Origin of the sequence: Paenibacillus sp. MAEPY2 (assembly GCF_000499205.1) — a bacterium.
Taxonomy (GTDB): domain Bacteria; phylum Bacillota; class Bacilli; order Paenibacillales; family Paenibacillaceae; genus Paenibacillus; species Paenibacillus vandeheii.
The window spans coordinates 173,015-230,685 of sequence record NZ_AWUK01000006.1; the positions used below are offsets into that span (position 1 = coordinate 173,015).

47 protein-coding genes, 2 pseudogenes and 1 riboswitch (2 of these 50 running past the window's edge) are annotated in these 57,671 nt (G+C 47.1%); of the genes and pseudogenes, 21 read left to right on the plus strand and 28 right to left on the minus strand.

The window, feature by feature from the left end; all coding sequences use genetic code 11:
* Positions 1–213, plus strand: the 3' portion of a protein-coding gene (locus P364_RS0104495) for a DUF1801 domain-containing protein (RefSeq protein ID WP_024628961.1). Its footprint begins 129 nt before the window's first position; only the last 213 of its 342 coding nucleotides appear in the window; the start codon falls outside the window, past its left edge; it ends in the stop codon at positions 211–213.
* Between the two features lie 207 nt (positions 214–420).
* Here P364_RS0104495 and P364_RS0104500 read toward each other — a convergent pair whose 3' ends face one another.
* From P364_RS0104500 to P364_RS0104510, 3 genes are all read right to left on the minus strand, one after another.
* Positions 421–1,725: a hypothetical protein gene (locus tag P364_RS0104500; RefSeq protein WP_024628962.1), complete on the minus strand. Its 1,305-nt coding sequence runs from the start codon at positions 1,723–1,725 to the stop codon at positions 421–423.
* Between the two features lie 80 nt (positions 1,726–1,805).
* A complete protein-coding gene (locus P364_RS0104505; RefSeq protein ID WP_024628963.1) occupies positions 1,806–2,984 on the minus strand; it encodes an alanyl-tRNA editing protein in 1,179 nt (392 codons plus the stop codon).
* A 264-nt stretch (positions 2,985–3,248) separates the two neighbouring features.
* Positions 3,249–4,157 (minus strand): ketopantoate reductase family protein, encoded by a 909-nt coding sequence (locus tag P364_RS0104510; protein WP_024628964.1) that lies wholly within the window; start codon positions 4,155–4,157, stop codon positions 3,249–3,251.
* Between the two features lie 149 nt (positions 4,158–4,306).
* On the opposite strand from P364_RS0104510, the gene P364_RS0104515 reads away from it, so the two are divergent.
* Positions 4,307–4,855 carry a TetR/AcrR family transcriptional regulator gene (locus tag P364_RS0104515; RefSeq protein ID WP_024628965.1) on the plus strand — a complete coding sequence of 183 codons (549 nt, stop codon included), beginning with the start codon at positions 4,307–4,309 and terminating at the stop codon, positions 4,853–4,855.
* Between the two features lie 147 nt (positions 4,856–5,002).
* On the opposite strand, the gene dhaK is transcribed toward P364_RS0104515, so the two are convergent.
* Positions 5,003–6,772 carry a dihydroxyacetone kinase subunit DhaK gene (dhaK, locus tag P364_RS36550; RefSeq protein WP_024628966.1) on the minus strand — a complete coding sequence of 590 codons (1,770 nt, stop codon included), beginning with the start codon at positions 6,770–6,772 and terminating at the stop codon, positions 5,003–5,005.
* Positions 6,773–7,912: a glycerol dehydrogenase gene (locus P364_RS0104525; RefSeq protein WP_024628967.1), complete on the minus strand. Its 1,140-nt coding sequence runs from the start codon at positions 7,910–7,912 to the stop codon at positions 6,773–6,775.
* 360 nt (positions 7,913–8,272) lie between these two features.
* On the opposite strand from P364_RS0104525, the gene P364_RS0104530 reads away from it, so the two are divergent.
* On the plus strand, positions 8,273–9,304 hold the full coding sequence (locus P364_RS0104530) for a PocR ligand-binding domain-containing protein (protein ID WP_024628968.1): 1,032 nt from the start codon (positions 8,273–8,275) through the stop codon (positions 9,302–9,304).
* Between the two features lie 155 nt (positions 9,305–9,459).
* Positions 9,460–10,449, plus strand: a complete 990-nt coding sequence (locus P364_RS0104535; RefSeq protein WP_024628969.1) for an aldo/keto reductase family protein — start codon at positions 9,460–9,462, stop codon at positions 10,447–10,449.
* Between the two features lie 31 nt (positions 10,450–10,480).
* Here P364_RS0104535 and P364_RS0104540 read toward each other — a convergent pair whose 3' ends face one another.
* Genes P364_RS0104540 through P364_RS0104555 form a run of 4 tightly spaced genes read right to left on the minus strand, consistent with a single transcriptional unit; the run spans position 10,481 to position 13,901 of the window.
* Positions 10,481–11,398: a LysR substrate-binding domain-containing protein gene (locus P364_RS0104540; protein WP_024628970.1), complete on the minus strand. Its 918-nt coding sequence runs from the start codon at positions 11,396–11,398 to the stop codon at positions 10,481–10,483.
* A 32-nt stretch (positions 11,399–11,430) separates the two neighbouring features.
* Positions 11,431–11,901 carry an SMI1/KNR4 family protein gene (locus tag P364_RS0104545; RefSeq protein WP_024628971.1) on the minus strand — a complete coding sequence of 157 codons (471 nt, stop codon included), beginning with the start codon at positions 11,899–11,901 and terminating at the stop codon, positions 11,431–11,433.
* 12 nt (positions 11,902–11,913) lie between these two features.
* Positions 11,914–13,017, minus strand: coding sequence for a threonine aldolase family protein (locus tag P364_RS0104550; protein ID WP_024628972.1), 1,104 nt, complete (start codon positions 13,015–13,017; stop codon positions 11,914–11,916).
* Positions 13,018–13,031: 14 nt separating this feature from the next.
* Positions 13,032–13,901, minus strand: coding sequence for a LysR family transcriptional regulator (locus tag P364_RS0104555; RefSeq protein WP_024628973.1), 870 nt, complete (start codon positions 13,899–13,901; stop codon positions 13,032–13,034).
* Between the two features lie 137 nt (positions 13,902–14,038).
* Between P364_RS0104555 and P364_RS0104560 the strand changes: the two genes are divergently transcribed.
* From P364_RS0104560 to P364_RS0104580, 3 genes are all read left to right on the plus strand, one after another.
* A complete protein-coding gene (locus P364_RS0104560; protein ID WP_024628974.1) occupies positions 14,039–15,028 on the plus strand; it encodes a quinone oxidoreductase family protein in 990 nt (329 codons plus the stop codon).
* Between the two features lie 392 nt (positions 15,029–15,420).
* Positions 15,421–15,639, plus strand: coding sequence for a bacteriocin immunity protein (locus tag P364_RS0104570; protein ID WP_024628976.1), 219 nt, complete (start codon positions 15,421–15,423; stop codon positions 15,637–15,639).
* 113 nt (positions 15,640–15,752) lie between these two features.
* Positions 15,753–16,181, plus strand: coding sequence for a hypothetical protein (locus P364_RS0104580; RefSeq protein WP_024628977.1), 429 nt, complete (start codon positions 15,753–15,755; stop codon positions 16,179–16,181).
* Positions 16,182–16,391: 210 nt separating this feature from the next.
* On the opposite strand, the gene P364_RS0104585 is transcribed toward P364_RS0104580, so the two are convergent.
* Positions 16,392–20,735, minus strand: a complete 4,344-nt coding sequence (locus P364_RS0104585) for an S-layer homology domain-containing protein (RefSeq protein ID WP_024628978.1) — start codon at positions 20,733–20,735, stop codon at positions 16,392–16,394.
* Between the two features lie 40 nt (positions 20,736–20,775).
* Positions 20,776–23,430 (minus strand): S-layer homology domain-containing protein, encoded by a 2,655-nt coding sequence (locus P364_RS0104590; protein WP_024628979.1) that lies wholly within the window; start codon positions 23,428–23,430, stop codon positions 20,776–20,778.
* 380 nt (positions 23,431–23,810) lie between these two features.
* Here P364_RS0104590 and P364_RS35090 point away from each other — a divergent pair.
* Positions 23,811–24,598, plus strand: a pseudogene (locus P364_RS35090) (formate/nitrite transporter family protein).
* A 204-nt stretch (positions 24,599–24,802) separates the two neighbouring features.
* Here P364_RS35090 and P364_RS38070 read toward each other — a convergent pair.
* The 6 genes and pseudogenes from P364_RS38070 to fabF form a co-directional block, all read right to left on the minus strand.
* A complete protein-coding gene (locus tag P364_RS38070) occupies positions 24,803–25,021 on the minus strand; it encodes a hypothetical protein (protein ID WP_029880722.1) in 219 nt (72 codons plus the stop codon).
* A gap of 165 nt (positions 25,022–25,186) precedes the next feature.
* On the minus strand, positions 25,187–25,366 hold the full coding sequence (locus P364_RS38075) for a WXG100 family type VII secretion target (RefSeq protein ID WP_024628982.1): 180 nt from the start codon (positions 25,364–25,366) through the stop codon (positions 25,187–25,189).
* Positions 25,367–25,417: 51 nt separating this feature from the next.
* Positions 25,418–25,693 (minus strand): annotated as a pseudogene (locus tag P364_RS0104615) (GNAT family N-acetyltransferase); the annotation flags it as partial.
* Positions 25,694–26,015: 322 nt separating this feature from the next.
* Positions 26,016–31,001, minus strand: coding sequence for a DUF4132 domain-containing protein (locus P364_RS0104620; protein ID WP_024628984.1), 4,986 nt, complete (start codon positions 30,999–31,001; stop codon positions 26,016–26,018).
* 23 nt (positions 31,002–31,024) lie between these two features.
* Positions 31,025–31,444 carry a hypothetical protein gene (locus P364_RS0104625; protein ID WP_024628985.1) on the minus strand — a complete coding sequence of 140 codons (420 nt, stop codon included), beginning with the start codon at positions 31,442–31,444 and terminating at the stop codon, positions 31,025–31,027.
* A 306-nt stretch (positions 31,445–31,750) separates the two neighbouring features.
* Complete coding sequence (fabF, locus tag P364_RS0104630) at positions 31,751–32,989, minus strand: beta-ketoacyl-ACP synthase II (RefSeq protein ID WP_024628986.1); 1,239 nt, start codon at positions 32,987–32,989, stop codon at positions 31,751–31,753.
* Positions 32,990–33,131: 142 nt separating this feature from the next.
* Between fabF and P364_RS0104635 the strand changes: the two genes are divergently transcribed.
* On the plus strand, positions 33,132–33,995 hold the full coding sequence (locus P364_RS0104635) for a helix-turn-helix transcriptional regulator (RefSeq protein WP_024628987.1): 864 nt from the start codon (positions 33,132–33,134) through the stop codon (positions 33,993–33,995).
* Between the two features lie 127 nt (positions 33,996–34,122).
* Here the strand turns inward: P364_RS0104635 and P364_RS0104640 are convergent, their stop codons facing one another.
* From P364_RS0104640 to P364_RS0104685, 10 genes are all read right to left on the minus strand, one after another.
* Positions 34,123–34,962 (minus strand): MetQ/NlpA family ABC transporter substrate-binding protein, encoded by an 840-nt coding sequence (locus P364_RS0104640; RefSeq protein WP_024628988.1) that lies wholly within the window; start codon positions 34,960–34,962, stop codon positions 34,123–34,125.
* Positions 34,963–35,040: 78 nt separating this feature from the next.
* A complete protein-coding gene (locus P364_RS0104645) occupies positions 35,041–35,709 on the minus strand; it encodes a methionine ABC transporter permease (protein ID WP_029880724.1) in 669 nt (222 codons plus the stop codon).
* The gene (locus P364_RS0104650) at positions 35,699–36,517 is read right to left on the minus strand and encodes a methionine ABC transporter ATP-binding protein (RefSeq protein WP_024628990.1); all 819 of its coding nucleotides are present in this window, start codon (positions 36,515–36,517) and stop codon (positions 35,699–35,701) included. Before P364_RS0104650 ends, P364_RS0104645 begins: the two co-directional genes overlap by 11 nt.
* Positions 36,518–36,648: 131 nt before the next feature.
* A complete protein-coding gene (locus P364_RS0104655) occupies positions 36,649–38,937 on the minus strand; it encodes an outer membrane protein assembly factor BamB family protein (protein WP_152532668.1) in 2,289 nt (762 codons plus the stop codon).
* Between the two features lie 109 nt (positions 38,938–39,046).
* On the minus strand, positions 39,047–39,841 hold the full coding sequence (locus P364_RS0104660; RefSeq protein ID WP_024628992.1) for an energy-coupling factor transporter transmembrane component T family protein: 795 nt from the start codon (positions 39,839–39,841) through the stop codon (positions 39,047–39,049).
* A complete protein-coding gene (locus tag P364_RS0104665) occupies positions 39,816–41,324 on the minus strand; it encodes an ABC transporter ATP-binding protein (RefSeq protein ID WP_024628993.1) in 1,509 nt (502 codons plus the stop codon). Before P364_RS0104665 ends, P364_RS0104660 begins: the two co-directional genes overlap by 26 nt.
* Positions 41,325–41,918: an ECF transporter S component gene (locus P364_RS0104670; RefSeq protein WP_024628994.1), complete on the minus strand. Its 594-nt coding sequence runs from the start codon at positions 41,916–41,918 to the stop codon at positions 41,325–41,327.
* Between the two features lie 629 nt (positions 41,919–42,547).
* Positions 42,548–43,216 (minus strand): pectate lyase, encoded by a 669-nt coding sequence (locus tag P364_RS0104675; protein ID WP_024628995.1) that lies wholly within the window; start codon positions 43,214–43,216, stop codon positions 42,548–42,550.
* A 365-nt stretch (positions 43,217–43,581) separates the two neighbouring features.
* On the minus strand, positions 43,582–44,457 hold the full coding sequence (locus P364_RS0104680) for a radical SAM/SPASM domain-containing protein (protein ID WP_024628996.1): 876 nt from the start codon (positions 44,455–44,457) through the stop codon (positions 43,582–43,584).
* Between the two features lie 137 nt (positions 44,458–44,594).
* A complete protein-coding gene (locus tag P364_RS0104685; RefSeq protein WP_024628997.1) occupies positions 44,595–45,287 on the minus strand; it encodes an aspartate/glutamate racemase family protein in 693 nt (230 codons plus the stop codon).
* 286 nt (positions 45,288–45,573) lie between these two features.
* Here P364_RS0104685 and P364_RS0104690 point away from each other — a divergent pair, with 286 nt between their 5' ends.
* The 12 genes from P364_RS0104690 (at position 45,574) to P364_RS0104745 (ending at position 57,246) form a co-directional block, all read left to right on the plus strand.
* On the plus strand, positions 45,574–46,734 hold the full coding sequence (locus P364_RS0104690; protein WP_024628998.1) for an iron-containing alcohol dehydrogenase family protein: 1,161 nt from the start codon (positions 45,574–45,576) through the stop codon (positions 46,732–46,734).
* Entirely contained in the window at positions 46,731–47,783 is a 1,053-nt protein-coding gene (locus tag P364_RS0104695; RefSeq protein WP_024628999.1) for an ABC transporter substrate-binding protein, read from the plus strand. The genes P364_RS0104690 and P364_RS0104695 overlap by 4 nt, the downstream gene beginning before the upstream one ends.
* Positions 47,784–47,799: 16 nt before the next feature.
* Positions 47,800–48,594 carry an ABC transporter permease subunit gene (locus P364_RS0104700; RefSeq protein ID WP_052016495.1) on the plus strand — a complete coding sequence of 265 codons (795 nt, stop codon included), beginning with the start codon at positions 47,800–47,802 and terminating at the stop codon, positions 48,592–48,594.
* A 24-nt stretch (positions 48,595–48,618) separates the two neighbouring features.
* The gene (locus tag P364_RS0104705) at positions 48,619–49,395 is read left to right on the plus strand and encodes an ATP-binding cassette domain-containing protein (protein WP_024629001.1); all 777 of its coding nucleotides are present in this window, start codon (positions 48,619–48,621) and stop codon (positions 49,393–49,395) included.
* Positions 49,396–49,419: 24 nt separating this feature from the next.
* Complete coding sequence (gene hisC, locus P364_RS0104710; RefSeq protein ID WP_024629002.1) at positions 49,420–50,532, plus strand: histidinol-phosphate transaminase; 1,113 nt, start codon at positions 49,420–49,422, stop codon at positions 50,530–50,532.
* A 114-nt stretch (positions 50,533–50,646) separates the two neighbouring features.
* Positions 50,647–50,749: riboswitch (TPP riboswitch) on the plus strand.
* Positions 50,750–50,918: 169 nt separating this feature from the next.
* On the plus strand, positions 50,919–51,686 hold the full coding sequence (locus tag P364_RS0104715) for an ABC transporter ATP-binding protein (protein WP_024629003.1): 768 nt from the start codon (positions 50,919–50,921) through the stop codon (positions 51,684–51,686).
* Positions 51,687–51,699: 13 nt separating this feature from the next.
* Entirely contained in the window at positions 51,700–52,476 is a 777-nt protein-coding gene (locus P364_RS0104720; protein ID WP_024629004.1) for an ABC transporter permease, read from the plus strand.
* Positions 52,477–52,507: 31 nt separating this feature from the next.
* Entirely contained in the window at positions 52,508–53,566 is a 1,059-nt protein-coding gene (locus P364_RS0104725) for an ABC transporter substrate-binding protein (RefSeq protein WP_052016507.1), read from the plus strand.
* Between the two features lie 312 nt (positions 53,567–53,878).
* Positions 53,879–54,691: a hydroxyethylthiazole kinase gene (gene thiM, locus P364_RS0104730; protein WP_024629006.1), complete on the plus strand. Its 813-nt coding sequence runs from the start codon at positions 53,879–53,881 to the stop codon at positions 54,689–54,691.
* Entirely contained in the window at positions 54,688–55,500 is an 813-nt protein-coding gene (thiD, locus tag P364_RS0104735) for a bifunctional hydroxymethylpyrimidine kinase/phosphomethylpyrimidine kinase (protein WP_024629007.1), read from the plus strand. Before thiM ends, thiD begins: the two co-directional genes overlap by 4 nt.
* Positions 55,500–56,165, plus strand: a complete 666-nt coding sequence (gene thiE, locus P364_RS0104740; protein WP_024629008.1) for a thiamine phosphate synthase — start codon at positions 55,500–55,502, stop codon at positions 56,163–56,165. Before thiD ends, thiE begins: the two co-directional genes overlap by 1 nt.
* A gap of 337 nt (positions 56,166–56,502) precedes the next feature.
* Complete coding sequence (locus P364_RS0104745; protein WP_024629009.1) at positions 56,503–57,246, plus strand: MerR family transcriptional regulator; 744 nt, start codon at positions 56,503–56,505, stop codon at positions 57,244–57,246.
* Between the two features lie 275 nt (positions 57,247–57,521).
* Here P364_RS0104745 and P364_RS0104750 read toward each other — a convergent pair whose 3' ends face one another.
* Positions 57,522–57,671, minus strand: partial view of a hypothetical protein gene (locus tag P364_RS0104750; RefSeq protein WP_024629010.1) — the 3' portion only. It continues 333 nt past the right edge of the window; the window shows 150 of its 483 coding nt (coding positions 334–483); the start codon falls outside the window, past its right edge; its stop codon occupies positions 57,522–57,524.

Genomic DNA, 57,671 nt, shown 5'->3' on the forward strand with positions numbered 1-57,671 from the left:
CCTCATTTTCTGAAAAACGGTAAATATGCGGCAGTCATCTCCCCGTCCAAACCGGCAGTATCCTTCACGATCTTCAATGCAACCGGACTTGATCTGCCAGATGGGATATTTGAAGGCCCAGCTGAACGCAAAACCATCAAGATCAAGGAAAAAGATACGCCTGACTATGAGTGGCTGGCTGGCCTTCTGACACAGGCATCGGCAGAACTCTAAGCTGGAATTGAGGATATAAGGTGTCTCAGTTTCTTTCAACCGGCTCTAGCAACTATTAAAAAGGCCAACCAGCATATCTGGTTGACCTAACCATACGAAGGGGCTTCGCATAATGTTAAATACATATGGGATAGCCCCTTTTGTGTATGCAGCTGTCAATACAACTAAATCGCATCTATGCAATAACAGATCATTAGAGTTCCTTCATCAGGACTGTTGATAAGATACTGCCGTCATCTGGCACGGCTCGCAAATGAACATGTAATACATGCCATCCCCATACTCCTCATCCTCGCTCCAGTCCAATTGACCAACGGCCCTCATCCTTGAAGAGCAGCATGGGCAATTCGGATACTCCGCGTCCTGAACCCATCCGGGATGGCCCCCAATCTGGGATAAAGAAGGCTCCATCGCCCACTCACTGGCATGGAACGCCTGACGTGGTGCAGTCGCAATCCGAAACTGTCGCCCTGCATCCGGTGCAAGCTGAGCATAGTCATTCGGGTCGAGATCATCCGCTCCCACGGGCATCACATTATGCGTACTCCAGCACGGTTCACCTGCTGAATTCATCTCCATATAAACGACACCATAACAGCTGCATATCACGCAAGTCTGCACTTGAAGCCGCTCACTATTCCAAGCAACGTCCTTCAGTGCTGGAAGCCGTACATCCAGATCAATTAAGGTCGTTAACGGACTGCCACACCACTCACAGTTATCGGCTCGGCTCAACAGCATGGAGATTGGAGCGCCAATTGACGTGTCGTCAGCCCTTTCATTCTCTTTTACTTTATAGAGTGAATAACTTGGGGTGATGAATAAATCCCTGCGCTGGCCTTCATTCGTCAACTCCCAACCAGCTTCGGTTGTATAGCGCTCTGGTGCGACATGCAGCTGATCTGCCCAGCGAGGCGGAGACTGCCTCCATTGCTTGAACTGATCTACGATAACTTCATCTCCAATATAGGCGAGCATGAGCAACAGATTATTCCGATTCTCATCATCAGCGTTCACCTGCTGTATGAGTTGATCGCGTACTTCGGCAGAGGCACTCTTATACAAAATGACAGGGTAGTAGATTTCGCGCTCCAGCAGCTCCGGAATCTGTGCAGACAACGAAATATCATGGTAACAAACCAGGTATACCAGAATATCTTTACCTGTATCATCATCCCCTGCACGAATCAGCTGCATCGCATAGTCGATCATGAGCGCTTGCTGCTTCGTAGACAAGGACAGATATACTTCTTCTTTGGAATGCTCGTATGCAACATAACGGATTAACGGATCATGAACCTGGCGGGTATGCATGATTTTTAGAATCTCCACAGGGTCCGTCATTCCCTCATACAAGTTCACGTCACGCCGATTGGCTTCAATGTATCTTTGATGTGCCTCGCGTTCCATCTCCTGCTTGCAAGGCATGCAGTACCCGCTTGTTCTGGCAGCCGTTGCTGGCAAAATCGTACTTGGGCACCCTTCTCGTATGCACGGAATGCGTTCTGTCATCTGTGGGCAGCTCCTCTGCTTTTGATTCCACCTTACGATCCACTGAAACTGATCCATATCGATTAGCGAAAAATCGTAGATTAGTGATGTCCCAGTTGGTCCTTCGTAAATTCATAAAATGCGATTGCATCTTCGCTGCTGGCAAAGCCCGCCTGAGCCATCTTGTCGCTGCCTCCGCCTTTGCCCTGGTAGGCTCCAAGATTGCCCTTGAAGAAAGGTCCACAAGCCCACTCCGGCGGCTGTCCGTTCTGTGCCAGAACAACTTTGGCCTCTGAGATGCTCACAAAGAGTACAAGTCCCTCATGTTCCGATGTCAGCTTGGTCGCCAGGCTCTGCATATCCTTGAGCGATTTGTCCTCAAAGATTTGAGCAATGACCAATCCTTCCCGTGCAGATAAAAGCTCTTGCGCATAATAAGCGTCATTGGAAGCTTTTACAGCGTTCAGCTCGGCTTGCAGCTGCTTTTGTTCTGCTTCCATTTTATCGATCCGATCCACCAGCTCGTCTCTACTGGTCTTCAATTTGGCCGAAATTCCGGTCAGCACGCTTTGCGCGGCGTTGAACTCGTTCAGTGCCCGGTATCCGCATTTAAAATAAATCCGGGTGCTGCCCTTCATTTTCTCGGTTTTCAACAGTTTAATGATCCCGATCTCACCTGTGGCTGACACATGTGTTCCTCCGCAAGCGTTATATTCCACACCCTCGATCTCTACGATGCGAATATCTTCGGTTACGGAAGGCAGTTTCACCAGTGGCAGTCGTGCTGCTTCTTCCGCAGTGACCCAGGAACTGCTGATTCTGGCATTCCGGTAAATCTGCTGATTGGCCTCCAATTCAATTGCAGCCAGTTGATTCGCTCCCAGTTCGGCTGCAGCCACATCAATCGAGATATAATCTGTCCCCAGATGAAAACTGAGCGTCATCGCATCTGCCAGCTTCAGCGTAATAGCCGACAGCAAATGCTGCCCGCTATGCTGCTGCATATGATCGAATCTGCGCTGCCAATCGATTTGGCAATCCACGTCATTCTGCTCGGGTGCACGCTCCAGCTTATGCAGTACCTCACCGTCTTCACTTATCACATCCAGTACGGCAATGCCACCGATCTGTCCCAGATCACAAGGCTGTCCACCTCCATGGGGGTAAAAAGCCGTCTCCGCCAGCGTGACATATATACCGTCTTCTTTGTCCACTCTGCCTGTAATTTGTGTATGCCACTCCCGTGTGTATGCGGAGTCATAATAGATTTTTTTCGTCATTGAATCATCCGATCCCTTCTCGTTCAAAGTAGAGTGTTGCTTTAGCATTTTAACGAATGCAACGTCACTTTCTGATCTATACAAAATCCTTATGTACCTGATCTCCAGATTACACTATCTGGCATAAACAAGCCAAGTTTCAGCCTGCAAGCATCCCTTTTTCATATCAAAAAAACCGCTCTGCAAGTCAAGCTACAGGGCGGTCATGTGAATATCAGTAGCATGACGTTACAACTTACTGACCCAAAATCTCTGTTTCCGTTCTTAGGGTGTGATATCATTTTGACTTAAAAACTTCAATAAATCGTTATTCAGCTGCACAACTTCGTTGTTTGCACTACTCGCATAGTCCGGCAACATCATATCCTTCACCATTTTAGTCCGTAACCATAGCATAAAGAACAAATCCAAAATCAAATCTGGACATGTAAGCACCATTTTAAATACAGATGGAGAAATAGCAACGCCAGCTTTTTGTATGGCCCTCAGGTATGTTTTTAAAGTGTGTGTTATTTGATGTGCCGTTTTTCTGTTGTTAGCTGTATCGGGGTCAATGATCTTATTATCAATTCTCAAAAAGCCAAGCATTGCAATATCCGATACAGCATGAGTGATTAGATACGACTTCATATCCTTATTCATTGTGTACGGGATTTTTGCTGTTTTAAATATTTTTGCCAGGTTCTCTACACGTTCTGTCACTAAACCACTAATTTCTCCGAACACAGTAGTCACTAGAATCTTTGGTGGAAATCGACCAAACAATATTCCTTCTTTAATCTGTCCGCCAACACCGGGAAAAGCGGGTAAAAGTCTATCTCCAACCATATCTAGCCACGAAGAAAATCCAATTGAATTATTAGTCATTGTAACAATATTTTTGCTTTGATTGTCTTTGAGCGCTAACAACGCTGATTCGGATCGATCATAACGTACTGTAACGAAAATAAAATCATACACATCATCATTTTCAAGCGTATCAATGACATTGACTTTTATCGATTTAACAGTACCTTTTTCATTATATTGCAGGCCCTTTTCTTTCAATGTTACAAATCGATCAGAACGTGCATACATAGTAACGTCAAGGCCTGCTTCAATGAATCTCATTGCGTATATGCTTCCTATAACACCAGCACCAAAAATTAAAATTCTATTTTGTTTAACGGACATAACAATCCTCCCTCTTTTTTGAATAATCTCTCTTGACTATGCAACAACGTGTTGTATGATTTAATCATAAATCGTTATTATGCCCTTGATCAAACATCAGTTTTTAAATATTTGTCGGATGATACCCTGGTTACCGATAGGAGAAAAAAATGAAAAAGCAGCCCCAAATCACGGAAAAAACTAGACAAACGTTTATCAATGTTTTTTGTGAATTATATAGTCAAAAGCCGATTGAAAAAATCTCGGTTCAAGAGATTACGAATAAGGCGGGATATAACCGCAGCACATTTTATCAATACTTTACTGATATTTACGAATTGTTAGACTTTGTTGAAAATGACTTAGTGAACTACATAAAAGAAGAATTGGCGAAAAAAGAGCTCTCTTCAAATACTGTTCAAGATGCGCTTCATTGTTTGGAAAACAAGGAATATCTCTCGGTTCTCAATGCCTTTTTGGGCGATTATGGCAGTATTCGTTTTTTAGAACGCTTGAAAAGAGAAATCACCCTTGGCAGATTGGAATTAAACCTACCGCCAGACAGCTCCATCACGCCATACTTAATCGAGTTTCACATCTCAACATCACTCTCTTTATTTCGTCTTTGGCTACAGCGACAAAAGGATTTATCGCCAGAAGAATTTTTTGAGTTAGTGGATACTCTATATACAAAAGGGGTATCGCCTTATTCTGAATGAATCTACTTAGACTCATTCAATAAAATAGCAGAGCAAAACCACGTCAAAATAGGAGTCAATTCCTGAAATGCGAAACGAGCCCTAGAAGCGATTCTAGAGGCTCGTTTTATTGATCATTTTTAAGTTACGGACTGCATACACACATGTTTATTGCATTGACTCCGACAGCTCTGTGAAAATAACCCCCAGCGCATATGCGCCAGCATCCGGGTATCCAAGACTGCGATCACCAACAGCACCCGCGCGGCCCATGCGTGCCACGATGTCTTCTGTTTTCTTCGCACCCTCTACTGCCGCTTCAGCTCCTTTCGCAAACGCCGTTTTGAAGTCGTCTCCGGACTTCGCACTTTGTGTCCAGGCATCGGCACAAGGAACGAGTGCGTCGATCAATGTTTTGTCACCTGCAACGGCACCACGTCCGAAGGAACGCTCTCCTGTCGATTGAATCCCTTGTACTGCCGCCTGCATCATATCAGCGAATTCGGCAACATTCAATTGCTGTTTGTCACCTACAGCTTTGCCTGCCGCCCGGAATGCCGATCCCCAGATTGGGCCGGATGCACCGCCGCAGTATTCCATAATGACAAGAGAGCAGGCATCCAGGAATGAACCGATATTCTTTTTCTCTTCGTTGACGATATGGTTCCATTCGCGCTTGAGCTGTCTGAACCCTTTCGCTACGCTCATACCAAAGTCACCGTCACCCGCATGGGAATCCAGTTCACAGAACGGCACTTCGTTCTTAATAATGATCTCACTCATCTTATCGATCAGGTAGACGATATTATCCAGGGAAAATTGATTGTTGTTGATTACCGCAGATGATGCAGGTGTCTCTACTTCATAGGATACAGGCGCATCTTCAGTCACGACGGCTTCCAACGCTTCGGAATAAGCTACTTGCGCTGCCGGAGGACCAGACACTTTGAACGCCGGTGTGTCACTTTCCTTGAACAACAACGTCTTCAGTTCCTCGTCCAGTTTCAGGATGGTTACCGATGCACCTGCCATATCGATGCTCGTCATGTAATTGCCAACAAATGTAGTAGCTATATGCAGACCTGAACGCTGTGCCAGCTCACGCTGAACCGAGTTGTTGAGCAGATAAAGCTCCTGTAAAGGTGTAGCCCCGAAGCCATTGACAAGCACAGCAATCTCCGCGGATGCGCCGTTGTCCAGCTTCATGTCTGCAAGCAGCGCTTCAACCATGCGTCCTGCAAGCTCATCTGCAGATACCAATTTCTCGCGGCGAATGCCTGGCTCACCATGAATTCCTACCCCGAATTCCATCTCATCTTCAGCGATTTCGAATGTCGGTGTACCTTTGGCAGGCACAGTACAGGAGGTAAATCCAAATCCAATGCTGCGTACGTTCTGCGCTGCTTTCTCGGCAACAGATTTCACCTCTGCCAGACTGCGGCCTTCTTCGGCTGCGGCTCCAGCAATTTTGTGTACCAATACGGTTCCGGCAACGCCACGACGTCCCACCGTATACAGACTGTCTTGTACAGCGATATCATCCTCAACCCGTACATATTGCACGTCAATGCCATCTTCCTCTGCAAGATGCGCCGCGTTCTTAAAGTTCATCATGTCGCCGCTGTAGTTTTTGATGATTAACAGGGTGCCTTTCTTGGTGGCTGTTGCCTTGATCGCCTGATACACCTGAATCTGGGAAGGAGATGCGAATACATCTCCGCAAACCGCAGCATCCAGCATACCTTTACCAACGTAACCCGCATGAGCTGGTTCATGGCCGCTGCCGCCGCCACTGACGAGGCTGACTTTATCAGCCTGTATCTCTCTGCGTTTAATCACTTTATATTTCTTCAAAAATTCAAGCTCCGGGTGCGCCAGCGCAATCCCGTTGCACATTTCCATGACCACATTTTCAGCCTGATTGATAATTTTCTTCATTTATTTCGCCTCCTGGCGAGCTTTGTATTCCGCACCGATCCGGTCAGCGGTAGCAATCGCACCGGCAACTTCAGTCACGGTGATAGGGAACGGCATCGCGTGAATCGATTCTTCCGGAATACAAGCAATCTCAGCCACTTTCAGCAGCTCTTCCTGGCTAATGGTATCTACACCGATGTCTGCGAGACATACCGGCAGACCAACTTCAAGACAGAAGTCGAGCACCTGGTGCAGCTCTTCAGTCGGGGCATTTTCAAGAACGAGCTGTGCGATCGTACCGAAGGCTACTTTTTCCCCGTGGAAGAAGTGATGTGTGCCTTCCAGAATGGTGAATCCGTTATGGATCGCATGGGCTCCCGCCAGACCGCCGCTTTCGAATCCAAGACCGGACAGCAGAATATTCGTCTCTACGATATTTTCCAGCGCTTGGGTGACCATGTTGCTATCACTTGCCACTTTCGCTTTTACACCGTCGCTGAGCAGCATTTCGTAGCACAATTTGGCCAGTGCAAGTGCAGCATTCGTCCCTACTGCGGAAGGTGTGTATCCTTCACGGGAACCCATTGGCAAACTTGCATTCACACGAGAGTATGATTTTGCTGTAGCTCTTGCTTCGAAGTATGTAGACAATGCATCACCCATACCCGATACGAGGAAACGTGTTGGTGCGTTTGCGATAACCGTTGTATCCACAAGAACCACACTTGGACTTTGTTTGAAATAAGCGTAGTCATCAAAAGCACCTTCCGGCGTATACAACACGGCAGAGTGACTCGTTGGTGCATCTGTTGCTGCGATGGTTGGGCAGATGATCAACGCCTCGCCTTCTGCTACACATTTGGCTGCATCAATCGCTTTACCGCCGCCGAGACCGATAGTGCATGTACATCCTTTTTCCTTCGCAATTCCCTGCAAACGAGCGACTTCCTCGCGCGAACATTCTCCTCTAAAACCGCTTTCAACAAACGTTATATTGAATTTCTGTGCGGTTGCATCGAGCTTCGCTTTTACACGATTTACATCATCGGGATGCGCGATCAGTAATGCAGATTCACCAAAAGATTTCACAAAGTAACCCAGGTTCAACAACTCATCTTCACCTTGCACGTACTTCGTTGGACTAATAAATGCTTTTCTCATAATGATATGCCTCCTATGGATGAAATAAGTTCGTTAAAGGTATCAATTACCGACATGCCTTCAACAAGGCCACCTGATGTAATTCTTGGATGAACTTATACATTAAATTTTAAATACTCTCAATTAAATCTAAATATAACTCATGCATGTACGGGTTACAGTGGACTTTGATAACAAATTATTATAATTTGCAATCGTAATTTTTTGCTTTTCAACGGAATCATGGTATCTTATTGTCATGAGATGGGTGAATTTTGACATCATCTATACATTACCCGTCATGAACTCATCTTAATATGTACAACTTGCTAACTTTTAACGAACGTAATCATTCATCAGGTTAGCTATGGAGGTTCACCCATGATTAAAGAATATCTGCATATTAATAAAATCCTCGACCTGAATAAATGGAAGCGTCTACAGGATTCTCTTGCCACCGTGACCAAGCTGGCTATTCTAACCGTCGACTATAAAGGCATTCCCGTAACGAGTCATAGCAGCTGCCAGGCGTTTTGCCAAAATGTACGCAAAGATCCCGATCTGCTCCCCTACTGCCAGAAATGTGATTCTAGAGGGGGTCTGGAAGCCGTTCGCTTGAATGAGCCTTATGTCTACTTGTGCCATTTCAATATCGTAGACATCGCGATTCCAATCACGATCGATGGCAAATATATCGGCGCCGTAATGGCAGGACAAGTGAAGCTCGCTGACCCGGAGAAAGGGACGGATCTAGAACAGATCGTCACGTCCAAGAACGTGCCTATGCATGCTGCGAAGCTAAAAGAATTACAGGACGATTATGACCAACTGCCTGTCATGACCTATGAAGAGGTTGTGAAAATTTCCAACATGCTTTCTTTACTCTGTAACTACATTGTCGAGGAAGCGCTCAACAAAAATTTGCTGGTGGAGATGTTCGAGAAAGCTTCGGGGAATCAGGAGTCTCTGAACCTGTCCACCATTTTGCCTGGATACTCCATCCGAAATATTGAGTCGATCAAAAAAGAAATGACCAATGCGATTGCGGATGCCTATCTCAAAAACAGTCCAAGTGAAACGGAAAGCTCCAACCTGGTGCTCCAACCTGCTTTTGAATACATTCACAGTCACAAGAGTGAGCAAGTCTCGCTTAAACAAATGGCCGATCTGTGCCACCTGAGTCCAAGTTATTTTAGCAGGCTGTTTGCCAAGGAGACGGGTGAGAACTTCACAACCTATATTGCACGGCTCAAAATCAAATGGGCGAAGCAATTGCTGGAAGTTACGGACATGCCCGTGTCACAGATTAGCGATGAACTGGGGTTCAATGAATCGGGGTATTTTATCAAAATATTCAAAAAGTTTGAGGAGATTACGCCTGCCCTCTATCGCAAATACATGCAGGAGCAATGAGCGAGTATAACCATAAGCTTTTGTTAACCAGGAAAAGTTACCCAGAAAGAATCCAGTGATATCTTTTTCGTATCAAAGATGGGGTTAAAAGATATTTCACCTATTAATCTGCCATTGCTACAATGGAGTCCAGATTACTTAGGGAGGCGTCACAAATGGAATATCGCAAATTGGGAAAGAGCGGTCTAACCGTCAGTGAAATTTCACTGGGCAACTGGATCACACATGGGGCACAAGTGGATGATGGAACAGCGAAAGCTTGTGTCCGGGCTGCTTTGGAGGCTGGCATCACGACATTTGATACAGCAGACGTCTATTCCAATACCAAGGCAGAAACCGTGCTGGGACAAGCACTTAAGGAGATACGCAGAGAGAGTATTGAACTTTGCACCAAAGTCTGTCATCCAACCGGCTCAGGTCACAATGATAGAGGACTTTCCCGCAAACATATCATGGAAGCCTGCAACGCTTCATTGCGTAGATTACAAACGGATTATATTGATGTGTATTACGCTCACCGTTATGATCCACATACTCCACTGGAAGAGACATTTCTTGCGTTTGCGGATCTGGTTCGTCAAGGCAAGGTTCACTATATTGGAGTTAGTGAATGGACTGCTGCTCAGATTGCACAAGGTTCCGCATTAGCTAAGGAGCTTCGCGTTCCCTTTATTGCGAGCCAACCACAGTATTCAATGTTATGGCGTGTGATTGAGCAGGAAGTTGTGCCAGCAAGTATGCAAGCAGGTCTTGGCCAGATTACATGGTCTCCCCTGGCTCAGGGCATACTATCTGGTAAATATATTCCGAACGAAGAGCTTCCAGCTGGATCACGTGCAGCGGCCGAGGCTGGAGCACCCTTTTTCAACAATCTGGCTGGCCGGTGGTTACGTGACGATGTTCTGACAGCTGTGCAGCAGCTTGTTCCATTGGCGAAAGAGACAGATCTGACACTCCCTCAACTCGCTGTTGCCTGGGTTCTCCAGCATCCGTATGTGTCATCCGTCATCATTGGTGCATCCCGTCCTGAGCAAGTCTTTGAGAATGTGAAAGCCTCTGGTGTTCAACTGGATCGGGGCATCTTGTCCCGCATTGATGAAATATTGGGCGAATGGATTGAGAGAGACCCTGCCCGGACAGGGTGACTTCCACTTTGAGAGTCTTCTGCAAATTGATTCAATAAGATATGCTCAAAATTAAGAAGATGTCTTTTACTTCCACTACGTCGTCTACAATTTTCATAAAGCGTGAGATGACTTCCTGGTTCACGTCCGTCCGCCATGCCGTGTACAACGGTACGGAGGGCGGATTTTCTGTTAATGGGAGAAACACCACACCCTTTCGTTGGAACACGTCTACCGAAGAAGGAACAATCGAAATCCCCATGCCCGCTGCAACGAGATTCACAATGGTGTACATCTGAATGGCTTCCTGTGTAATACGAGGATCTACGCCATGCTCTCTGCAATAATCCAGAACAAGACGATGGAATGGAGAACCCAGATGCCGTGGGAATAAAATAAAATCCTCGTCTTTTAGCTCGGTTATCGACACCTGAGTCTGTGAAGCTAAAGGATGATGGTCCGGCAGCACAGCTATTAATGTTTCCGACTGACAGACCCTGAACGACACAGATCGGGTATGATCCTGATATCGCAGAAATCCAATATGGATCTGTCCATCTTCCAGTGCCAGCAATTGTTCGGAAGAGGTCATCTCACACAAGGTTAGTTCAATCTTCGGGTACGCCGCTCGGAACTTTCTCAGCACTTCGACCATAATGCTCCCCGAAGCTGAATCTACAAAACCTACTGTTAAATGTCCAATGATCCCCTGGTCAGCCTTCTGTGTAAGCTGGATGGATCGTTCAAGTTGGGCCATGATCAGCCTTGCCTGTTCCAGAAACACGGCACCGGCCGGTGTGAGGCGAACCATTTTTTTGGTGCGTTCCAACAGTTTCACGCCCAGCTCTTCTTCCAGATTCTGAATCTGTTGGGTCAGTGGCGGCTGCGTCATATTTAATTTCTCTGCTGCACGGTGGAAATGAAGCTCTTCCGCCACGGTGATAAAGTATCGTAATTTTCGAATATCCATACGTCTGGTGTCCGTCCCTTCCAACTAGCCTATTACTTCATTTGTTCCTGAACCCAGATGGCTGATTCAGCCAGCATCGTCATCAATTCAATAAAGTCCACGGCAATCTCCCGGATAGGTTGTTCACCCGCATCGTGGATCAACATCAGTACTTTGCCGGAAGTCTGATCCAGTATAGCGATGCTTCCTTCGCCAAATCCACCAATGGGAAATGGTCTTAGTTCAGCGGGCAACTCGTATTCCTTCTGATATTCACGATACACATCCAGGAACTCAGGATATGCCCAATTCAATTCTTTTACCGAATACAAGGCAGGATCACCAAAGTTGCAAGCACCAAATTCAAGCAAGAGCTCGCGATAGGCTGCGGGCAAATTTACGTTATTCTTTTGCTCAAAATCCTCCATACTCTGTTGCGTTTCTGGAGTACAGCCTTTTCCCATAGTTGTATCGTAAGCTCTCACCAAAAGTTCACGAATCGGTTCCATTTCCGTAAGCTTCACTCGTATTCCTCCTTAATATTTCACATGTTTCCGCAGCTCTCCATCCAGCCATTCCAGCGCTGAACGCAGCATGTCCTTGGGTACATTCGGATAACGATCTCCCGTTGAGAGTTCAAAAGCACAGCTGTGATCACTGGTCTGTTGCAAATATGAAGTAATCCCTATGTCGAATTGCTGAGCCATGGATGCCAGGATACGCTCCACTTCGGCTTGGGCCAACAGAATATGTACGTGAAACATATTGGAGACAGGCACTTCTGGCAACGTACGTATACCGTGACACGCATTTAACAAGGAAGCCAGTTCCTTGGCCTGCTCATAATAAAGCCCCATTTTGCCAATCCGTTCATTGAAATAATACTGAGAACTGAGGATATACGGATACAACCCGATCAGATCGCCGCCGTGACGCCGTTTCCATATTTTTGATTCTTGCATAACATCCGTATCCCCTGCCAATATGGCCCCTGCAATACCACCAATGCCTTTGTAAAACGACACATAGACACTATCAAACAGACTGCAAATTTCGGCTGCTGTCTTCTGATAATAAGGCGAGATTTCGAACAGGCGTGCCCCGTCCAGATGAAGCTTGATTCCACGTTCACGACAATAGGATGAGATTGCCTCCAACTCTTCATACGCAGGTAATTGTCCTCCAATCTCGCGTTGAGGCAGTTCTAGCAGCAGACAGGAAATCTCCTCATCGATCCCCTCTACATCTTCCATTCGAATCAATCGGTCCTCGTCCGCCAGCAAAATGGATTCAATCTGGTGCAGCTCCTTCAGTCCGTCTTCCTCATGGATTTCCAGATGAGATAAAGGGTGGTAGGCTACCCGCTTGATGCCTTTGCGGTCACACCAGATACGCAGCGCAATTTGCTGTGCCATCGTACCACTGGGGAAAAATACAGCCGCTTCCTTGCCCAGAACGTCAGCCATCTGCTGCTGGAATTGATCAATAATTTCGCCGTTGCCATAATGATCACTATATTGTTCCCCATCCACATGCGCCAGCACTTCCTGAAGCACTTTGACTTTACGGCTGCCATGGCCGCCTATAATAAACTCCGCCTGACCAAATGCTTCCGCTAACGTTAACTCTGTATCTTTCAAGGTTATTCACTCCTTTATTGTTGTTCTGATTCTTTTTTCATTATCATCTGTACCAATGCATCCAGTGCTCCGGATAGATGCTCACTCCGTGAGTAGACAAACCCTACTTCCAACCTGCGATACGGATCAGGCAAAGATAACACTGTAACCTCGCCTCTATGTTCTGCTTTGGAAACCGAGGAGCGTGGGAGCAATGACACACCCAACCCGGCAGATACGCCATTCATAATGGTGTGCAGTGTTCCGTATTCCGTGACATTGAGGGTGTGTACGCCTTGATCTTTCAAAAAGGCTTCTGCCTGATCGCGATGGGTACAGCCTACTTCAAAAAACAACATCGGTTTGCGCAATAAATCATGCAATTCGTGGGTTCCGGGTTCGGCAATCAATACCAATTCATCGTCGTACACTTTCATATAACTCAGCTCAGGGTGGTCGACCGGGCCATATATTAAAGCCCCATGCAGCTCATGTTGAATGACCTGCTGATTCAGTTCATGTGTACCACCTGTAATTAGCGAATGCTGGACCTCGGGGTAACATAAACGGTATTCAGCGAGCATCGGCGTCAGAAAATTGGAGGCTGCTGTCTCAATTGCGCCAAGACGAAGCACCCCTGCAGGTGGACTCCCGTTCTGCGTTGCCTGCTCCGCTTCATATAACAAATGTAATATTTTATCCGCATATCCCAGTAAATTCTCACCCGCTGGTGTGAGCGACATGCCCCGGTTGGAACGATGGAACAGTGGCACTTGCAGCTGATCTTCCAGCTGTTTGATTCGTGTTGTTACATTGGATTGCACATAATTCAGCGCTAATGCGGCTTTGCTAATACTGCCTTCGCGGGCAACCGCCTGAAATATTTTCAAATCTCCGGCATCCATGCCCTGATCACCTGCTTGTTATCTATAATCTGAATTGATAGTGACATTCATTTTTGTTCATTTTACGTGAATCTGACCCATCTGTACAATGAGGCTCAGTAGTAAATTTTTTATATAGTCAGGGAGGAATTTTGAAAATGAAAGCGATTATACATGCCGGCCAAAGCGGCCTTGAAGGTCTTCAATATACAGATTCAACATCTCGGGCACCGCAAGCCGGGGAAGTTCAGATCCAACTAAAAGCCGCTGGAATTAATCATCGTGATCTGTTCATCATGGCAGGACGTAAATATCAGGACACACCGCTCATTCTTGGTTCCGATGGAGCAGGAGTAATCATAGCGATTGGAGAAGGTGTAGAAGGCTTATCTGTAGGTGATGAGGTCATTATCCACCCTACTCTCGGTTGGGAGCATGCAGCTGACGTACCTCTCGTACCCGATATTGTGGGAGGCCCTACGGATGGAACTCTCGCACAATATATTACGCTGCCTGCCAGAAATGCCTTACCCAAACCCTCTCATCTATCATGGGCGGAAGCAGGGGTGTTGTCCCTTTCGGCTCTGACAGCATACCGCGCCTTATTCCCTCGTGGCGGACTTAAGCAGGGTGAACATATCCTTATTTCCGGCGTCGGGGGCGGTGTAGCGACATATGCCCTGCTCATGGCTGTAGCCGCTGGTGCGAAAGTAACCGTTACATCCAGAAGTGAAGCCAAGAGACATGAGGCTCTGCGCTTGGGCGCTGCCCGGGCATTGGATAGCCATGCGGATTGGAGTTTGCAGAACGATCTGGAACCTGTTGACATCATCTTGGATAGCATCGGACAAGCCATGTTCCCGAAATATTTTGATATAATCAGACCAGGTGGACGTATCGTGATGTATGGTGCAAGCTCGGGAGATGATCTGAATATTCCGATTCGCTCGATCTTTTTCCCGCAAGTTAGCCTTCTTGGCACCTCCATGGGCAGCCGCGAAGAGTTTATCCAGATGCTGCAATGGGTGGAGCAACATAATATACATCCTGTAATCGATGGCATATATCCGCTACAGGACACAGCGAAAGCATTCGAACGTATGGAAAAGGGAGAGCAGTTTGGCAATCTTGCTATACTCGTGGAGTGACAACAGATTTTAGATGGGTCTTCATGACTTGGTAAAATAATTTTACGATAATGGGGTGAATCCATCTGACCCGTCTCGCTAAACGTACAGCCATTGTTCTTGTTGCTATTATGCTGCTGGCCCAAATTCCTATGTTAAAAGAAACCTTGGCCAGAGGGGTAACAACATTATATGTGAACATAAAGTACCCCGAACGGTCCTTTCAATTCAGGGATTTTATCTATGAGTCTCATTTTGGAAACTATTTTATTTCTTATGCTGACCAAGACGAAAAGCTCATTAGCCTGATGCTTGAGCCCAAATTTTTACCGGTGATCGTTACGTATGACCCACTGGATCAGCCCATGACAGACTAGATTGTTCACTCTATTAATCATTCAGGAGGTATCAATATGTCCAACCATTTGAATTTGGTAGAATGGGTTCGCAAACTGATGAATGCCGAAGGAACCGAAGATGAACTGGATGACATGCTAACCGAGCTACAGCAGCAATTGCCTTACGCGGAGATCAGTAATCTGATTTACTGGGATGATCGGGACCTGACGCCCGAACAGATCGTGGAAGAAGCACTGGCTGCTCGTCCGATCATTCTTCCGCCCCAGCCCTAACATACTTCAGGAGGTGAATGATTGAATATGTCTGATATGAATCCCAACAACAACAATAAAAGCCCGATTTTGCTACAGTCAGTAGAGAAGAAAAACTACAGGCCCTTCGTGACTTGATCGAGCTAACGGATAACCACCTTACTCAGCAAATTCTCGCTATTGGCATCAATTCTCACGAAGAAGATCTGGTACGTATTGAAGCCTGGCGTGCTCTTGGCATGGCAGGCACCTCTGATCTTCTGGAGGAAATCCTTCATGCTGCCGCGCAACTTGTTCGTGATTCAGAAGAAGATGAGGATGTACAGAATTATGTCTTGCAAACTCTCTCCTTATTGCCTATTACCGAGGCCGAGATCAAGTTGGCTCAGGAGGTTTTGGAGGGGGATGCCTATATTTTGGTTAAAGGAGCGGCCTTTGCTATTCTTGTTGCACATCAACATGTTTCTGGTGCCAAGTCCGCGCTAGAATCGCTTCAATCCGATCCTGATTTTGGCTCTTCCGCGAAGCGGGTTCTGCATTCGAAACAAGGACGTGACACTTAATGAACAAACGTGACGACCGTTCTCGTATACATGAACCTAATCTAGATCAGTGCAATAAATGTGAGCAGTAGTTAGAAATTCTCAGGTGCTGTATGTATCCTTATCCCGTTAAATAAAATACCTCCATACTCTTATTCGGAGTACGGAGGTTTCTTCGTTGTTATTGAAACGCACTAATGATTACGGCAAACGGGCTTGATACCCCACAATCTACGGAGTATGGGAACTAACATATTGAAGGGTCCCTTTAGGAAACTCATTCCATTCACCTGTCAATGAAAACTGTTGTGAACCCGTAAAAATTCCACGTTTGCGGACAAAAGTTCCACCAGCTGGCATGAACTGATCATGTGAATTAGGATCACCCAACATATCGACAATTCGGCCGTCTTTTTTAAGAACAAGAGCAACGACATTATATTCATTCGGGTTATACAAATCCAGTTCATCATTATAGTAAGTGGCGTTCGTAATATCAAAGAAGTCATAGAAAATAGTATTGATATAAATATAAGCTACGTTAGGATAGAGATCGAATACATTCTTCGTAGTTACTTTCATTGTTGACGTCTTTTTCATCCACTGATATACGTCCACTTGATAACCTGTTGCCTTATGAGACGGATCACCGTCTCCAGTATAGTACAGTTGGACAACACTGCGTCCATCTCCCGCATCCATATACTGGGAGAAAAATAATTCCGGTGAACCTTGTGCTAGCGAGTTCACTTGCACTACCAGCGCTCTACCATCATTCCCGATAATCCAGAATAACAACGGAGATACAGTTAAAGGAATTTGCGTCCCATTGATCGTATTCGGTCCTGTAAACGTCGAATCTGGCGTACCGCTGTATACCTTGAAACTCGTCTGTCCCGGGAACGCATTCGAAGTCGAATAGTTCAGAGCATCCTTAACCCCGGACTTCGTATTAATCTGCACCACCCCTCCACTAACCAGTGAGGCTGTACGAACATTAAAGGTGTAATCGACCTCTCCACCTTTTCCATCCTTCGCCGTCAAGGTTAATGGAGCTACTGCATTACCTGTTCCCGGTTTCAATGTTAACAGGCTACCATTAATGCTTGCATTAACTGCTTCGCTCGAACTGCTGCTGATTGCAAATTGTAACGCATCTCCATCTGGATCACTGAACAATTGACTCAGATCAAACGTACGATCATTCGTTACCGTTGGCGTTAACACTTGTTCGTAAATGCTGCTTACAACCTGTGGTGATAAATTAGGGCCAGTGGGCTCGCCTTGTATGGTCAAGCCAAAAGACGCTTGCTCGCTTCGTCCAGTCTGATCATAAACCGAGAACGTCACGGTCGTCTGTCCTTCAGCAACTGGAGCGACAGATACCTTTGAACCAGCGGTAGAAACTCCCGCAATATTGACGTCTCCAGAAGAGGCATTAATCGTTAAAGTACTTATGTCAAAATTCAACAGGTACGGAGTAAGATCTATATCCAAAGTCGACCAAGGCCACGTTACGGTTTGATCCGGGATCGAACCAACGCTTCCTGATTCTATGACCTCTATATCAATAGAAGCTGTTGCCTCTTTGCCATATATATCTTTTGCTTTAATGATAGCTTGAAATTTACCAACTTGCTTGGGATGAATAATCAGCTTGTTTTCTTGAATGCCCATCTCTGCGATCAGGAAATGATTAAAGTCAATTGGCGTTTGAAACTCTAATACATCTCCGTCAGGATCACTAAAATATTGTGAGAGATCAATGACAGTATCCTCCTTACCCAGAAACAACGTTTGAGCAGGTAGATTACTCGTAAGAACTGGAGAAACATTAGGTTTAGGATTAACGCTTATCTGAAATGCATTTAGTATGGAACCGCCCCTACCATCGTCTACCAAAAAGTGAATGGTATATTCTCCAAATTTCAAAGCAGTGAAATTCAGTACTCCGGAATTTTCTTCCACTATCAATCCATCCGGATCAGATGAACTGGCGCTGAATGTAAGTGGGTCACCGTCTGGATCACTATAATAATCATTTAAGTTAACAGATGGAATTCGATCTGTTAGGAAACCCAAATATACGTTAATCCAACCAGGTGACTGTCCTATCGGATTCAAATTCGGTATAGGATTTACATTGATATCAAATGTTCCACTTGTTATTCCACCCTTGCCGTCATTTACGGAATACGATATCGTATAAGTTCCAAGTTGAAGAGCAGTTAACTTCAACTCACCTGCATTTTCCTCCACAGTAACCCCATGTGAATTGGATGAAGCTGCTGTATACGTTAAAGCATCACCATCTGGATCAGTATATTGCTCGTTCAGTTTCACTACAGGGATGTCATCACCCAGATAGACGTCTATTTTCGATGGAGCTTCTCCCACAGGCGCACGATTGAGTGGCGGAAGAACAACAACCCTCATGTCGAGTTCTGTAACACCCGTACTGCCATCATCTGCGATTTGCCCATCATCCACTTTGATTTTAAGAACAACTTCTCCCGCCATTTTAGGCGTTAACCTCAGTACAGATTGCCCATATTCCGATTTTACGATCTCCGTATCCACGATTTCCGGGGCACTATTCGTTACACTGTAAAGCAACTCCGATTCATATTTCTCATCATCCATAACATAGACCATGAGATCGACATCCTTGTTGCCTGACTCTGCTATTAACTCTTGATCAGGAATAGGCGATGCGAGCGGAGGGGCATTTACAAGGACTTCAAATGTGGATCTCAACCTTTTGCCACGACCATCATTTGAGGACACGGTTATGGTGGCTGTGCCATGTTCCAATGGTATAACTTCGAGATTGGATCCACTAATCACAACCTTAGCCACTGAGGATTTGGACGAAGCAACCGTATACGTTATTGGATCACCATCTGGATCAGTCACATAGTCGTTGAGGTTTAGCGTCGTACCCTGACCATTTGCCGTAAACTTGCGATTTTCAAATGGCTTCAGCAGTTCAGGTGACCGATTGGCAGCAACAGGAGTCGTTTCGCCCCCTCCCGCACCACCTGACGAAGAAGATGCCGCATTCGAAGTTACTGTTCCAGTGTTTCCACTTACGGCCGAAGATGGTACTCCAGCAGCCAGGGAAACCTCGGCAACCTTAATATTTCCTGTTACATTAACCTGTGCTATTGCATTATTGACCTGAAGTTGTTGAACAGTGCCTGCTGCATTAAGACTAATAGTCCCTCCACCATCTATCGTTAGTTGTTGTAGTGTGACATTGCCGTTAAGCTGCAGAGGCTGGGACGTACTCAGCTTGACCGTATCTACAGTTCCCTGTAACTCCACCTTGCTGGCGCCATCTACAATATTTAACAAGGACAACTCAGCCGTATCTGCAATTTTAAGCTTACTGTCGGATTCAATGCTAACCTCTTGAGCATTCGTACTGCCCGAGAGCACTACATGTACATCCTTTTTATTTATATTCACATTGTTTAGAACAGAGTCTTCGAACACAACGGTATTGCTGTCGCCACCCTGAACTGAAATAGATTGTTCTACTTTTATATTTTTGGCATAAAAGTCATGTTCCATCTCTGGGGCTATCGTCAGTTTGCCTTTGATCTTAAGCCCTTGTACCGAGGTGAAGTCCGCCTTAATCGTCAGATCTCCATTCAATGTTGTTTCCCCAGCATTCAATAACAGATTACGGCTGAATTCTGCCTCTCCTGTCTGTGCTGATTTTCCGCCTTTTCTAATTTCCAAGGCGTTAATTTCGGTAATTGTATGATCTTGGCTCTTAAACTGTATTCCAGCCTGATCAAGTACAGCCTTGTTACGTTCATTCAGAAGACCTGCCACTTGATCAGATATCTGATAGACAACTCCGTTGCTCTGAACGTGGCTTCCATGGATTGACTGAACCACAGACAGGCGGGTTTCTGGGAAGATGGCTGACAACATCATACCTATGGCTTCGCCCCGAACAAGACCTTGTTTAACTTTATTATCTCCCTGATATTCACTTAGAAGGTTAGCCTTCTCAGCAGCTTGGATATAAGGAGCCGCCCACGCACTTGCCCCTTTCCATTCCGAAGGAAGCGACTCTATTTGATTGCCTTGTTTAGGATAAGCCGTTGCTCTTACCAAGACGGTCACCAGTTCCTGTCCGGTAATCTCTGCCCCTGGATGGAAATATCCTTTTGCATCTCCTTGCAAAAGACCAGCTTTCTTTACCGCTTGAATGGAAGGGGCTGACCAGCTAGTTGATTTCACATCTGCAAATGGCGCTGAAACATTTTTACTTGTTGTTAATCCAAGAGCCTGTGCAAGAACAACTGCCAGTTCCTGACGGGTAATCGGATCATCAGCTCGAAGGTTACCGTCCGGATCGCCTTTGATGAAACCCATGGTTACAGCCTTATCCATTGAATCGTTTAATTGATTTTGATTTGTAGTATTATAGTCTGTAGATATGCTGGATGAGGTTAACGTTTGACCTGCCGAATCCCGACTCTGTGCAGCAACTGGAACAGCATTGCTTAGAAGCAATGCAATCATGGCTAGTTGTGCTGTTCTTTGCATTTTTCGCATCAGTATTCTCCTTCTGTATCTGGTGTTAAGTTAAACGAAATTAAGGAGTGATTAACGATTCAAACTTGCCCAAATCACCATAATTATTTTCTCCAATATTGCTCCATTCGGATGGCTCATAAATAACCTTGTCACCTTGAACGGTATCCCATTTTCTTGTCAAAGATTGAGCAGGTACAATAACTGCCGTATCCATGATTTCCCCTTTGTAATATAGCGTCAGTGTTATCGGTTCCGAATTTCCAACCAGATCCAAAATCAAATAATAATAATCTTCATCTGTAAATTCACTAAACTCTTCTGCGAGAACCAAAGTACTATTGGATGGAATCATTGTGCCTGAGTCCAGTGTAATGGGAGTACTGGAATCACTGCGTACAATCATGATATCTCCTCCATTAAGTGGTTTGGATGTGGGATTATACAACTCAATTGCCTGATTGAACTCCTCACCCCATACTACCTCGGAAATAAACAATCCTTTGCCCGCATCCGGATCTTCCACGTTAACCGTAAATGTAGTCTCAGCTTCTTCACCATCAGGATCTTTAGCTTTGACCGTAACTGTAGCAGAACCAATAACGTCCTTGAATTCCAACGTCAATGTATCCCCTTGCACACTTGTATCTACTACATTCGGATCCGAAGATTCTGCCGTATAAGTCAGATCGTCTCCATCTGAATCTTCGAACACTCCAGCCAGGTTAACCGTATCGTTAATTTCCCCCAAAATTACATCCAGCTTGGGAATCTGCCTTGCAACCGTGGGTTTATGATTAACAACTACAGGTGCTTTGACCTCGACATTAAACCTGCTCTCCACTTCTGCACTATCACTGTCCTTAGCGGTTACCGTGATTTCAGCACTACCAATTGAATAGATATTCAGAGTCATCATACTTCCTGTAATATCAGCATCCGCAATTTGCTGGTCCGAAGACGTTGCAACGAAATTCAGTTCATCACCATCCGGGTCTGAAAAAATAGTCTTCAAGTCAATCGGATCATTTGCAGCCCCCAATTCAACTTCAACCGTTTGCAGTGTTTTCACCACTTCGGGAGCATGGTTTATTGGTGGCAATATGATTGGTGGGATTACAATAGGTGGAATTGGTGGTGGAATGAAAAAAGGATGGACAACATAGAGGAAAGAGGTTGTTTCACTTCCTCCTTTACCATCTTTAACTTTCACCGTAACCGTTGTGCTGCCTATAGCAATGGGCTGTATTTTTAATTTGGAACCCTGAATGTCAGCAGAAGCGATACTTGGATCTATTTCTGAAATTTCATAACTTAATTCATCTTCATTCGCATCCGTAAATACAGTGCTCAGTTCAATCTCTTGTGCTCCATCTCCTAAGATTACGGTCTTATCAGGAATGGGCGATTGAACAACGGGCGATTGATTCTCGGGAGATGGAGGTACGATGACAACAGGCGGTTCTGGTTCAGGCGTTGATGGTCCGGATGAGCCACCTGAACCGTTATTAGAGTTGCTGGTCCCCGTGTTACTGGAGGATGTCGCTACAGGCGGCGTACTGCGGATAATCTGTGTTAATGCCCCTCCTTTTGGAAGAATAACCTTGTCTGTCTTTACACTCTCAGGCAATTGAATAACAGACTTCGCATCTTTCAGTAAAATCTGTTTCCACGTCCCAATCCCCTGAACGGTAATTTTATCAGTTGTATCAACAGTCATTGTCCCAATATCCCCTTCGATGCTCACTGCACTGACTCCGGGTTTTAAGACAACTTGGGACAATGCATCTGCTTTCAAAACAACGTGATCTGCCGAGACTGAAAACACACCGTCGAAGGATGAGTTCTTCAAATCCAATGTCACAGGATTTTTAAACGTACCTGGTTGGGTAATTTGAATTTCTGACAAGGACGACAGATTACGTGTACGTGCATCATAGGTGATTACAGCATTCTGTAGTGCCTCTTTGTTCTTTTCATTCAGAATGCTTTGCAGTTCCTTACCAATTACAAACGGGCGTCCATCAATATACGCAATATCTCCATCCAACTCAGTTAACAAAGCTGTTTGCTCACCCATCTGAAAAATATCGACCAAAATCTTTGCAATATCTTGTCTTTCTATCAAGTCCTTGGATTTAAAACTTCCATCAATTGATTCCAATAATCCCAACTTCAATGCAGTATGTACCTGCTCTTTAGCCCATCCACTTACCGTCGTTTCATCTGAAATTGTCTGTTGTTGGCCACCCTTTATACCTTGTGCTCCCGTGACTCTTACCAAAATGGAAGCCAGTTCTTCCCTGCGAATTGGATCGTTGGCACGAAAATTACCGGATGCATCTCCAGTCATCCAGCCTACTTTTCGAATAGCATCAATATAGGGAGTGGCCCAATCTGAATTATTTCGAACCGATTGCGATGATTCTTCAAGCGTTAATTGGGATGCTTTAGCCAGTAATACGGCCATTTCCCTCCGAGTCAAATGTTGTTTCGGATGAAAGGATCCATCTGGATAGCCCGCAATTAGTCCTTGTTTTACTGCTTCCTGAACCGCTTTCAGGGACGTGGAACGGATATCAGTTTGATCTGTAAAAACCGATGATATATGATTTGCTGCTCCTCCCGTTTGATCAGCTGCATTGACAATCTGATTTCCCCACAGCATGCCTACTACAATTGAAGTCAGCAGTACTTTTTTCCAATCTTGATTCATGCTTGTTCCTCCCTCAAAAACTTCGTTTTCGGCACATAGCTTATCAAGATTTTCTGAACAAATTCTGAACAGAAAAAATAACATATTACCCAATTAAAAGGCGATTATTAAGAATGCCTTCTCCTCACTTCTCTTAACATTGGGTAAAAAAGTTTAATATAAAAAGAATTGTTCATGAATTGAAATAGATGCAAATAAATTATAAAAAAATAAATAATATCAATTCATATAATAATCATTTATATAAAATTAACCTTGCACTTTCTTACATTCTTTTTCTTAAATCACGTGTATCTGTCTCAAAATTCGTTATAATGAAATGAACTTGGTGAGATATGTAATTTTATGCAATTATTCAACTGAGCTATTGGAGGCGAATTATGGAAACGGAAGGTTTACGAAACGTAGAACTGCTTGCTCTGAAGAAACATAAGATTTACAAACAAAGCTTAATCAGGTACCTTGCGCGCTCCATGCTCGCCAGCATGTTTATCGGGTTTGGCGTCATCGTGGCGTTCAAAACGGGTAACTTCTTTTATATGGAGAATTCCCCTTTTACATACCCCATGGCTGCCCTCACGTTCGGCGCGGCAATTATTCTGATCGCTTATGGTGGCGTGATCTGTTCACTGGAAATACGTTCTACTACACCTATGCCGCCTTGCGCAAGAAACTGAAATGGTTCGAAGTGGTGAAGCTGTGGATTGCAAGTTACAGTGGAAATCTGATGGGTGCGGCGGTCTTTGCTCTGTTGATCTATCTGACGGGACTGTTCGATTCATCTCAGGTCAATGGTTTTCTGCTGAGTGTCGTAGAGCACAAGATGGAAGCTCCAGCCATGCAGCTCTTTTTCAGGGGCATTTTGTGTAACTGGCTCGTATGTCTGGCATTCTTTGTGCCGATGTTCATGAAGGAGAATGGTGCGAAAATGTTCGCCATGATGCTCTTTGTCTTCTGCTTCTTCATCTCGGGGTATGAGCACAGCGTCGCCAATATGTGTACGTTTGCGATTGCGTTGGTATTGAACCATTCGGGGACCATCTCGTTCGGCGGCGTAATCCACAATTTGGTTCCGGTGACACTGGGCAATCTGGTAGGCGGTGTGCTGCTGATGGGCTTTATGTATTATGCGGTGAACAAACCGTTTCTGGACGAAGAGACACACTAATATCTTTAGGCAAAAAAATCCTCCTTACTGGCCCGGTCACCTGACCGTGGCTTGCGGTAAGCTAAACCATAAACGCCCCCGCAACCTTTCCATCCTGTGATGAAGGTTGCGGGGGCGTTTATTCATGGGCAGGCCGCTATATGCCAGCCCTCATTTCTACCTGCCTTGTACCCGGAAGGAGGCTACAAGGCTTGGCTCCGTGGCTTAGTTGTACTCCCGCCACGGAATATATTCAATATCGTTGTCACCTCGCGTGACCACGATCATATTCTCGATTTTGCCCGTATCCTTGTTGGTCCGGTAGATCATCGTTCGTGTCTCGCCTTCTTCCGGCACGGAGAACAGGAATTTGTCCGCAACAAAGGAGGAGCCTAGCCCTGTTGCATGCTCTGTAAAGGCAGGTCCGCTCTTGCTGGTCAACAATAAGCCGATGCCATAGGCTGTAGCCGTTTGTGCACCTTTGCCAAAGAGATGCTCTCCTTGACTGGTCGTATGGGTTTGCTCCCAATACTCGTATTTTTCGTATCCTTGTTGTAATCCACCACATTGCCCTGTTTATCCAGGCTGATGCTAGTCGTTTCACCCTTGTCACTTTTCACCTGCATAATCGTTATAAAAACGCTCCCGCTCCATTCCGTCCCAATGGCTGCGCATGACACGGATCTGGCTATCCAATATGGACATGAACCCCGACAATTGCTGATGTGCCTGGGCGAATTGCCCACTGACTGTATCCAGTTGCTCCGGTGTTACCTTGATCTGTGTCATCCTGCACACTCCTCTTCGTCATATCCCATATGTATCGTGATCTAACGACGATTATCTTGCAGCCTGATCTGCGTTGATCTCCAGATGCAGAAGCGGAAACGGATTACCGGAACCGTCCAACTCGGAACGGCCAATGTGTACAAAACCCATTTTCTCGTAGAATCGGGTTGCTCCAGCATTCTGCTCATTGACATCCACCTTGAGGTGACGGCCTTTGATGTTAAGGGTATGGTTAATCAAAAGACGCCCCAGGCCCTGTCCATGCTGGCTGACATCTATAAACAACATCTCGATAAAGTTATCATCCAAACCAATAAAACCTACGGGTGAAACGATTAACATGTCCAACGTATTCTCCTTTTCTAGAAAACGATTATGTAAATATTCAATCCTTCGATTGGACTTGTTTAATAATCAAATTTTATGTAATTTCATTTAAATTTTACCATACCCCACACTCAATCTGTACCCACCATTGCCAATCTTGAGTCAACTTTTCACTGCTATTTGAGCATTTCTCACCAAAAAACAGAAGTAAAAGGCAGCTAAAGTCACCTTGGACGGGTGCTTCAGCTGCCTGCTGTTCAAAAGTCACTCCACTTCGCCAACCGAGTACTACTTGGCTACAGCATCATCTCAACATTTCTAATCAATGCTGCAGTTGTGCAAGGATTTGTGGGTCCTTGATCTTCTTGTCATCAGCCAATAACATCACTTTGGATAGAATCTCAGCCGTTCTCGGATCTTCATCGAGGAATGGCAAGAAAATTCTGCCCCGGTGCTGACTATGCACAGGTACGATATGAAGCGCTCCCGTCGCCTGTTTGAACACATTGCCGCTGCCAAGATGAACGGCATACTCGCCCAGTTCACCATCAATTCGTGCGTAATTTCCATCGAGTCGTACGTTATCGACCTTCAACAGACGCAGCGACTCATTCACAATCACATGACGCATCTCTATCGTGGTCAAGCTGGCTTCCGGATCTACTCCGCCAACATGCGCAACGCTAACCACCAAATCAATGTCACGCATGACTTCCGAGAAGAAGACTGGCGGTACATCTTTTAACGCGACAGGTTTATAAGTTTTCCGATCATAGAACTGCACCGTCTCCAGCGTAGGCGCTTCTGTATCTGCGGGTGAGAACCAGTCTGCCATAGCATAGAGATTGGCAATCAGATTATGCTCATAGCTTACCTTTTGCAGTCCTTCCTCATAGCTGACGGTCCATTGACGTCCTTTAAGCAGAGCAACTGCTTTTTTCGGCTGAATCTGATAACCTGCATACCGACGGGATACCGTTCCATTAGCCAGCTCATCCTCATTTGGAAGATAGAGTTCACGGAACACCTGCTTGAATGGCTGACGTTCCTGACGGTTGAACAGATCTCGTTGGAATTCACTCCAGCTTCCACTCTGGAACAGATGCAATGGATGCGCAATCAGTAGGCGATCATGTGCCGCCAAGGTTTGAATCGTACTTGTCGAATCATCCGAAGCCGGAGTAAACAGTCCACCAGACGTTACATCGAATCTTCCAAGTTTGTCATCTGCTTGGAACACAAGCGTGCGAACCAGGGGACGAAGAACCGGATTCTGCAACAGACTTGAAACTTCTTCACTTGTAAAGGAAGTTCCTGCGGTCATGGAACGCTCCAATTCCTGTCTTGCCCGGCGATACTGATCAACCAGATCCGTCTTTAATTCCTTCAATTCGGCGATGTATCCATCTTTCTTGAATCGGGCAGGTACAGACTTGAGTGTTTTCCCTTTGCTTACGATGAGCAGTTCCGGCTGGCCTTCTTCATCAATGACCAATTGAGCTGTGGTCGCCTCATCCAGTTCATGGGGCTCAAAATAGGACTTCATCTCATCCAGCTTGCGAGCTTCCATATCCCACATCAGCCGGGTAACATCAACATATCCCGCATTACGAGCAAGGTTGCCCAGCGCAATCTGGGATACCAGACCTTCACTGGCCCGGCGCTGTGCGCCAAACTGCTTGCTCTGCATCAGGAACTTCTGAATGAAGTCGTATCGCTCGCGCAGATCCTGTTCCTTTTCTTCTGCAAACGGAATCAGGCTGTAGGTCAACAAATGATCCTTATTGCGCTTTTCTTCCACGGACTCACGCATGTCCTCTAATTTCAGCTTACCTAGTGCCGCATCCGCGAACAATTGTGATCTGCGGTGATTGGCTCCCCCGGAGATGTATTTAGCACAATCGTAAAGCAGACTGAACCGCTCCTCACCAACGGCCTCATATGCCTCCTCGAACCAGGCAATATCAAATGCGCCTTCATTGAAGTCCTGTGGCGTGATTGGGGAATAATGCGCCACGATCGTTTCTTTCTCAGCAGTGAATCGTTCATTGATATGAGCATGGAAGTACCAGGCTGCACTGCGCAGACCTTCCCATCCCAGATGCTTCGCAACAATCTCCATCCATTGCGGCGCATACATCGCGGCTTCCAGGAGCTTCTTCTCCTGGATGGGATGCTTCGCCAGCAATTGTCCCAGCAACACTTCGTCCTCTCCATCACGCGGATGGCATACCTGAATTAGATGGCTGAACGTTTCTTTACGTGTCGTATTGTCACCGTAGCTGTAGATATATCCACGGACAAAGGTATCCTGATCCATAGCAGCAACAAGATGCACCCAATGCTCCATCCCTTCAATGCGCTCAAGCTTCATCGCCAGGGTACTTACTTCTGTAGAGAGCTCTCCTCGGGTCAGCTCAATCTCCAGAATTCGTTCAACAACTGTTCTTCGCAGTTCTGCTAACACCGATTTCTCTGCAATCCAGTCATTTCGACTGGATGTCAATTCCCGAATAAACAGAGCACGGGATTCTCCCACAAGCAGCTGCTTGTAGACTTCCTGTGCATCAATGAAGCCCAGTTCATAGGCACGCAGGTAATCATTCAGAGTGAGGAAGGAGCCTCGGTTACTGTCCTTATTTAATTGGTCGAATTGGCTTAGCGTCTGGAAATACCGTTTGAAACTGTTATCGTCATGTACACGATCCCGCACAATATAGAACCATGGACCAGACAAGAGAGCGAGCATGCCCGATTCCTTTTCCATTTGTTCCTCAGGCATCATTTTCATCAACGCATACAGTGTCCGCTCAGCAATTTCAAATGTATCTGACCTATCACTGTCCTCATAAATAGCCTCAATCAGCGTTTTCACCTGATCTGCGTAACGAAGCTCACTGACCACCTTTTTCATGTCCTGGATATGCTGAACAGGATAGACCTCTTCAGCAAATTCCTTACGCCAGCCTTCCAGCAGCCAGTGTTTCTCCAATTCACCATATTCGTATACGGTGGAATAGTATCGGTAATAATCATCCAGCTTCTTGTTCAGATCCTCCAAACGAATCGCGAACAACATTTGCAGCAGTTCCTTACTATCCAGACCACTCTTCTGCACATATTCCCCCCATATATTATGGAGAGGGAATTGCTCCAATAACACTACATCCTGCCGCTGATCGTAAGGGATGTAGACCACAGGGCGCAAAGTCGCACCTACAAGCAAGGTTTCTTTGTAGCCCGCGTAATATTCAGCCTCATATTCATGGTCTCTGTGCTCATATAGCAACGCATCCAAACCTTCAAGAAACTGCTTCGCTTTTTCTAGAGAAAGGGTAAAAACATCCTTTGGCTTGAAGCCACCGAGATCACGTTCCTCATGAAGCAGTGGATTTTCCCAAGAAGGATCATACAAGCCGAATCCATTAGCCGCCGTATATCTGCTGCTCTGCTCTGTAAGCTTATCCAGCAGCTTTTGCTCCTTGGCCGTTGGTTTCTTGATGAGCTCTATTAATGGTTGCATCTGCTCCTGCTGCTCCGAGCGCTGTGGATCTGCGGAGACCTCGGTCAACAGTTCCAGTGCGCCCAATCGCTGCAGTTCGCTTTTGGATTGAAGGAGTCGTTTCAGTGATACCATCAGCTGATCTGCTGGCTGAAGCAGCATTACCTGAATGATCTTCTGACGCAGCGTTCCCGTTTTCAGCTTCAGCAACGCCTCCATTTGCAGCAGCTCTTCAACCGTCAGCGTCAACAGCTTCGCTTTGATCAGAGCATTCTCACGATTGTTCATGCTTTTATCCGACAAGCTGTCAAAAATAAACTGTCTTTGTACTTCAATCTCGGGGTGATGGACAAACTGGGACAACAATTCCCCTCGCAAATCCGGGCTTAGCTTGTCCTTGAGTGCAATAACCTCGCCAATCCATTCCGGGTCCATGTCGTACGCAGCAAGGTACAGCATTTTTTTCACTACATCATCTGGATCGATGCGATATTGAACAAATTCAAGAACCCCGGATGGTCCACCATCGCCTCCCTGCGGAATGTGGGTCAGCATTTGTTTGAACAGATCGAAGTCACGCCGACGCACGGCTTTATCTTCAAAAACAGACAGTGGCCAGACATGAACACTCCGTTGATTCTCTCCATTTTCAAAGCTCCAGTTAAACATGTACATGGCATCGTAATTCTCAATCACCCAATGTAGTAATTCCAGATCCTGTACTTCAAGATACTGACGTGCGATATGTAACCGCAGCCCTCTGTTCTGACTGTTTGCGAGCACGTATTGTGCAACAATTTGCTGATATGCTTGTCCGTGATCCATGATCTGGATGACTTTTCGCTCCAGTTCCTTCTCTTCGATGACAGCCGTTGCCCAAAGACTAATAAACAATTGGTTTGCATTGGCACTTTGCTGCCATTCCTCTCGAACCGCAGGATCAGTCAATGCTTGATGCGCTTGGGTGATGAGCTGCACAGCAACACGCTGATTCGCCGCTTCAATTCCGATCCCTGTCCATACAGCGAGCGCTCTCACCACCGAACTGAACCGAATCAGGTTGTTGTCGATAATTATTTTTAATATGTATATATACGCCTCAAGTGTTCCTTCATCCATCCGTTCCACAATGCTCTGGCGCAAACCCTCCTGCAGCCTTGCTGCAATCAGCAATTCCCCAACCATCTGGTAAGCATCCACCTGATCGCTCATAAAGATACCCTTAATCATCTCAGTGGTCAGCAATGCATTCTGATTGTCGCCATAGATAATATCATGCAGTGCCTGCTTCATATCGCCGGTTTCATGATCCAGTTCATAGGCAATGCAATCCGGTATAACAGCTCTGATCTCATGAAGATAATCAAACTTGTACTCCCGCATGGATACATACTCGTTCAGAGAGAAGCCATGCATCTCTATGCGGAACAAGGCGATCATTTTACGAAAAACCTGTCCAATATGCTGTTCGGGATCGATCGTACGAAAAGGTCTGCGCTCATAATTTTTGCTATAAGGAAAATTCGCGGCACGTTCTGCAATGTAGCGGAACCTCGCCAGAAATGGTTCGCTGACCAGATGTTCCAGCACATCCAGCAATGGACGGAACAATGGAGCTTGCATCTCAGCGGCCAAACGTTTCAATAGTACATCTGCATTCAAATAGGCCTTTTCGTCTTCGCGCAAATAGGTGAATCCAGCCATCTCTGCAACATAGCCGGCGAGTTCCTGCTCCACATCATTCAGCGATTTCACTTTTTCCTGCAACGCTTGTTGATACTGTTGAACTTTATCTTCCTGATTCATTCCATTCTCCTCCTCGTCACTCTCTACCACAGACGCCCGGCAAGCATGGTAAAACGGATAAATACCACGTTATCGTCTTCCTGTATAATCAACGGCTCATCCAGTCCCTGCAACTCTTCATCATTGAGAAACACTTTGAATAACCCATCTTCATATGCGGTTATAGCTGTATCCATGGCGCCTTCTATATCAGGAACCCCTTCGTTGTAAATCGCGCCAAAGCCAACTTTGCCTGCTTCCCCCTGCTCCTGAATGTCCTCTGGCATCAGGTAGGCAAGCCATTCCGCTTCATTATTCTTGTCCTGAAGAGCCTTGAGTTGCTGAGCCACCATGTTCTTAATAAGCTGTCTCAGCGTATCGGTTGTTTCCGGAAGTTCAGCAGCTTGTTTGGCAAGTGCCGGCTTGCGTTTCCCCAGACTTTTCACCGTAATCCACACGTTCACTGCGTTCCCTCCTATGTATAGCTTTATGTTAGAAGAAGCCTCTATTCGCCCTTATATCTATACCACCAGGGAAAATGGACCAAACTTAAGCTTCGTCCTATTTCGTTTTTCATTTAAATATGCGTACATATGTGCCCCTATTGAACATTCTAACGAATATCACGACCATATTCATGGGCCAATCCTCATATTTACATGCAACTAGCGAACTAATGACCTATATAGCACTTTCACAGCCGGATCAGTCTTCCCGCAGCAAATAAAAAGAGAACAGTGCGCCCTCGGACAGTCACTGTTCTCTGTATGTTAAGATGAATATTTCTGCAAAATAATAACCGCATTATGACCACCAAAGCCAAATGAGTTGGACATCCCAATCTGCATATCAGCTTCTCGTGCAACGTTGGGTACATAATCGAGATCACATTCCGGGTCGCCCTGCTCTTGATTGATCGTCGGTGGAATGATGCCGCTACGCAAGCTTTGAATGAGTGATATGGCTTCCGCCCCACCAGCCGCACCCAGCATATGCCCGGTCATCGATTTGTTTGCCGTTACCGGAATATCATAAGCTTTTGCACCGAACAGCTGCTTAATCGCTTTGGTTTCGGAGAGATCACCCGCCTCCGTACTGGTGGCATGAGCATTAATGACATCAATCTCATGCGGTTGAAGCTGCGCATCTGCCAGAGCAGCTTTCATGGCCAAGTAGGCTCCACGCCCTTCCGGATGGGTGGCCACCATATGATACGCGTCTGAACTAGCACCATATCCAACGATCTCCGCAAGGATGTTTGCGCCTCTAGCGAGGGCGTGAGATAGGGACTCCACAACCAGAACCCCAGCGCCCTCAGCCATGACAAAACCGTCTCTGCCTGCATCAAATGGGCGGCTCGCTCCTTCATACGCTTCGTTTCGTGTAGATAGCGCCGTTGCATTACCGAAGCTTGCCAGCGATACTTCGGTGACAGCAGCCTCCGTCCCGCCAGCAAATATCACATCTGCCCCACCGTGACGAATCAGCCGGAAAGCCTCACCTATCGCGGTATTACCGATCGAACAGGCTGTCACTGGCGAGAGAGTGGGGCCCCAACAGCCAAACCTCATGCTCACCATGGCCGCAGCCATATTGGATATCATCATGGGCACCAGTGTTGGACTGACTCGTGCAGGCCCACGTTCAGACAGGAGTTTGCCTTGTTCCATCAGGGTCTGTATTCCGCCAATGCCGGAACCGATATATACGCCAACTCGCTCCCTGTCCACATGATCCATCACAAGACCGGAGTCAGCCAGAGCCTGATCTGCTGCCGCAACAGCAAATTGCACGAACCGATCCATACGCCGTGCTTCCTTTCGTCCAAACCGTGCCTCTCCGTCAAAATCACGGACCACTCCTGCTATCTTCGTTTTGTAGGACGTTGTGTCGAACGCCTCAATAGGCGAAACTCCTGATTTGCCTTCCACCAATCCATTCCAAAATGTATGCACATCATTCCCCAAAGGAGAGATAATCCCCATTCCAGTAATAACTACACGTTCCATAATGCATCCTCCTTCAGTGCTCTTTCCATACTTGTTTCGTTCAGTTATGCACTTATATTGCCATTCGTATTATCCTATTACAAGTTGTCAAATATAATAGTATAATGACTACCATGATAAACTCAGGATTGAAGGTGATGGCATGAACCATGATGTCAGACTACAGGCACTATCCGCTTTTCTGAAAAACCAACGCTCCAAAATCTCTCCGGAATCCGTCGGATTACCCGCAGGGACACGCCGAAGAACACCAGGATTAAGAAGAGAAGAAGTATCCCAATTGGCTGGTGTAAGCACAACGTGGTACACCTGGCTTGAACAGGGCCGGGATATTCAGGTATCTCATTCCGTGCTGGATAACATCGCTTCAGCTCTCAAGCTGACTGCGGATGAACGGAAATATTTATTTTCCCTTGCTCTGGAGTATCATTCGGAACTTTATATCCTGGATGAGAAGCCGCTCCAAATTCATCCTTCCTTGCAGAAAATATTGCAGGAACTTCGCAATTGTCCCACAATCATCTCGGACCGACGCTGCCATATTGTTGGCTGGAACGACGCGGCCCGGCATGTGTTTATGGACTTTGAACAGATTCCTGCAGAACAACGGAACATGATCAGTTTGTTGTTTGAGCGAAAGGAATTTCGTAGACTGGCCGTCAATTGGGAGGATTTTGTTAGTGGATTTCTGGCTATTTTCCGTGCTTATTACGGTCAATATGTCGATGATGAATGGTATAACCTGTTTTTGGATGACATGATGGACCGATATCCTGATTTTCATACCCTTTGGAAACAAAGCAGTGTTAGCAGTGCCCCTGATGTGTTGATTGAATTTAGACATTCCAGAGCTGGCAAAATGCTTTTTGATCTTACCTCGTTACAGGTTCAGGGAAATGCTGATTTGCGGTGCAGCATCTACACACCTGCAACAGACACCGCTACCGAGCGGAAATTGATCCGCCTCATGGAGCCGAAGGCAGAAGGTGATTCTGATAAAAGCTGATGCTGCTCTTTCTCCTTCACTCCGTAATGCAGGTTAACAAAAAAGACCCAGGCGATGAGGCCTGGGTCTTCGTATTTGTCTTGGATCATAGGTTTAAAATCATTTCAGTTGCAGATGAACTGGGATCTTATTTAAAAGCCGGGATCGCAATATCCGCATACTTCTCTTCAAAGAAGGCCTTCACTTCTGGACCCGCCATACGCTTCGCCAGTTTCTGAATGGCTTCCGAATCCTTGTTATCTTCCCGGGCAACCAACGTAATGGCAAAATGGGAATCATCCTTCTCCGTAAACAGCGCATCCTTCTTCGGCGTAAGTCCAAGCGGACTCGCATAGGCCGGAGTCATCGCAACCAGATCGGCATCATCCAGCATGCGGGCCAGCATCAACAGATCTACTTCTTTGAACTTGAAGTTTTTCGTATTCTCCGTGATGTCTGCTTGCGTTGCATTGAAACCGACGCCTTCTTTCAGCTTGATCAGGCCGTTCTGTTCCATCATCACCAGCGAGCGTCCAATGTTCGACGGATCGTTGGCAATCGCTACCGTTGCACCTTCAGGCAATTCTTCCATGGATTTATACTTCTTGGAATATGCTCCGTAGATCGCATTGTAGATCGGTTGCACAGCTACCAGATTAGCGTTATTTGCTTCATTGTACTGATTCATGTAAGGTACGTGCTGGAAGAAGTTTGCGTCTACTTCTTTGTTCGCCAATGCAGTATTCGGTTGAACGTTATCCGAAAGTACAACTACTTCCAGATTAACGCCATCTTCTTTCAGCAATGGCTTCACAATATCCAACACATCCGTCATTGGCGGAATCAAAGTAGCTACTTTCAACGTCACTTCTTGTCCGGCTTGGCTACCTTCCTTGGTTCCTTCCGCCGCAGGTGTTTCTTCTTTTTTGCCGCATCCGGCTGCTACCAGCGTCACTGCCAGCAGCATGAGCATTAGTTTTGCTTTCATCTGTATATTTACCCCTTCATCATGTAATCTGTATTGGTCATGCTGTATTTCATTTTTTCTTTGCTGGCCTGTCCCTAATCAGGATCTGCGATCAAGCCAGCGGGATAATCTGCTGCCTGTGAATTGGATCATCTGTACCAGGATAATCATAATGATAATGGTAAATACCATGATTTCCGTCTCAAATCGCTGATAGCCATAACGAATGGCAAAATCACCAACCCCACCACCACCGACGATCCCCATCACCGTAGAGTATGAGATGAAACTGATGGTGGCAGTTGTTAAACCGAGGACGAGTCCTGAACGGGCCTCCACATACAGGAACTTCACCACAAGTTGCATAGTCGATGCGCCCATGGAAGAAGCTGCTTCAACCACACCTTTCGGTACATCAAGCAATGCTTGTTCTACCAGTCTGGCATAATAAGCAATTGCGATGATCGAGAGCGGGACGGTTGCCGCGAGCGTCCCGATGGATGTTCCAACGATCAGGCGGGTGAACGGAATCATAAATACGACCAGCAACAGAAACGGGAAGGAACGAATGATGTTAACAAGACTTCCCAGAATCGTGAACAGAGGTCGATTCTGATAACGTTGCCCTTTTCTGAACAGATACAGCAGTGTACCCAGTGGCAACCCGATTAACACTGCCGCCGTGATGGAGATCCCCACCATAACAAAGGTTTCCCCGATGGCTTGCCATATTTCATGCTGATACTTCACAACGGATTCAGGTATCATCGTTATGATCCTCCTGACCGCCATGAAGAGAGGCATTTCGTCCGATAATGGATATATCTTCACCCATCAGTAAGGATGTCAGTAAATCAGGCTGCGGTACCGGTATACTGCGTACTTCCGCTTTCGACAGCGTTTTGACAATCCGTCCCTCTTTCATCACTGATATCCGGTCGCAAAGCTTTCGGGCAACCTCCATCTCATGCGTAACGAGTACAATCGTCACACCCAGCGTTTCATGGACATGACCCAGCACATCCAGAATTCCACTCGTTGTCTGCGGATCGAGCGATGATGTTGGTTCATCACAGAGCAGCACATCCGGACGACTGGAAAGCGCTCTTGCGATGGCAACACGTTGCTTTTGCCCTCCGCTTAACTGTGCAGGATATTGATTGGCCTTATCCTCAAGTCCGACAAATCTCAATACTTCCTGTCCCCGCGCAAGCCGCTCGGAACGGGAAACGCCAGCAAGTTCCAGAGGCATGCAGACATTGCCAATCACTGTCCGATTGCTAACCAGATTGAAGTGCTGAAAAATCATGCCAATGGACCTTCGGGCCTGACGCAGACTCCGCTCACTCATCCGGGTCAGATGCTGCCCATTTACAATGACTTCGCCGTCATCCGGTTTCTCCAATCCATTGAGCATGCGCAGAAGCGTGGATTTCCCTGCACCACTGGAGCCGATAATGCCGTGGATCTCTCCCTGGCCTACTTCCAGGGAAACCGAGCTTAGCGCCTCGAATCCCTGATCCTCACGGGACCCACGCTCGTTATAACGCTTGCTTACCCCGTATAATGAAATCATGGGAGATTCCTCCTGCGATTGATCGTACATGGTCCTTTAAGAACACATGAAGAAAGCCCGCACAGCCGATAACCGGAGCGCGAGCAATCCTGTTTATCTATAATAAATCATCATTCGACATGAAACAAGCTTTAACGTGAGATATCTGTGTTCAGATCACTTGCTTCATACATACTGAACCGTCCGTTGGACGACCCGATATAGATTTCATTTCCGAGCCGATTCATGGTTCCATTCTTCGCATCCCGATCACGATGCTCCGGGCTTCCCATTACAACGTCATGTACACGACCAATCAAGGTACCGTCATGTTTATCCATGATCAGAAGATCCTCACCCATCGGCAGCAAAAGCTGATCATCAATCACCAGGTAACTCCCCTGATTGGTAGGATATCGAAGTGACGAAATCGTGTTTTGTGCATTCCAACGTGTTTCTCCTGTATCATATGCAAGGGCTGCTGGATAACCGTTTTTGATTACATATAATTGATCGTCCTCCACGAGGACCCGTTCAATTTTGTCGTTCAGCGTCCATCGTTTTTTACTACTCTTGGCATCATACAAGGTGGTTGTGAAATCTGCATAATCACCATACATTTCCCCGTTTTTGTGCTCACGGATGAGTATCATGCCGTCATTCAGCACTTCGATTTGCTGTCCCATCCGGGCTGGAAACTGTGCATGCTTCTTACCTGTGCTCAGATCGACCAGCACCCACAGGTCATCCAGCAACATCCAGCGTTCTGGCTGTGCAGCTGCAAACGGATCAAGGCGGATGATTCCATCAAAATAAGGATTCCGATCCAGAGGCTCTATCGTCGATTTTGACGCAGCAATGCTCCACACCGTACGGCCAGATCGCGGATCGGCTGCAATCAATTTATCCTTTTCCCAATACATGACATAAGGATCTTCTGCGCTCTTGTTCAATAATTCATAGCCGGCAGTTAGTTTACGCTTCCATAATGTTTTTCCGTTCTTGCTGTCCAACACGGTTAACCAGCTATTGCTTGAGCCTTCAACAACCGGACTATCAACAACGACTGCATCCTTTGCGGCAGTGATGCCATTCAATCTGAATTTTTGCTTGGGATTATACTCCCATACGACATCACCGCTCTTCAATTGGAGGTGGCGTATACGATCCACGTATTCTTTCTTGTCAGGGTCATAATCGGTATACATTGTAACGTATTGGCGTCCTGCATCCACCTCTACCTGCTGTCTCCCATACCCCGCATTGATCTCCCATAATTTCTTACCGGAATGTCGGTCAAGTGCATACATTGAACTCTCATAATGAAAACCACTAAATCCACCGTCATCCCCTTTCATCAGGAGCACATCATCTGTAGCTGTTTGCAAAAAGGTATAATTGATATCCCCTTGATTCGTCCATATGGGTTTCCAAGGTAATGTTATCGGCAATGATTTGCCTGTGATTTTGGTGGTGAATTCGTATTCATCCGAACGACCGAAGCTCCAATCGGACTCCACCTTGTTTCGATCATCTTGTGGTATGTTCCAGCGTGTTCTGGCAAGCCTGCCGTTCTTATTGAATGTCACCAAAAATTGGGCATCTGTTCGCTCATATCGCCAGGTCTGTCCAATACTCATTGCATAACCCGTGTCATTCAAATTGGCCGAATTCTCTTTCCAATCCGGTTCACCGAGCCATTGTTTGACTTGTTTGGAGGTTGTCTTTTTGTTCAGCATGATATCCGTCAAATGGCGTACAGCCAAAGCCGACTGCGATGCATCCTGTTGAAACCAACCATCCGCTACAATGGCTTGCTGCTCTATACTCTGTGCCTTGACCCAGAGCAGTGCAGGTCGATAAGTGAATGATTCCTTGTTCCAGCTTCGTGGAGCGATGGAAACGCCATACCAATCCTTCGTCGCTGCAACAATCACCGCCTGGTCTGTAAGGGATGGACTTGGAGCCCAGCTTGTCGAGCTTCCCGGAGCCAGATACAGCTTACTTCCGGGATGAAGACTGAACGTTTGGGGAGTTATAGTCTTCAAACTTCGACTTTCCTTGGATGCGTACCAGCCGGGAATCCAGAATTCCCCTCTGCTGTAATCCTCGAATTTGATCCATTCGCCGCGAACGGCTTGTATTTTAATTTTCTCATTGCTTGAGGTGTAGTATTGTATTCCCATCAGATCAACGGGCACTTTGTTATCTATAACTTGGGTGTACAGGGGCATACCTGCCTCCAAATTCAAGGTATCTCCCTTTTTATAAGTCGTTTTCGCTTGTGCAGACAAGGCTTGAGTTGTCGAACCGGAGCCCTGTCCTGCCCGTGGTTCCGTATCCATTTCCACCAGCATAAACCCCGTAACCAGTACGGCCGATATTCCAGCTACAGTGATCCATAGGTACCCCGTCTTTTGCCACATCGACCCTCTCTTCACGCTCGTTCACCTCATCTATTTGAAGTTATTTCCATTAAAGACGTTTTGAACAAGGAAAAGTTACTGTTACTCCCAAATATATTTACCAAGCATGAAATAATTACAGGTCTCACCTTACATCCACAAGCATTGAATTATAAGGGAATGTGATCCCCAATAGATAAGCAGCCGTTAACATGATGATAAAATACCCCACAAACCATACATCCGCTTGGGAGTACCCAATCTGAACATAAAACGTCCGGCTCCCGCCTTCCTTGAATCCTTTCGCTTCCATCGCCACCGCCATTCGCTGCGCACGGCGGATACTCTGTGCTAGTAGTGGAATAGCATATCGTTTCAGGATGCCGTATACATTCCAGCGGGAGCCGCGCTGCCTCGTTCCCCGAATGCGGATGGCATAACGCAGCGTCTGGAATTCATCCAGCAAAATCGGGATCATTCGCATAGCCGCCACAAAACTATAAGCATACTTGGGTGGGAGCCTCCACTGCTGCATGAGAGAATAAAAGAGACGAACAGGCTTGGTCGTCAGGCCGAACAACAATCCAGCCGCCGCCATACTTAGCGAACGAAATCCAAGATGTAACCCGCGATAGAAGCTCTCTTCGGTAATATGAATCAATCCCCACTGAAACCAGGTGGTCTCGCCTTTACCAAACATGATCATACCTGTGGAAGTTGATATAAATACCAGAATGAACGGAGACGCGTACAGCAATAATCTGGGCCATGGGTGACCTGTCCAGACCAACAATAACAGCATGACAACTGCCACATTAGCCATTACATTCAAGTTGTGAACAAGGATGACGAAGACAAACAGCAATGTCAGGAAAATCATTTTCAATCCCGGATTCACCGCGTGAAGCCAGGTCTCACGATGAGGAAACGAAAGCTGCATCCGTTAACCTCCCCTCATCCACCGTCCAGATCCGGTTGCAATAATGCTTCACGATTTCCCGGTCATGCGTAACCATCACAATGGCGGTCCCTTCACGCCGCAGCCGTTCCAGCTGTGATAACATGGCAAAGGTATTGCGCGCATCCTGTCCAAATGTAGGCTCATCCAGTAACAAAATACGCTGTTCTCGCACCAGAGCAGACGCTACACTCAATCGGCGTTTCTGTCCCATCGACAGTTGGTAGGGATGCCGCTCGGACAGCTCTGTCAGTCCGAATTGCTCCAGCATATGATCAGTTCGAACATTTCTTTCTTTGGCAGTTAGTTTGCCGCCCAGCAAGGAAAATCCCACTTCTTCCCGGGCCGTATTTGTCACGAATTGAAATTCTGGATTCTGGAATACAAAAGCAATGTGATCTGCAAGCTGTTCCGTTTTTCCGGCCGATTGTCCTTCCACAACATAATGACCTGTCGTTTTTAGGATATTTATCATGGACAGCAATAATGAACTTTTACCTGCCCCGTTAGCTCCGACAATCGCCACCCAATCTCCGTAACATACCTTGGCCTGTTCCACCTGAATGAATGACGTTTTTCCGCGCCATCCGGTGAATTGCTGCATTTCCAGGGCTGGCCGGAGTTGAGCAGAAGCTCGCTCTTCTTTGTTACCCATACTTTCAGTTTCTGTGGTCGCATAAAGAATAGGCTCTTCTTTGACCATCACCTGTGACCTCGTCTGGCCCCGCTCTTCCCAAACCCCAGGATACCAAATTCCGTATTCTCTCAGCATATTCCGTCCATCCGTAAACACCTGATTCGCAGGGCCATCCGCTACAATCTTACCTTCAGGCGATAAAACGATGATTCGGTCTACCCACTCGACAATTTCATTAATTTTATGTTCCACAATAAGGAGTGTTTTGTCCTGTGCAATCTGTTTCACCGTATCCCACACCTGTGAGGTTCCTTCATCATCCAGCAGCGCCGTTGGTTCATCCAAAAAGAGTACGTCCGGCTCCATTGCAAGAATCGAAGCCATTGCAAGACGCTGCTTCATGCCCTGAGACATGGATTGTATCAGTGTTCGATTATGTTCAAAGTGTAACCCGACTTGTTCCAAGTATTGATGGATAAGAGCTGGCATCTGCTCGCGTGGAATATTCCGGTTCTCCAGGACAAAAGCAATCTCTTCATCCGTATATGACATACAGAACTGGGTATCCGGATCTTGAAAAACAATGCCGGGCTGTTCAGGCACCTGAATATCGTCGCACTTCATCGGAATCTCCACAGATCGCGGAATCAGACCGCTCAGAATTTGCAACAAGGTCGATTTGCCCGAGCCACTGGGTCCAAGTAACAACACTTTCTCCCCTTGACGCACAGAGAGAGACAAGCCTTGAAACACCAAGGCCTTCTCTCCCGGGAACTTGCATCTTAGATTCGTAACACCTGCCGCCTGCGCATTCCCCTTCGTGATCATCTAGTCCAATGCCTCATAATCCTGCTTTGAAACTGGTCTGAGTGAGCGCGTAACCCCTGTCAGCTCCAGCGCTTTGGCCAGATAATAGGCGAATACACCCGCAATCAGAATACTGCCTATGAAGCGGAAGCCGATAAACAGCGTATAATTCCAAGCCGAGAGTGAATCGATGTACCCGTACTGATAATCCAGCAATAGCGATGCCGCTGCTGCTCCAATCGCTGCGAGGCAGGTGACAAACAGGTTCGTTTTTCGATACAGCATTGCAGCAAAGAATATCTCTGCCCCCAGTCCTTGAAACAAGCCATACACCAGTGTGGACATCCCCCACTCACTTCCAAGAAAAGCACTCACTGTTGATGCCGCAACTTCAGCGAGAATAGCCACGCCCGGCTTACGGATAATGACAAAAGCAAACGTGCCCGCCATAAACCACATGCCATAGATCATCTGCTCTGCATGAACGCCGAACGGTTTCATCAGATCATACGTTGGGCCCCATATTTTGTAGATCACTCCAAACACAACTGCAATCACGATCGTTACCAGGATATCGGTTAATTTCAATTTGTTACTGCGTACTTCTGTCGACATGTTCTCTACTTCCTTCCTCTGTTTCCCTTGGATTATAAAAAAACAAAAAAGCCTCCCCGGTTACCAGGCAGGCCATACGCACAGTTTACAATTCTCACGATGCTACGCATTAGGCAAATATGGAGATAGAAGAAACAAACGACAACATCCCCGTCACATCAGAAAAAATCCTGCTGTATCCAAGAAACGTTGACATGTATCATCTATTCCTTATCCTTACCATTGCACATCGCAAATTCATGTTCTCTACGCTGGCATTACCCAGATCAGATATACGGTCAGCGGCACAAGGCCACTCTCTCAGCCCAACTTCATTGAGCTCCCGGTTCACTTATTTCATTGCTTCTACTGTACAACACATGGGTATTGGTGACAATCCCGATAAGAGAAAATCAAGTTTAACCTAGGGGAAAGAGTGATTAAATATATGGTTCTTCTTGCGGAAATATGCTTCTGCATCTCACAACGGTGTAAATGGGAGCGAATAGTGTGTCAGGTTCATTTAGACCAAAAATAACGTCAACAAGGGTTGTCCCCCGTCATTGTCATGACATATGGGACAGCCCCTTTTAATTGGCATGCTTCAACTCGTTTATAGGAAAACGATTACGAACCGACACGAACCGTATTTAATATTGCGTATTCCCGGATTGACTTGTTTTGCCTGATGCAAAGCCTTTAAACAAGGTCGGTACTTTGGAGTAACGTGTATTTGTAATTTTCCCTTGCGATGTACTGCTGTCCGTACGCATAATAGAATCTTTAACATTGGAAATGTCCGAGTTGTCGAGCGTCATGTTCACCGCGAAGGTTGTCCCACCATTTTGACGCACCAGCTTGCCAATATCGTCTGCACGGAAATTTTTAATGTTAATCGTCCCCGCTGCATTGATTTGAAACACTTTATCATAGGCTTTGTAAGCTGCCCCGCCCGTAATGTTGACCGTTCCAGCTGACTTCAGAGTCAGAGCGTCCTCGCCTACATCCTCCCAAACCACATTTGATATCGTACAGTTACCGTAACAATGAACACCGTCAGCTGCAGGCGAACCGATAATCACATTTTTGAGCGTAGCGCCTGCCTCCAAGCGAAATACCGGCTTCTGATCTTCTGCTTGAGATCCATCTCCCAGTGTGGAGGGGTTAGCTACATAGGTTTGGCCTTTGCCGTCAAACGTTTCACCCTTGGCTACAATAATTGTTGAGTTTACAACGGTAGGTGCAGCTAAAGCGGGGATTGCACCAAATAATGAAGCGACCAGACCGGCGGACAGCAACAACGTCAACATTTTTTTCATAACTTAAATCCTCCCTTATTCTGATATTTGGCGTACAAGCAAGAGCTTGTCCTTACGGAACCCCTCAGAGGTGCACCTCTGGTTCGGAACCTACCCTAATCCTACCAAAAAAGGGATGTTACGATAATAATCATTAGCTTAGATATAGAAACGCCAGCATCATGCCTGTGATCTCGGCATTTTTTGCAGCGCACTTCAACGTCGAATGTGCCGATCTCAACTTCGGGTATGCCTTATTTACAACTCGTAATCTATGGTTAGATGCTCCTTTATCGTTCTGAGAAAAAACGAAAGACCACTTCATCTGTTTCCAGACAATGTGATCTCTATTATTTTGAATCTAATTATATTTATTAAATTACGCTTTAGGCTCCAAACCGTTGACGATATCCGCACTTCCGACATAATTCCTCCACCGCTTCCCGTTTGGAGAAACCATAGAACAGATTGTTCGCTCGTTCACCATCTACTATCTCCGAGAACGATTTTTCGTGAACGTTGCCCAAGTTAATTACACCCTCACCGTCGAGGCAGCATGGAACCACAGTTCCATCGACCAACACAGCCGCCTGACTGCGAAGCGCGTGGCAGAAGCCTTTACCGTCATCTTCCGGTGCATCCAGACTCGGCCACTGGAACTCGTGGTCCTGATTCAGGTACACATTCGGGGCAATTTTGACGCCACTCCCCGGCACAACCTTCTCCTCGATGCGAAAATCCAGATTGAACTCCCGTTCAAGAACCTCCAGCGTCTCCCGGTTTCTACTCATCTGGGCATTCGTGAAGTTATCCTGCGTCAGATTCCAGAGTCGGAATGAAATAATGACATTGTGCTTCACGGCTTCCCTGACAAAAGACAATACATTGCCCAGATAGCCCTCACGGTCTGTGGAACCTTCGTGACCATCAAAGCTGTGCAGAGAGAAGTTCATTTGGCGCAGTGCCGGTTTACCGAGCAGCTTGTGCTGGGTCTTGGGCAGCAGCGTTCCGTTGGTCGTAATGTTGACCTTAAATCCTTTCTCATGTGCGGAATCCAGTAACAGATCAATTTTGGGATGAAGCAAAGGCTCGCCTTTAACATGCAAATAAATATGTTTGGTATGGGGTTTAATCTGATCCAATATATTGTTGAAGACTTCAGGGTCAATGAAATTTTTGGCACGTTTGGTCTGCGGACAGAAGCTGCATGCCAGATTACATATACTTGTGATCTCAATATATACTTTCTTGAACGTTTTCAACTCGGGGTCCCCATTCTGCTTAGGAGGGAGAACAGTCCCACCCTCATTTGTGATCCGGCTCTTATGCGCCACCACTATTATATCGGGTTCGGGAGCCAAGGTAAATCCGAGAACCAGTTTATCTGGTTGTGTCAAAATTATTTAGCTAATGCCAAATTAACAGATTCCATGGCATGTATTCGTGTTGTATCAAATAATGGAACTTCTGAATCCTCTGGTTTTACTAATAATCCAATTTCGGTGCAACCTAATATTATCCCCTCAGCTCCATCATCAACTAACCTCTTGATTACCTTTTTATAATAATCCCTTGATAATTGTTGAATTTCCCCTATACATAATTCCTCATATATTACTTTATTTATTACTTTTCTATCCACTTCATTCGGTATCAGAACCTTAATACCATTTAATTCAATTCGTGTTTTATAAAAGTCTTGTTCCATCGTATATTTAGTTCCAAGTAAACCAACCGTACTTATTTTGGACTTTTGAATTTGATTTGCTGTTGAATCGGCAATGTGTACAATGGGTAAGCTCACTTTTTCTTCAATATGTTTAATCACTTTATGCATCGTATTTGTACACAATACAATCATTTCTGCTCCTGCTTTTTCCAAAGACTGAGCAGCATCCCCTAATAATGTACCAGAGCTTTCCCAATCACCTTCAGCTTGATAGCGCTCGATTTCTTCAAAATCCACGCTATATAAAATGCACTTGGCTGAATGCAATCCTCCCAATTTAATTTTCACTTCTTCGTTAATAATTCGGTAATATTCTAACGATGATTCCCAGCTCATTCCACCAATAAGGCCAATAGTTTTCATAAACACTCCCCCTTTTCATTTGATATATCCCGAAAGCAACATATAGAAATTTAATAGAAATTGTACCGTATCTTTCTTATTAAATAAACCTGCCCCAGTAAGAGGAGTAGAGAGTCGATGTTTCTCTTTTCTCCTTTCTATTGTCACCTATAGATTCTTTCAATCGAAGTATAGGATGTATTGATTGTCCAGGTTATTGTGGTTGAAGGATCGCAATGCTAGAATCTAAACAATTTAAAAACCTAGTTAAAACGTAAGAATAATAAGTTATAAAGGGAGTGTATCCATGATTACGGTTAAAGCACCCGCAGTATATGAACACGAAGCTAACATTCTTGAGCAAAGCGGATCGCGTATAGCACAGCTTGGGCAGCATGTTCTCATCATCGCTGGTGAGTCTGCGTTGAAAGCCGTACAGCCCAACCTTCTGCCTTCACTGGAAGAGCATCAGGTCAGGTTCCATGTACAGCTATTTCGTGGGGAAGTGACGACAGGTCAGATTGATGCGTTCACCCAGCACGCTTTCAATCTGGACGTCGATCTGATTATCGGTGTCGGAGGCGGCAGGGTACTCGATCTGTCCAAAGCCGTTGCGGAGCAGGCGAACCTTCCGATTGTGACCGTTCCAACCATTGCAGCAACCTGTGCCGCATGGTCTGCCTTAACCGTGCTCTACGATGAACAAGGGCAGGCTGCTGGATATCGTCCCCTCCGTCGTTCTCCGAATCTGATTCTGGCTGACAGCCGCATCCTGGCAAGTGCGCCCAAACGATATTTGGCCGCAGGCATTGGCGATACGCTGGTCAAATGGCATGAGTTCGCGGTCAACCTCAGTGGAAACAGTGCCGGTCTTACGCTGCGAAACAGTGTCAGCACAGCCAAGCTTGCACTCGATATTCTGGATGCACATGCTACCGATGTCTATGAGTCCCCGGACACTACCGGAAATACACCGCAATTCCGTGATGTTATCGACGCTATTATTGTCCTCGCAGGGCTTGTCGGCAGTATCAGTGACGGATCCCTCCATGCGGCTATAGCTCACGGATTACACGATAGCCTCACCAGATTGCCTGAGACGCATGCTTCACTGCACGGAGAAAAGGTAGCTTTCGGGCTGTTCACCCAATGGATTCTCGAAGGCAAAGCAGATACCGAGCTGTATGAGCTGCTTACTCTGTTACACAAGCTGAATCTGCCCATTACCCTTGCCCAGCTTGGCATACATAGTCAACCACAGGAAGCTGCTGTACGCATTGCAGCTGGATTGAAATTACGGGAAGGCAGTGCAGAACACCTCTCCTTCGGGGTGAGCACAGCACAGGTAACCGAAGCCATTCTTCAAGCGGACCGCATCGGCCAAGCGTTTATTGCATCCGGCAGCTTCAATGAGTCTGATAAGCCCACTGAGAGAATTTCACATACCAAGGAGGTTTCTTCCCTATGATTCGTCGAAATCGCCGTCACTCCATACCTTTAACCGCTCTTATGAGCGCATTTCTCCTACTCATTGTATCGGGCTGTTCTACAGGAGCTGATCATCAGGCTACAGGTACGGGCACAACACCTACAGCCGCCTCTAATTCAACCAATGGCGTTTCCATTCGGGTAGGCCAGACTGGATGGGGCAATCTTGAATTAGGGCTGAAGGCAGCCGGGCTCGATGACACCCTCTACACAGTGCATTACAACGTATTTCAGGGCGGCAATCTCATCCTGGAAGCGATGGCCGCAAACCAGCTTGACTTTGGTGTGACTAGCGAGATCCCTCCTATTTTTGCCTCCCAAGCTGAGAACGGTGGGAGCTTCAAAATCATAGCCGTACAACAAGGCAGCACATTAAATCAGGAAGTTGTTGTACCCAAAGATTCAGCGATTCAATCCATCGCTGAATTGAAAGGCAAGAAAGTCGCATTTGTAAAAAATACAACAGCCCACTATTTCCTGCTCAAAATGCTGGAGGAAGCTGGATTAACCTGGAGTGACATCAGCCCCGTCGAACTTACGACTGCTGATGGCCTCAGCGCCTTGATCAGCGGAAAAGTGGATGCTCTCGCCAGTTACGGCAACGCCATCATCTCCGCACATCAGAATGAAGCAATCACCATCGCCAGCGCCAAAGACATTCTGTCAGGCAGCTTTCTTGTTGCTGCCTCGGATCAGGCCCTTGCCGATGAAGATCAGAAAAAGGCTCTCGCCGATTATTTGGAACGAATCAATAAATTTAATGAATGGGCTCGCACACATCAGGAAGAATGGGCTCAAATTACTGCTGACAGCACCCACCAGCCATTGGAGCAGGCACTTAAAACCTACAGGGACGGAGAAGCCCAACGGCCTTCACGCATTGTTGCCATTTCTGACAATGCACTCAAGTCCGAACAGGATGTAGCGGATACGTTCCAGCAAGTAGGCATTTTTGATCAAGCGGTAGATGTAAGCAAGTTCTGGAGTGATGTACTTAGCGATCAGTTGCCAGCTGCTGGAGGCAAATAAGAACAGGCAAGGAGGTATGCTTAACGTGCGTTCCAACATATTCAACCGGACATGGTTCAACCGATTCATCCCTTTTGTCGTACCATTGCTCATTCTGGCTTTATGGCAATGGCTCACAGCGTCTGGAGTCGTTGCAGCCAATATATTGCCCCGTCCCGCTCAGGTACTGGAGGCTTTCATTCGGCTGCTTCGTAACGGTGAGCTGCTGAACAATATTAGTATCAGCGCGCGGCGTGCCCTAGGTGGATTCATCATTGGCGGTGGTCTCGGTTTCCTGCTTGGTGTGCTGAATGGCATCTCTACCCTTGCGGAAAAGGTGGCAGACTCCTCTGTCCAGATGATCCGTAATATCCCACATCTTTCGTTGATCCCCCTCGTTATCGTATGGTTCGGGATCGGTGAAGAAGCGAAACTGTTTCTCGTTTCCCTGGGCGTCTTCTTTCCCGTATATCTGAATACGTTCCACGGCATACGGTCGGTCGATCCCGATCTGATTGAAATGGGCAAGGTGTACGGCCTCAGCCGTTGGTCGCTCTACAGGGACATCATCCTGCCGGGTGCGCTGCCTTCCATTCTGGTGGGCATTCGCTATGCACTTGGCATCATGTGGCTGACACTCATCGTAGCGGAGACGGTTGCGGCGGATGCAGGAATTGGATACATGGCGATGAACGCGCGGGAATTCATGCAGATGGATGTGATCGTCTTAAGCATTCTGCTATATGCCCTGCTGGGCAAGCTGTCCGATACCATCGCCAAATGGCTGGAACGGCGCTGGCTGCGCTGGAACCCGGCTTTATCCCGCAAGTAAAGCCAAAGGAGCGTGAACTAATCCATGAGCACAAGTCAGATCAGTCCTTTTCTTCAAGTAAACGGGGTTCAGAAATCGTATGATCAGCGGACAATTCTATCTGACATCAACGTCAATGTAAGACAAGGGGAATTTGTAGCCATCGTTGGACGAAGCGGTTGTGGTAAAAGTACTTTGCTGCGTCTGATCGCCGGGCTGGAAGCCCCCTCTTCCGGGAGCGTTATGCTGGGCAACAGAAAACTTGGCAGTACGGCACCCGAGACACGGTTTCTGTTTCAGGAAGCCCGTCTGCTGCCTTGGAAATCCGTGCTCGACAATGTACGGCTGGGCATCCCCGACAAGAACAAGGAAGATGCACGCCAGTCACTTCAGAATGTAGGACTGGGAGAGCGTGAAGGCGACTGGCCGGGCGTATTATCCGGCGGGCAAAAACAACGTGTCGCCTTGGCACGGGCACTCGCCAGTCACCCGCGCTTACTGCTGCTGGATGAACCGCTGGGTGCGCTGGATGCATTGACCCGAATTGAGATGCAGCAATTAATCGAACGCTTGTGGGTGGAAGAAGACTTGACCGTCATTTTGGTTACCCACGATGTTAGTGAAGCGGTGGCCCTTGCGGACAGAGTCCTGTTAATCGAGGATGGTTATATAACGATGGATACCCGAATTACGCTGGAGCGGCCACGCATTCGGGACAGCGGGTTTGCTCATTTTGAAAACCTGATTCTGAATCGATTGTTGACTCCTCCACAAGAGACACCACAGCAGATTGCCCAGAAACAGATATCATTCTCGATCTAATTCCACTGGAAAGAAGGCATGATTATGCGATTCCTTTCACCCGTTCCCTCTCCTCCTGTTAAAGACCTGTTGAATCAAATTCCGGCTTATACTCCTGCCAAATCCATGGAACAGATCCGGCGGGAGCTGGGACTGGAAAGTGTGGATCGACTTGCAGCGAACGAGAATCCGTTTGGTTCTTCTCCCCTGGCTGCGGAAGCGGTCAGATCGCTGGGCTCCGATCTTCTGGCACAATACCCCGACGGTTCCAGCCAACTGTTACGTGACAAACTTGCGGGGCGACTGGGTGTCAGTACATCCCAACTGGTATTTGGTAGTGGATCATTCGAGCTCCTGACCCTTACCGCCCAAGCCTATCTTAATCCGGGCGAGGAATCACTCATTCCGATACCCTCCTTCAACTGGTATAAGGGCGCAACGCTACTGGCAGGCGGTATCATCCATGAAGTGCCTTTGGTCAACCATTCGCTGGACCTGGAGAAATTCCGGCAGCAAATCAACGCTTCAACCCGAATCATCTGGCTGTGCAATCCGAATAATCCGACCGGAACTATATTTACCGCAGAGGAACTGCATCGTTTCCTCGAGCATGTTCCCTCTCATGTGGTGGTTGTCCTGGACGAAGCGTATTATGAATTTGTGGAGAGCGAGGATTATCCCGATACGGTCAAACTGCTGGAGCATTACAATAATCTGATTATTTTGCGGACCTTCTCCAAAATATATGGACTTGCCGGCCTGCGAATCGGATATGGCATCGGGAATGAAAGCATCATTGAAGGCATTAACCGGGTCAAGCTGCCCATCAGTCTGACCGCTACCTCTCAGGCAGCCGCTTCGGCCAGTCTGGATGATCATGAATTTGTCTCTCACTGCCTGCACTACAATCGTGAGGGACGGGAAACGTTAATGCGATCCTTTGATCAGTGGAAATTGCCCTATATTCCTTCCCATACGAATTTCATCATGGTCAATCTGTTACAGGATAGCGGCCCCATTACCAAAGAATTGTTGAACAGAGGCATCTCTGTCCGCGGCGGTGCCGAATTCGGTATGTCTACCTGGCTTCGGATTACGATTGGCACCCCTGAGCAGATTGCCCGTTTGATCCGTGAGCTGGGTGTACTCATTCACTAGTCGGTACATGCTTCTTCTCTCATTCATTTATCTTCTCACCACGACGTGCCTGATCCTGCTCTTTACATTCCGCTTCATTGTGATATATGCTGAGTACACAACTGCATATCTTGCACATTGCACTAGGGGGGCCTTGCGGCTGAGATGAATCGAACGATTCGGACCCTTTGAACCTGATCTGGATTATACCAGCGGAGGGAAGTGGAGCGGCCTATCAATAAGCGGATTTTTTCATGTTAATGATGAAATTTAATATGAATTGAACGTATAGACCCACTCATTTCTCTGGAAATGGGTGGGTCTTTTTCGCGTTCTGCGGCAGATCAGAAGGTGTAATTAAAGATCCCGCAGTTTGAAGTTTAAATCAGAAGGGGGAACGGAACGAGATGGATAACGACATAACCATTTACAAGATGAGCTTTGCTTTCCCGGAAAAAAGGGATTCCCCCGTACTCTCCAATGTGTCGAAGCGTGTAGCGAAAGGCGAATTCGTCTCCCTCATCGGTTCCAGCGGCTCCGGTAAAAGCACTCTCTTCAAGCTGCTGGCAGGCTTGCTTGAGCCAACCCACGGAACCATCGAAATTCCGTGGGTTCGAGAAGGAGAGCGACTTGGACGCGTGGCCTACATGCCGCAAAAGGACCTCCTGTTATCTTGGCGAACCGTCATGGAGAATTGTATGCTCCCCTCCGAACTTGCTTCAGGGCGGCAGGACAAGGCAAAGATTCGGGCGGACATCCTGGCTGGCCTCGACAGATTTGGCTTATCCGGCTACGCGCATGCGTACCCGGACGAACTGTCCGGCGGCATGCGGCAGCGAGTCGCAATGCTGCGCACCCTGCTTACAGGCGGCCAGCTGATGCTGCTGGATGAACCATTCGGTGCACTCGATGCCCTGACCAAACGGGAGATGCATCGCTGGCTGCTAGAACTCTGGGGAAGTTTGGGCAAAACCGTGTTGTTCATCACGCATGATATTGAAGAAGCCTTGCTGCTCAGTGATCGAATTATCCTGTTAACTCCAGGGGGACAAAGCCAACAGCTGCAGGATATAACGGTACCTTTGCCGCGTCCAAGACATTCAGACATGATCTATGAACCGGCTCTCGTTCAGATGAGACGACTACTGGAGGAACAATTGCATGCGAAACGGTAACTGGAGATGCAGCATGAAGGATAGTGTAAAGCGTTGGCTTGCCCGTTATGGTCTGTTTCTCTTGCTCATGCTGTTACTGCTCGTCATCTGGGAGTGGATTGTGAATATGGGATGGGTGCCCTCCTTCATCATTCCAGCCCCTACGGCAATTGCCAGTTCGCTATATGAGCATCGCCGACTCCTGTTGGCTACACATTTACCTGCTACCTTGATGGAGGTTGTCGTTGGTTTTGGCTTGTCCATTGGTGCCGGAATTGCACTTGCGACAGGCATGCATATGAACCGATCCATTGAAAAGGCGTTATATCCCTTCATCGTAATTAGTCAGACGATTCCACTAATCGCTTTGTCCCCCGTCTTTATCCTGTGGTTTGGCTACACGCTGTGGAGCAAAGTCGCGGTGGTATTCCTGATCGCGTTCTTCCCGATTGTCGTGAGCACCTATGATGGCCTGCGCCAAGGCGATCCGGAGCAGCGTGAACTGCTGCTGACGATGGGGGCCAACAAGTGGGATATTTTTCGCAAACTCCAGATTCCACTTGCCCTCCCCTCCTTCTTTTCTGGACTGAAGATGTCTGTGGTGTACTGCGTAGTTGGTGCAACGATTGGAGAATGGCTCGGCGGAAGTAAGGGACTTGGCTATTTCAGCCGCAGAATGTCGAGCAACATGAACACGGATGCCATGTTCGCCGCTATTGTGCTGTTATCCTTGCTTGGTATTGCCCTGTTTGTACTTATTGCATGGCTGGAGAAAAGATTCGGTACACAACGTCATGCAGGTAGATTTTAAAACAGAAAAAGGAAACGAGGAACTTTAAATGATGAATACAAAGCATATCTATTCCCTGCTCCCCCTCCTTCTTATAACCCTGATGCTGATCGTTAGCGGATGCGGGAATACGGGTACCAACACACCTGCTATTGATTCAGCTCCCGATGTAAAAGATACAGAATCATCTGCTACCAAAACGTCATCAGATTCCAAAGACAAGCTGTCCATCATGCTCGATTGGTACCCGAATGCCGTACATTCCTTCATCTATGTTGCTCAGGAGAAAGGTTACTTCACGGACCAAGGTCTGGATGTCGATGTCCAGATGCCCGCCGATACGAATGACTCGCTCAAGCTTGTTGCTGCCGGAAAAATCGATCTGGCGCTGAGCTACCAGCCGCAAATTCTGCTCGCGCGTGGGGAGAACATTCCTGTACGTTCCATTGCAGCCATCGTTAGGCATCCGCTTGTGCATCTGTTGACTGAAGCAGATGGTAAAGTAAAGTCGCCAAAAGATCTTGAAGGGCTCACTGTCGGCTATTCCTCAATTCCCCTGTACGAAGCGATGGTCCGTACGATGATCAGCCAGGATGGAGGTAATCCTGACAAGATGGATCTGGTGGATGTGGGATTCGACCTGATTCCTTCCCTGGCGTCCGGACAGGCGGATGCCATTATGGGTGGTTTTATTAACCATGAGCAATTGATTTTGGAAAAAGAAGGCCATGCGATAAATTCATTCAATCCCATCGATTACGGCGTACCTGATTATTATGAACTGGTCCTCACTGCAAGTGAGGTGGGCATTGAAACGAAAAAGGATCAGCTTACACGCTTTATCAAAGCCATACAGGAAGGACAGAAATACGTAACGGAACACCCCGAGGACGCGTTGAACATTCTGCTCGCACATGAGAACGAAACCTCTCCGCTTGACCCGGAGATCGAAACCAAAAGCCTGGATATTTTACTGCCCCTGATGAATGAAGAAGGTCAGCCATTTGGCATGCAGGACGCCTCGTCTTGGGAAAACGTACGTGCATGGCTGGTCCAAAGTGAATTGATTCCTGATTCCGTGAAGGCTGAGGATGCTTTTATTAACTTGTAGGGCGAGTAAGGAAATCGCTTGCTGGATGAGATCAAGCAAAATCCGAAAGTTGTCATTCATTATCCATGTCGGACTACCTGAGTAGATTCGGGATTCAGTGCCTGGATGAATAGAATTCTTATCGAGGATTTGGATCTTTAATTAAGCTTTACAAATGGACTTTGTAGCTATCTGTGAATAGTTTTTAACTCCCATCATTTATTGGAACCATCATAATTCAACAAATGTTGCAGAATTAACAACTAATATAAGCGCAACCCTGCCCTTCCTGCTTTTGTTGATCAAGTTGCTTATTTATAAGGAGGATCTTATATGTCTTATCTGGAACGTGTTCGTACGCAAAATCCACTTGTTCATAACATTACTAATATTGTCGTTGCTCCCTTTACCGCCAACGGTTTACTTGCACTCGGTGCATCTCCCTTTATGGCCTATGCGCATGAAGAAGTCGCGGATGTCGCCAAAATTTCCGGAGCAGTTGTATTGAACATTGGCACTCTGGACGAAAGGGTAGTTGAAGCGATCCGCCTGGCTGGTCAATCGGCGAATGCTAATAACGTGCCTGTTGTGCTTGATCCGGTCGGGGCTGGGGCAACCGCCTACCGTACGGAAACTGTCCAGATGCTCGTTCGTGAGCTTCGCCTTACGGTATTGCGTGGCAATGTGGCGGAAGTCGCCAATGTCATCGGTGAGAGCTGGAGTATCAAAGGCGTGGATGCAGGTCAAGGCGAGGGTGACCGGATTGGAATAGCGGAACGGGCGGCACAAAAACTCGGCTGTGTGGTTGTCATTACCGGACGAGAGGATGTCATTACGGATGGACAAACGACGTTCCTGACGAGTAATGGACATGCCTTGCTTACCCAAGTGACCGGTGCTGGCTGCTTGCTCAGTTCAGTGATTGGGGCTTTTGCAGCCATAGCGAAACCAGGTGACGACTTGCTGAACAGCGTTGTGGAAGCACTCGCTTTTTATGGCATTGCAGCAGAGATTGCTGCGGAACGTACCGCTGACCTGGGACCGGGCAGCTTCCAAATCGAATTGATGAATCAACTGGCCCTAGTGACACCTGACATTATCGCAAAACGGGTACAGGTTCGCCAAATCGATGGTGGTGCGCAATGAGTATTGCGCAGGCTTTGACGATCGCAGGTTCGGATAATGGCGGCGGCGCTGGAATTCAGGCCGATCTGAAGACCTTTCAGGAGCTCGGCGTATACGGCATGACTGTGATTACAGCCATTGCTGCCCAAAATACAACAGGTGTGCAGGGCGTCTTCCCTATCTCGTATGAAGGTATCGCTCAACAGTTAGATTCGACGGGTGATGATTTTCAGCCCTCAGCGGTAAAGACAGGCATGCTCTACAGTGCCGAGATTATTCGGCTGGTCGCCGAGAAATGGCAGCAATACGGTTGGTCCAATCTGGTCATTGATCCGGTTATGGTTGCCAAGGGAGGTGCCCCCCTGCTACAACAGGAAGCCGTTCAGGCGCTAATTACAGAGCTACTGCCTCATGCACTGATCACGACACCGAATATTCCGGAAGCCGAACTGCTCACCGGGATGTCCATTATGAATTTGGGTCAGCGTGAAGAAGCTGCCAAGCGGATCGTGCAGATGGGCTCGACGTATGCTTTGGTGAAGGGTGGTCATGATGAAGGAAGTGGCATGATTGTCGATGTGCTCTATGATGGGCAGTCATTTCATTACCTGGAGAATGTTCGGGTAGTGACACGACATACCCATGGAACGGGATGTACGTATTCTGCAGCCATTACTTCCGAATTGGCGAAGGGCTCCTCTGTACTTGCTGCCGTCACGACCGCGCGAGCATTCATTCAGGCAGCTATTGAAGATGAGCTAGGGATTGGGGCCGGGCATGGGCCGACGAATCATTTTGCGTATCAGCGCAGACAGCGAGGTGAGCAGTGATGCGTCATCTGGATGCAGAAGCGATACGGCGTGCGATGCAGGTGTATTTGGTGATGGGCAGCGTGAATACGACGCGTGACCCAGTAGAGGTGCTGCGCCAAGCCATCGCTGGCGGCATTACGCTGTTCCAGTTCCGGGAAAAAGGAACTGGCGCTCTGGTTGGCGAAGCACGCATCACACTTGCGATGCGGCTTCGCGAGGTGTGCAGCCAGCACGGCATACCGTTCATCGTGAACGATGATGTGGAGCTGGCTGTGGCGGTGGAGGCCGACGGCATGCATGTCGGCCAGGACGATGCGGACGCGGCGCTGGTACGCGCCCGCATCGGAGAAGGGCGGATGCTTGGCGTATCCGCCCACTCCGCGCTGGAAGCCCGCCGTGCGATGCAGGCGGGCGCCGACTATCTTGGCGTCGGGCCCATGTACCCAACGCAATCCAAAGCGGATGCCCACGCTGTGCTGGGCCCCGCCGGGGTGGCCGAACTGCGCGCCGCAGGCATCGCAGTTCCGGTGGTAGGTATCGGCGGCATTACGCCCGATACCACGGCCGCCGTGATGGCGGCAGGAGCCGACGGCGTAGCCGTCATCTCCGCCATCGCGGGCGCGGCCGATGTGCGCGCAGCGGCTGCGCAGTTCGCTGCGGCGGTGCGCGGGATGCAGGCGTAGCCATGCGCTCCCTGCACCGCCAGCCCTTGTGCTGCACCAAGTGCCTGGTGCAGTCTAACAACACTTTACCTCCTCTCCATAACAGAGGAGGCAGTCGCACTACCCATACAGCGCAACAGTCTATAACATGGACAAGCAGTACTCCTGTAAGCAACGGATTATTGAAATTATCCAAGCTTTCAATGAATTACTCATTTACACATTTACTTAGCTTTCAGTCACCCAATCCATTCTCAAGATGCGGTTTCCATGCTCGCATCTTGTTTTTTTCATTTTCCCCTGTTGACTCTCACGTAACGTGACGCTGTACAATCGGTGGTGTAAGGAGGTGTTAATCATGGCCATGAAAGTAAAAGAAGTAGCCGAACTTGTCGGGATCAGTGTGCGCACACTGCATCATTATGATGAGATCGGACTGTTAATACCGGACGAAGTGACTCCTGCAGGGTATCGACTGTATTCAGATGCCAATCTGGAAATGCTGCAGCAGATTTTATTTTTCAAAGAACTCGATTTCTCTCTGAAAGATATCAAGGAAATTATAAACAATCCCTCTTTCGATCAGGAGGAAGCCCTAAATATGCATCGCCGTATTCTATTGGAGAAGCGCCAGCGGTTGGACCAAATGATTGCCACCATTGATAAATCAGTTCAACACGTGAGAGGAGAAATTAAAATGACAGCCAAGGAACAATTCGAAGGTTTTAATTTCAGTCATAATCCGTATGAGCAGGAAGCGCGGGAACGTTGGGGAGACCAAGCCGTGGATCAGGCTAACCAAAAATTACAGAACCAGCCTCCTGAGAAGCAAAAAGCCCTATCCGATCAAATGAACTCAATCTACACCCGACTGGCAGCAATTCGTCACTTTGATCCCACATCTGCCGAGGCACAAGCCGGTATCTCGGAATGGTACACCTATCTGAACAACATGGGTAATTATTCACCTGAAGCCTTCAAAGGGCTGGGGCAGATGTACGTGGAAGACGAACGCTTTACACGTAATATTGATCAATTCGGCGAAGGTTTGGCTGTATTTATGCGGGATGCCATGACTGCCTTTGCTGATCAAAACAGCTAATCAGGCAATAAGCTGTAGTTCCATTTTGCATCATCCGATGTCCACCACCATTAGTATTCATGTGTTTACTTGGACGATTAGAACATTAGAGGATCAATTGGATCTACCTGTTGCTGAGTTCATTCAAAAAGGGACGTACGCCATTGGCCTACGTCCCCTTTTTCGTATCTCAGCCGCAATGTGAACGGGCTTTAAAGCCATTCACTCTGAGTACGCCTTTTTTTTGCATGCAGTCCTGTATTCCACAGAATTTCTGCGTCTTTCAGTCGAAGCAGTTAAGCTCTTGGAGCGTGATCAGACGACGATGCATCTGATGCCAGACTGGTCTTTGCCATCCGTCCTGGAATCTGCCATGCCGATACGATCGCCAGTACGATGAATAACAGATCAACCGGCTCGCTGAAATAATCCGTAAAGGTTTCCAC

What these genes read in the sequence shown, in the direction of transcription:
- P364_RS0104500 (WP_024628962.1), bottom strand. Translation starts at nt 1,725, where the DNA reads ATGACAGAACGCATTCCGTGCATACGAGAAGGGTGCCCAAGTACGATT.
- P364_RS0104505 (WP_024628963.1), bottom strand. Translation starts at nt 2,984, where the DNA reads ATGACGAAAAAAATCTATTATGACTCCGCATACACACGGGAGTGGCAT.
- P364_RS0104510 (WP_024628964.1), bottom strand. Translation starts at nt 4,157, where the DNA reads ATGTCCGTTAAACAAAATAGAATTTTAATTTTTGGTGCTGGTGTTATA.
- P364_RS0104515 (WP_024628965.1), top strand. Translation starts at nt 4,307, where the DNA reads ATGAAAAAGCAGCCCCAAATCACGGAAAAAACTAGACAAACGTTTATC.
- dhaK (WP_024628966.1), bottom strand. Translation starts at nt 6,772, where the DNA reads ATGAAGAAAATTATCAATCAGGCTGAAAATGTGGTCATGGAAATGTGC.
- P364_RS0104525 (WP_024628967.1), bottom strand. Translation starts at nt 7,912, where the DNA reads ATGAGAAAAGCATTTATTAGTCCAACGAAGTACGTGCAAGGTGAAGAT.
- P364_RS0104530 (WP_024628968.1), top strand. Translation starts at nt 8,273, where the DNA reads ATGATTAAAGAATATCTGCATATTAATAAAATCCTCGACCTGAATAAA.
- P364_RS0104535 (WP_024628969.1), top strand. Translation starts at nt 9,460, where the DNA reads ATGGAATATCGCAAATTGGGAAAGAGCGGTCTAACCGTCAGTGAAATT.
- P364_RS0104540 (WP_024628970.1), bottom strand. Translation starts at nt 11,398, where the DNA reads ATGGATATTCGAAAATTACGATACTTTATCACCGTGGCGGAAGAGCTT.
- P364_RS0104555 (WP_024628973.1), bottom strand. Translation starts at nt 13,901, where the DNA reads ATGGATGCCGGAGATTTGAAAATATTTCAGGCGGTTGCCCGCGAAGGC.
- P364_RS0104560 (WP_024628974.1), top strand. Translation starts at nt 14,039, where the DNA reads ATGAAAGCGATTATACATGCCGGCCAAAGCGGCCTTGAAGGTCTTCAA.
- P364_RS0104570 (WP_024628976.1), top strand. Translation starts at nt 15,421, where the DNA reads ATGTCCAACCATTTGAATTTGGTAGAATGGGTTCGCAAACTGATGAAT.
- P364_RS0104585 (WP_024628978.1), bottom strand. Translation starts at nt 20,735, where the DNA reads ATGCGAAAAATGCAAAGAACAGCACAACTAGCCATGATTGCATTGCTT.
- P364_RS0104590 (WP_024628979.1), bottom strand. Translation starts at nt 23,430, where the DNA reads ATGAATCAAGATTGGAAAAAAGTACTGCTGACTTCAATTGTAGTAGGC.
- P364_RS38075 (WP_024628982.1), bottom strand. Translation starts at nt 25,366, where the DNA reads ATGACACAGATCAAGGTAACACCGGAGCAACTGGATACAGTCAGTGGG.
- P364_RS0104620 (WP_024628984.1), bottom strand. Translation starts at nt 31,001, where the DNA reads ATGAATCAGGAAGATAAAGTTCAACAGTATCAACAAGCGTTGCAGGAA.
- fabF (WP_024628986.1), bottom strand. Translation starts at nt 32,989, where the DNA reads ATGGAACGTGTAGTTATTACTGGAATGGGGATTATCTCTCCTTTGGGG.
- P364_RS0104635 (WP_024628987.1), top strand. Translation starts at nt 33,132, where the DNA reads ATGAACCATGATGTCAGACTACAGGCACTATCCGCTTTTCTGAAAAAC.
- P364_RS0104640 (WP_024628988.1), bottom strand. Translation starts at nt 34,962, where the DNA reads ATGAAAGCAAAACTAATGCTCATGCTGCTGGCAGTGACGCTGGTAGCA.
- P364_RS0104645 (WP_029880724.1), bottom strand. Translation starts at nt 35,709, where the DNA reads ATGATACCTGAATCCGTTGTGAAGTATCAGCATGAAATATGGCAAGCC.
- P364_RS0104650 (WP_024628990.1), bottom strand. Translation starts at nt 36,517, where the DNA reads ATGATTTCATTATACGGGGTAAGCAAGCGTTATAACGAGCGTGGGTCC.
- P364_RS0104660 (WP_024628992.1), bottom strand. Translation starts at nt 39,841, where the DNA reads ATGCAGCTTTCGTTTCCTCATCGTGAGACCTGGCTTCACGCGGTGAAT.
- P364_RS0104665 (WP_024628993.1), bottom strand. Translation starts at nt 41,324, where the DNA reads ATGATCACGAAGGGGAATGCGCAGGCGGCAGGTGTTACGAATCTAAGA.
- P364_RS0104670 (WP_024628994.1), bottom strand. Translation starts at nt 41,918, where the DNA reads ATGTCGACAGAAGTACGCAGTAACAAATTGAAATTAACCGATATCCTG.
- P364_RS0104675 (WP_024628995.1), bottom strand. Translation starts at nt 43,216, where the DNA reads ATGAAAAAAATGTTGACGTTGTTGCTGTCCGCCGGTCTGGTCGCTTCA.
- P364_RS0104685 (WP_024628997.1), bottom strand. Translation starts at nt 45,287, where the DNA reads ATGAAAACTATTGGCCTTATTGGTGGAATGAGCTGGGAATCATCGTTA.
- P364_RS0104690 (WP_024628998.1), top strand. Translation starts at nt 45,574, where the DNA reads ATGATTACGGTTAAAGCACCCGCAGTATATGAACACGAAGCTAACATT.
- P364_RS0104695 (WP_024628999.1), top strand. Translation starts at nt 46,731, where the DNA reads ATGATTCGTCGAAATCGCCGTCACTCCATACCTTTAACCGCTCTTATG.
- P364_RS0104700 (WP_052016495.1), top strand. Translation starts at nt 47,800, where the DNA reads ATGCTTAACGTGCGTTCCAACATATTCAACCGGACATGGTTCAACCGA.
- P364_RS0104705 (WP_024629001.1), top strand. Translation starts at nt 48,619, where the DNA reads ATGAGCACAAGTCAGATCAGTCCTTTTCTTCAAGTAAACGGGGTTCAG.
- hisC (WP_024629002.1), top strand. Translation starts at nt 49,420, where the DNA reads ATGCGATTCCTTTCACCCGTTCCCTCTCCTCCTGTTAAAGACCTGTTG.
- P364_RS0104715 (WP_024629003.1), top strand. Translation starts at nt 50,919, where the DNA reads ATGGATAACGACATAACCATTTACAAGATGAGCTTTGCTTTCCCGGAA.
- P364_RS0104720 (WP_024629004.1), top strand. Translation starts at nt 51,700, where the DNA reads ATGAAGGATAGTGTAAAGCGTTGGCTTGCCCGTTATGGTCTGTTTCTC.
- P364_RS0104725 (WP_052016507.1), top strand. Translation starts at nt 52,508, where the DNA reads ATGAATACAAAGCATATCTATTCCCTGCTCCCCCTCCTTCTTATAACC.
- thiM (WP_024629006.1), top strand. Translation starts at nt 53,879, where the DNA reads ATGTCTTATCTGGAACGTGTTCGTACGCAAAATCCACTTGTTCATAAC.
- thiD (WP_024629007.1), top strand. Translation starts at nt 54,688, where the DNA reads ATGAGTATTGCGCAGGCTTTGACGATCGCAGGTTCGGATAATGGCGGC.
- thiE (WP_024629008.1), top strand. Translation starts at nt 55,500, where the DNA reads ATGCGTCATCTGGATGCAGAAGCGATACGGCGTGCGATGCAGGTGTAT.
- P364_RS0104745 (WP_024629009.1), top strand. Translation starts at nt 56,503, where the DNA reads ATGGCCATGAAAGTAAAAGAAGTAGCCGAACTTGTCGGGATCAGTGTG.